The sequence below is a fragment of the Microbacterium sp. NPDC056234 genome, assembly GCF_042267585.1.
Classification (GTDB): Bacteria; Actinomycetota; Actinomycetes; order Actinomycetales; family Microbacteriaceae; genus Microbacterium.
Genome location: NZ_JBHJTE010000001.1, coordinates 1,036,600 through 1,093,328, shown reverse-complemented (window position 1 = coordinate 1,093,328; position 56,729 = coordinate 1,036,600). Strand labels below are relative to the sequence as shown.

General features: G+C 68.5%; 51 protein-coding genes and 1 tRNA gene (2 of these 52 only partly in view). 20 read left to right on the top strand and 32 right to left on the bottom strand.

Annotated elements, in window-relative coordinates; all coding sequences use genetic code 11:
- On the top strand, window positions 1-659 hold the 3' portion of the coding sequence (locus tag ACFCYE_RS05180) for a LysR substrate-binding domain-containing protein (RefSeq protein WP_376176886.1). 232 nt of this gene lie to the left of the window's left edge; the window shows 659 of its 891 coding nt (coding positions 233-891); its start codon lies beyond the left edge, outside the window; its stop codon occupies window positions 657-659.
- A gap of 104 nt (window positions 660-763) precedes the next feature.
- Window positions 764-1,111 (top strand): hypothetical protein, encoded by a 348-nt coding sequence (locus ACFCYE_RS05175; protein WP_376176884.1) that lies wholly within the window; start codon window positions 764-766, stop codon window positions 1,109-1,111.
- 22 nt (window positions 1,112-1,133) lie between these two features.
- Here ACFCYE_RS05175 and ACFCYE_RS05170 read toward each other — a convergent pair whose 3' ends face one another.
- Window positions 1,134-1,535, bottom strand: coding sequence for a hypothetical protein (locus ACFCYE_RS05170; protein WP_376176882.1), 402 nt, complete (start codon window positions 1,533-1,535; stop codon window positions 1,134-1,136).
- Window positions 1,536-1,721: 186 nt separating this feature from the next.
- On the opposite strand from ACFCYE_RS05170, the gene ACFCYE_RS05165 reads away from it, so the two are divergent.
- From ACFCYE_RS05165 to ACFCYE_RS05155, 3 genes are read left to right on the top strand one after another with little or no spacing between them, the layout of a single operon-like run.
- Window positions 1,722-2,591 (top strand): hypothetical protein, encoded by an 870-nt coding sequence (locus ACFCYE_RS05165; RefSeq protein ID WP_376176880.1) that lies wholly within the window; start codon window positions 1,722-1,724, stop codon window positions 2,589-2,591.
- A 31-nt stretch (window positions 2,592-2,622) separates the two neighbouring features.
- Window positions 2,623-2,748 carry a hypothetical protein gene (locus tag ACFCYE_RS05160; protein WP_376176878.1) on the top strand — a complete coding sequence of 42 codons (126 nt, stop codon included), beginning with the start codon at window positions 2,623-2,625 and terminating at the stop codon, window positions 2,746-2,748.
- A 47-nt stretch (window positions 2,749-2,795) separates the two neighbouring features.
- On the top strand, window positions 2,796-4,166 hold the full coding sequence (locus ACFCYE_RS05155) for an MFS transporter (protein ID WP_376176876.1): 1,371 nt from the start codon (window positions 2,796-2,798) through the stop codon (window positions 4,164-4,166).
- Between the two features lie 19 nt (window positions 4,167-4,185).
- On the opposite strand, the gene ACFCYE_RS05150 is transcribed toward ACFCYE_RS05155, so the two are convergent.
- The 5 genes from ACFCYE_RS05150 to ilvD form a co-directional block, all read right to left on the bottom strand.
- Window positions 4,186-4,323, bottom strand: coding sequence for a methionine/alanine import family NSS transporter small subunit (locus tag ACFCYE_RS05150; protein WP_376176874.1), 138 nt, complete (start codon window positions 4,321-4,323; stop codon window positions 4,186-4,188).
- Window positions 4,320-5,945, bottom strand: coding sequence for a sodium-dependent transporter (locus ACFCYE_RS05145; RefSeq protein ID WP_376176872.1), 1,626 nt, complete (start codon window positions 5,943-5,945; stop codon window positions 4,320-4,322). Before ACFCYE_RS05145 ends, ACFCYE_RS05150 begins: the two co-directional genes overlap by 4 nt.
- Before the next feature lie 38 nt (window positions 5,946-5,983).
- Window positions 5,984-6,979 carry a PLP-dependent cysteine synthase family protein gene (locus ACFCYE_RS05140; RefSeq protein WP_376176870.1) on the bottom strand — a complete coding sequence of 332 codons (996 nt, stop codon included), beginning with the start codon at window positions 6,977-6,979 and terminating at the stop codon, window positions 5,984-5,986.
- Window positions 6,980-7,124: 145 nt separating this feature from the next.
- Window positions 7,125-8,102: an aldo/keto reductase gene (locus tag ACFCYE_RS05135; RefSeq protein WP_376176868.1), complete on the bottom strand. Its 978-nt coding sequence runs from the start codon at window positions 8,100-8,102 to the stop codon at window positions 7,125-7,127.
- 34 nt (window positions 8,103-8,136) lie between these two features.
- On the bottom strand, window positions 8,137-10,050 hold the full coding sequence (ilvD, locus tag ACFCYE_RS05130) for a dihydroxy-acid dehydratase (protein ID WP_376176866.1): 1,914 nt from the start codon (window positions 10,048-10,050) through the stop codon (window positions 8,137-8,139).
- 82 nt (window positions 10,051-10,132) lie between these two features.
- Here ilvD and ACFCYE_RS05125 point away from each other — a divergent pair, with 82 nt between their 5' ends.
- Both ACFCYE_RS05125 and ACFCYE_RS05120 read left to right on the top strand, forming a co-directional pair.
- Window positions 10,133-10,924: a helix-turn-helix transcriptional regulator gene (locus ACFCYE_RS05125; RefSeq protein ID WP_376176864.1), complete on the top strand. Its 792-nt coding sequence runs from the start codon at window positions 10,133-10,135 to the stop codon at window positions 10,922-10,924.
- 76 nt (window positions 10,925-11,000) lie between these two features.
- Window positions 11,001-11,570 (top strand): NADPH-dependent FMN reductase, encoded by a 570-nt coding sequence (locus ACFCYE_RS05120; protein ID WP_376176862.1) that lies wholly within the window; start codon window positions 11,001-11,003, stop codon window positions 11,568-11,570.
- Window positions 11,571-11,577: 7 nt separating this feature from the next.
- On the opposite strand, the gene ACFCYE_RS05115 is transcribed toward ACFCYE_RS05120, so the two are convergent.
- The 7 genes from ACFCYE_RS05115 to ACFCYE_RS05085 all read right to left on the bottom strand — a co-directional run bounded on the left by ACFCYE_RS05115 (window position 11,578) and on the right by ACFCYE_RS05085 (window position 17,955).
- On the bottom strand, window positions 11,578-12,072 hold the full coding sequence (locus tag ACFCYE_RS05115; protein ID WP_376176860.1) for a MarR family winged helix-turn-helix transcriptional regulator: 495 nt from the start codon (window positions 12,070-12,072) through the stop codon (window positions 11,578-11,580).
- A 76-nt stretch (window positions 12,073-12,148) separates the two neighbouring features.
- Complete coding sequence (locus ACFCYE_RS05110; protein ID WP_376176859.1) at window positions 12,149-12,601, bottom strand: MarR family winged helix-turn-helix transcriptional regulator; 453 nt, start codon at window positions 12,599-12,601, stop codon at window positions 12,149-12,151.
- A 1-nt stretch (window position 12,602) separates the two neighbouring features.
- Window positions 12,603-14,309, bottom strand: a complete 1,707-nt coding sequence (locus tag ACFCYE_RS05105) for an MDR family MFS transporter (RefSeq protein ID WP_376176857.1) — start codon at window positions 14,307-14,309, stop codon at window positions 12,603-12,605.
- A gap of 78 nt (window positions 14,310-14,387) precedes the next feature.
- A complete protein-coding gene (locus ACFCYE_RS05100; protein ID WP_376176855.1) occupies window positions 14,388-16,727 on the bottom strand; it encodes an arylsulfatase in 2,340 nt (779 codons plus the stop codon).
- A 37-nt stretch (window positions 16,728-16,764) separates the two neighbouring features.
- Entirely contained in the window at window positions 16,765-17,115 is a 351-nt protein-coding gene (locus tag ACFCYE_RS05095) for an SHOCT domain-containing protein (RefSeq protein ID WP_376176853.1), read from the bottom strand.
- A gap of 15 nt (window positions 17,116-17,130) precedes the next feature.
- Window positions 17,131-17,553: a DUF6325 family protein gene (locus ACFCYE_RS05090; protein WP_376176851.1), complete on the bottom strand. Its 423-nt coding sequence runs from the start codon at window positions 17,551-17,553 to the stop codon at window positions 17,131-17,133.
- Window positions 17,554-17,571: 18 nt separating this feature from the next.
- Window positions 17,572-17,955 (bottom strand): PLDc N-terminal domain-containing protein, encoded by a 384-nt coding sequence (locus ACFCYE_RS05085; protein WP_376176849.1) that lies wholly within the window; start codon window positions 17,953-17,955, stop codon window positions 17,572-17,574.
- A 218-nt stretch (window positions 17,956-18,173) separates the two neighbouring features.
- Here ACFCYE_RS05085 and ACFCYE_RS05080 point away from each other — a divergent pair, with 218 nt between their 5' ends.
- Entirely contained in the window at window positions 18,174-18,500 is a 327-nt protein-coding gene (locus tag ACFCYE_RS05080; protein ID WP_376176848.1) for a carboxymuconolactone decarboxylase family protein, read from the top strand.
- A gap of 6 nt (window positions 18,501-18,506) precedes the next feature.
- Here ACFCYE_RS05080 and ACFCYE_RS05075 read toward each other — a convergent pair whose 3' ends face one another.
- Entirely contained in the window at window positions 18,507-20,708 is a 2,202-nt protein-coding gene (locus ACFCYE_RS05075; protein WP_376176846.1) for a LuxR C-terminal-related transcriptional regulator, read from the bottom strand.
- A 136-nt stretch (window positions 20,709-20,844) separates the two neighbouring features.
- On the opposite strand from ACFCYE_RS05075, the gene ACFCYE_RS05070 reads away from it, so the two are divergent.
- Genes ACFCYE_RS05070 through ACFCYE_RS05060 form a run of 3 tightly spaced genes read left to right on the top strand, consistent with a single transcriptional unit; the run spans window position 20,845 to window position 22,555 of the window.
- Window positions 20,845-21,516 carry a hypothetical protein gene (locus tag ACFCYE_RS05070; protein WP_376176844.1) on the top strand — a complete coding sequence of 224 codons (672 nt, stop codon included), beginning with the start codon at window positions 20,845-20,847 and terminating at the stop codon, window positions 21,514-21,516.
- Window positions 21,513-22,070, top strand: a complete 558-nt coding sequence (locus ACFCYE_RS05065) for a hypothetical protein (RefSeq protein WP_376176842.1) — start codon at window positions 21,513-21,515, stop codon at window positions 22,068-22,070. The genes ACFCYE_RS05070 and ACFCYE_RS05065 overlap by 4 nt, the downstream gene beginning before the upstream one ends.
- A complete protein-coding gene (locus ACFCYE_RS05060) occupies window positions 22,055-22,555 on the top strand; it encodes a hypothetical protein (RefSeq protein WP_376176840.1) in 501 nt (166 codons plus the stop codon). Before ACFCYE_RS05065 ends, ACFCYE_RS05060 begins: the two co-directional genes overlap by 16 nt.
- On the opposite strand, the gene ACFCYE_RS05055 is transcribed toward ACFCYE_RS05060, so the two are convergent.
- Both ACFCYE_RS05055 and ACFCYE_RS05050 read right to left on the bottom strand, forming a co-directional pair.
- Window positions 22,439-23,725, bottom strand: coding sequence for a hypothetical protein (locus ACFCYE_RS05055; protein WP_376176838.1), 1,287 nt, complete (start codon window positions 23,723-23,725; stop codon window positions 22,439-22,441). The two genes, ACFCYE_RS05060 and ACFCYE_RS05055, sit on opposite strands and share 117 nt — an antisense overlap.
- Before the next feature lie 29 nt (window positions 23,726-23,754).
- On the bottom strand, window positions 23,755-24,750 hold the full coding sequence (locus tag ACFCYE_RS05050) for a LacI family DNA-binding transcriptional regulator (protein ID WP_376176836.1): 996 nt from the start codon (window positions 24,748-24,750) through the stop codon (window positions 23,755-23,757).
- Between the two features lie 143 nt (window positions 24,751-24,893).
- On the opposite strand from ACFCYE_RS05050, the gene ACFCYE_RS05045 reads away from it, so the two are divergent.
- The 6 genes from ACFCYE_RS05045 (at window position 24,894) to ACFCYE_RS05020 (ending at window position 31,114) form a co-directional block, all read left to right on the top strand.
- Window positions 24,894-25,844, top strand: a complete 951-nt coding sequence (locus ACFCYE_RS05045) for a carbohydrate ABC transporter permease (RefSeq protein WP_376176835.1) — start codon at window positions 24,894-24,896, stop codon at window positions 25,842-25,844.
- On the top strand, window positions 25,834-26,742 hold the full coding sequence (locus ACFCYE_RS05040; RefSeq protein WP_376176834.1) for a carbohydrate ABC transporter permease: 909 nt from the start codon (window positions 25,834-25,836) through the stop codon (window positions 26,740-26,742). The genes ACFCYE_RS05045 and ACFCYE_RS05040 overlap by 11 nt, the downstream gene beginning before the upstream one ends.
- Window positions 26,743-26,777: 35 nt before the next feature.
- Window positions 26,778-28,091, top strand: a complete 1,314-nt coding sequence (locus tag ACFCYE_RS05035) for an ABC transporter substrate-binding protein (RefSeq protein WP_376176832.1) — start codon at window positions 26,778-26,780, stop codon at window positions 28,089-28,091.
- 94 nt (window positions 28,092-28,185) lie between these two features.
- The gene (locus ACFCYE_RS05030; protein WP_376176830.1) at window positions 28,186-29,319 is read left to right on the top strand and encodes a Gfo/Idh/MocA family protein; all 1,134 of its coding nucleotides are present in this window, start codon (window positions 28,186-28,188) and stop codon (window positions 29,317-29,319) included.
- The gene (locus ACFCYE_RS05025; RefSeq protein ID WP_376176829.1) at window positions 29,316-30,056 is read left to right on the top strand and encodes a cupin domain-containing protein; all 741 of its coding nucleotides are present in this window, start codon (window positions 29,316-29,318) and stop codon (window positions 30,054-30,056) included. The genes ACFCYE_RS05030 and ACFCYE_RS05025 overlap by 4 nt, the downstream gene beginning before the upstream one ends.
- On the top strand, window positions 30,053-31,114 hold the full coding sequence (locus tag ACFCYE_RS05020; protein WP_376176827.1) for a Gfo/Idh/MocA family protein: 1,062 nt from the start codon (window positions 30,053-30,055) through the stop codon (window positions 31,112-31,114). Before ACFCYE_RS05025 ends, ACFCYE_RS05020 begins: the two co-directional genes overlap by 4 nt.
- Before the next feature lie 6 nt (window positions 31,115-31,120).
- On the opposite strand, the gene ACFCYE_RS05015 is transcribed toward ACFCYE_RS05020, so the two are convergent.
- Window positions 31,121-32,245, bottom strand: a complete 1,125-nt coding sequence (locus tag ACFCYE_RS05015) for a calcium:proton antiporter (RefSeq protein WP_376176826.1) — start codon at window positions 32,243-32,245, stop codon at window positions 31,121-31,123.
- A gap of 94 nt (window positions 32,246-32,339) precedes the next feature.
- On the opposite strand from ACFCYE_RS05015, the gene ACFCYE_RS05010 reads away from it, so the two are divergent.
- Window positions 32,340-33,128 (top strand): DNA/RNA non-specific endonuclease, encoded by a 789-nt coding sequence (locus tag ACFCYE_RS05010; RefSeq protein ID WP_376176824.1) that lies wholly within the window; start codon window positions 32,340-32,342, stop codon window positions 33,126-33,128.
- A 4-nt stretch (window positions 33,129-33,132) separates the two neighbouring features.
- On the opposite strand, the gene ACFCYE_RS05005 is transcribed toward ACFCYE_RS05010, so the two are convergent.
- Together ACFCYE_RS05005 and ACFCYE_RS05000 are read right to left on the bottom strand one after the other, a co-directional pair.
- Window positions 33,133-33,876 carry an alpha/beta fold hydrolase gene (locus ACFCYE_RS05005; protein WP_376176822.1) on the bottom strand — a complete coding sequence of 248 codons (744 nt, stop codon included), beginning with the start codon at window positions 33,874-33,876 and terminating at the stop codon, window positions 33,133-33,135.
- The gene (locus tag ACFCYE_RS05000; protein WP_376176820.1) at window positions 33,873-34,418 is read right to left on the bottom strand and encodes a PadR family transcriptional regulator; all 546 of its coding nucleotides are present in this window, start codon (window positions 34,416-34,418) and stop codon (window positions 33,873-33,875) included. The genes ACFCYE_RS05005 and ACFCYE_RS05000 overlap by 4 nt, the downstream gene beginning before the upstream one ends.
- Window positions 34,419-34,507: 89 nt before the next feature.
- On the opposite strand from ACFCYE_RS05000, the gene ACFCYE_RS04995 reads away from it, so the two are divergent.
- Window positions 34,508-35,149: a hypothetical protein gene (locus ACFCYE_RS04995; protein WP_376176818.1), complete on the top strand. Its 642-nt coding sequence runs from the start codon at window positions 34,508-34,510 to the stop codon at window positions 35,147-35,149.
- Here ACFCYE_RS04995 and ACFCYE_RS04990 read toward each other — a convergent pair.
- The 6 genes from ACFCYE_RS04990 to ACFCYE_RS04965 all read right to left on the bottom strand — a co-directional run bounded on the left by ACFCYE_RS04990 (window position 35,109) and on the right by ACFCYE_RS04965 (window position 45,162).
- The gene (locus tag ACFCYE_RS04990) at window positions 35,109-36,470 is read right to left on the bottom strand and encodes a M1 family metallopeptidase (RefSeq protein WP_376176817.1); all 1,362 of its coding nucleotides are present in this window, start codon (window positions 36,468-36,470) and stop codon (window positions 35,109-35,111) included. The genes ACFCYE_RS04995 and ACFCYE_RS04990 overlap by 41 nt on opposite strands.
- Window positions 36,470-40,411 carry a Pls/PosA family non-ribosomal peptide synthetase gene (locus tag ACFCYE_RS04985; protein WP_376176815.1) on the bottom strand — a complete coding sequence of 1,314 codons (3,942 nt, stop codon included), beginning with the start codon at window positions 40,409-40,411 and terminating at the stop codon, window positions 36,470-36,472. Before ACFCYE_RS04985 ends, ACFCYE_RS04990 begins: the two co-directional genes overlap by 1 nt.
- Before the next feature lie 10 nt (window positions 40,412-40,421).
- Window positions 40,422-41,345 (bottom strand): hypothetical protein, encoded by a 924-nt coding sequence (locus tag ACFCYE_RS04980; RefSeq protein WP_376176814.1) that lies wholly within the window; start codon window positions 41,343-41,345, stop codon window positions 40,422-40,424.
- A 354-nt stretch (window positions 41,346-41,699) separates the two neighbouring features.
- A tRNA-Ser gene (locus ACFCYE_RS04975) sits at window positions 41,700-41,790 on the bottom strand.
- Window positions 41,791-41,846: 56 nt separating this feature from the next.
- Window positions 41,847-43,961, bottom strand: coding sequence for an alpha-galactosidase (locus ACFCYE_RS04970; protein ID WP_376176812.1), 2,115 nt, complete (start codon window positions 43,959-43,961; stop codon window positions 41,847-41,849).
- An 85-nt stretch (window positions 43,962-44,046) separates the two neighbouring features.
- Window positions 44,047-45,162 carry an ROK family protein gene (locus tag ACFCYE_RS04965; RefSeq protein WP_376176810.1) on the bottom strand — a complete coding sequence of 372 codons (1,116 nt, stop codon included), beginning with the start codon at window positions 45,160-45,162 and terminating at the stop codon, window positions 44,047-44,049.
- A 92-nt stretch (window positions 45,163-45,254) separates the two neighbouring features.
- Here ACFCYE_RS04965 and ACFCYE_RS04960 point away from each other — a divergent pair, with 92 nt between their 5' ends.
- Window positions 45,255-47,381 carry a glycoside hydrolase family 36 protein gene (locus ACFCYE_RS04960; RefSeq protein WP_376176808.1) on the top strand — a complete coding sequence of 709 codons (2,127 nt, stop codon included), beginning with the start codon at window positions 45,255-45,257 and terminating at the stop codon, window positions 47,379-47,381.
- A 57-nt stretch (window positions 47,382-47,438) separates the two neighbouring features.
- Here the strand turns inward: ACFCYE_RS04960 and ACFCYE_RS04955 are convergent, their stop codons facing one another.
- The 7 genes from ACFCYE_RS04955 to ACFCYE_RS04925 form a co-directional block, all read right to left on the bottom strand.
- Window positions 47,439-48,329: an ABC transporter ATP-binding protein gene (locus ACFCYE_RS04955; RefSeq protein WP_376176806.1), complete on the bottom strand. Its 891-nt coding sequence runs from the start codon at window positions 48,327-48,329 to the stop codon at window positions 47,439-47,441.
- A complete protein-coding gene (locus tag ACFCYE_RS04950; protein ID WP_376176804.1) occupies window positions 48,326-49,213 on the bottom strand; it encodes an ABC transporter ATP-binding protein in 888 nt (295 codons plus the stop codon). The genes ACFCYE_RS04955 and ACFCYE_RS04950 overlap by 4 nt, the downstream gene beginning before the upstream one ends.
- The gene (locus ACFCYE_RS04945) at window positions 49,213-50,214 is read right to left on the bottom strand and encodes an ABC transporter permease (protein ID WP_376176802.1); all 1,002 of its coding nucleotides are present in this window, start codon (window positions 50,212-50,214) and stop codon (window positions 49,213-49,215) included. Before ACFCYE_RS04945 ends, ACFCYE_RS04950 begins: the two co-directional genes overlap by 1 nt.
- 5 nt (window positions 50,215-50,219) lie before the next feature.
- Window positions 50,220-51,209, bottom strand: a complete 990-nt coding sequence (locus ACFCYE_RS04940) for an ABC transporter permease (RefSeq protein ID WP_376176800.1) — start codon at window positions 51,207-51,209, stop codon at window positions 50,220-50,222.
- 43 nt (window positions 51,210-51,252) lie between these two features.
- Window positions 51,253-52,956 (bottom strand): ABC transporter substrate-binding protein, encoded by a 1,704-nt coding sequence (locus ACFCYE_RS04935; RefSeq protein ID WP_376176799.1) that lies wholly within the window; start codon window positions 52,954-52,956, stop codon window positions 51,253-51,255.
- Window positions 52,957-53,183: 227 nt separating this feature from the next.
- Window positions 53,184-55,637 carry a glycoside hydrolase family 2 protein gene (locus tag ACFCYE_RS04930; protein WP_376176797.1) on the bottom strand — a complete coding sequence of 818 codons (2,454 nt, stop codon included), beginning with the start codon at window positions 55,635-55,637 and terminating at the stop codon, window positions 53,184-53,186.
- A 119-nt stretch (window positions 55,638-55,756) separates the two neighbouring features.
- Window positions 55,757-56,729, bottom strand: partial view of a hypothetical protein gene (locus tag ACFCYE_RS04925; RefSeq protein ID WP_376176795.1) — the 3' portion only. It continues 74 nt past the right edge of the window; 973 of the gene's 1,047 nt are visible here — the last part of the coding sequence; its start codon lies off the right edge, out of view; the stop codon is at window positions 55,757-55,759.

Genomic DNA, 56,729 nt, shown 5'->3' with positions numbered 1-56,729 from the left:
CCGCCCGCGCCGAGCTGTCGAGTTCGCAGAACGCACCGGCACGCGTGCGCATCGCCGTGATGCCGACCGCCGCAGAGGCCCTCGTCCCACCGGCACTGAGTCTGCTGGCGGCCCGGATGCCGGAGCTGCGCGTCGAGATGCGGGAGCTGGCGCCGGAGGTCGCCCTGTTCGAACTGCAGGCACGGGCGTTCGACCTCGTGGTGGCCGAGCAGTACCCCGGTCACACCCGACCAGTGAGCGAGGGGATCGACCGAACTCTGCTCGGGCGCGACCCGATCCGGTTGGCGGTTCCGCGCGGAGATGTCGCCGTCGAGCTGGCAGACCTGCGCGATCGGGCATGGGTGCTCGAACCGCAGGGCGCGGCCGTCCGGCGGTGGGCCGTACAGCAGTGCCGGGCGGCGGGGTTCGAGCCCGATGTGCGATTCGAGGCGACCGATCTCGTGGCGCACGCGCGGCTCGTCGCCGCAGGCCACGCCGTCGCGATGCTGCCGGATCTCGTCTGGACCGGTGATCACGCCAGCGTCCGACTGCTCGAGCTGCCAGGCTCGCCGGTGCGCGAGATCTTCGCGGCGACCAGAGCGTCGTCGCGCGACAGCGCAGGGGTGATCGCCGTGCGCGACGCGCTGGCCGAGGCACTCGAGGCCCACCGCCCCCACTGAGCGCGGTTGGCGTCGGGAATGTTTCGTCGCGTGTCGGGGCAGGTTTCGCAGCCAGGAACGCCGACCTACTCTTGCTGGAACATCCCGACCGTCAGGAGATCATCGTGTCCAGCCCGCAGCCCGCCGTCTCGCCCCTCCAGGTGCGTGAGCGTGCAGCGTGCATGTGCGACCACGGTGACATCTGCTCCTCCTTCGCACCGGGGCATGCGCTGCACCTCATCCAGGCTCGCGTGGCGTCGGCGACGCCGAGCGACTGGATCGACGCGATCGTCGAATCAGCGGATGCCGTGACGGGCGACCTCGTCGTGCGCGACCTCGGCGGGTCGGCTCACGTGCTGTGGAACGGTTCCGGCGCCGCGCTCGAAGCGGGCGTCGGCACTCCGGTGGCACTGCATCGCCGCTATCACGTGCTGGCCATCGGGCGCACGCAGTTCAACGTCGCGACCGCCTGAGCTGACCGGCCGCCGGCGGCCGTCAGGCCGCGGCCATCATCATGTTCTTCATGGACATGCAGGCGTCCATGCAGGCCTGGCACGACTGAGCGCACATCTTGCAGACCTCGCTGTGATCGGCGTGCTCCATGCAGGCGTCCATGCACGTCTGGCACATCGCGATGCAGGCGTCGAGCATCGCCATCATGCTGGCCATGGTCATGCCCTGCATCCGCATCATGGACCGCATCATCGTGTTGCACATGTCGGCGCAGTTCATGCAGGCCGGCGCACAGTCCATCAGCTGCGTCGAACACACCGTGCAGGCCTGTTCGCAGGCGGCGCAGGCATCCATGCAGGCCTGCATGACGGCCATGTCCATCGTCTGCATGCCAGGCATCGACATCATGTCCTCGGACATGGCGCCCATCATCATCGAATCCATCTCGCACCTCGCTCGTCGTTGCGGCTCTCGCCGGTGAGAAGCGGGCAGGGGACCCGCCTGTCGCCAGAGTAGCCCCGGAGGCGGCTCGAGTCGATGGCGAATCCGAGGGATGCCTCGGCCGCCTGTGATCGGTAGTCCTTCCCCGGTGACATTCTGGTGGCTCAGACCTCGACCGAGGGAGCGACGATGCACTCCGACACCCCGCAGACCCTGTGGCCAGGCGATCCGTCGACCAGGTGGGCGCAGGCCGCGACGACCCGCCGGCCGGCTTTCGTACGGCCGGAGAGAGTGCCGCGCCCCGAGTCGGCGGACGAGGTCGCACGGTGGGAGGATCCGAACGGATTCGACGCGACAGAGCTCTATCACGCGCCGATCTTCTGGGTGTGCCTGCCGGCCGCCGCCCTCGGAGTGATGATCCACGGGGCGATCACGAATCCGACGGGCATCGGGTGGAGCGGCAACGTCTTCGGAGAGAGCGTCCAAGCGGGCCCCTGGAGCTACTGGATCGTCTGGGTGGCCGTCATCCTCTGGCTGATCGGTGCGATCGCCGTGCTCGTCTTCCGTGTCCGGGTCGTCGCACCGGACATTCGCAAGGATGCCGAGTGGATCTACGCGCACGGGGTCGCCCACTCGATTCATCCGTCGCCGTACACGATCGATGACGGCGAGGGCGGCTACTGGCCGACATTCATCGCCATCGATCATCGGCTTCGCGAAGACAAGGCGACTCGGGTCTTCCGCGCGCTGGATGCGTGGCTCTCGCAACCCGATGTCCAGGGCGCGCTGAAGTACGGATCGCTGCGGGGCCGTGCACCCTTCACCTCGGAAGAACTGTTCGGGCCGCCGGGCGCCGGTGGCCTCTACCTCGGGTCGATCCCGGGATTCGGCTCTGCCGGAGCGTTCCTCGAGCACGAATGGGTGCTCATCACCGACCCTCGTGAGCCCGTTGACGACAGATCGGACAGAAAGCATGTCACGACGGTCCCGACGATCGCGGAGCTGCGGAAGATCCGCGCTCGGCTCCACAGGAAGGCCGAGCGCAGGAGCCCGCGGTGAAGTCCGCGGCGGACCGGCGTGCCGGACGCGGGTGCTCCTGACCGAGGCGCATGACGACATCATCCGGGCCGGATACGACCTCGGCTATCACTGCGTGCATGACGAGCCCGTCCCCGGATCCGACCTGCTGCTGCGTCGGTTCGCGAACGACGGATGATCCTTCCGAATCGCCCCGGTGTCCCCCGGCGGGCGTAGTCTCGCCCTGTGACCACGGCATCCCTCTCCGGCACGCAGCGATTGGTGATCTCCATCGCAGTGCTCGCCTCGTTCGTGACATTCCTCGACGGCACGGTGGTGACGGTCGCGTTGCCCGCCATCAGCGACGAGCTCGGCGGCGGCATCACCACGCAGCAGTGGGCTGTCGACGCGTACCTCATCACGCTGAGTGCGCTGATCCTGCTGGCCGGCTCCCTCTCGGATGCCTACGGCCGCGTGTTCGTGATGCGCATCGGGCTCATCGCCTTCGGCATCTCATCGGTCGCCGTCGGTCTCGCGTTCGATCCGGTCATGCTCATCGTCGCCCGCGCAGCGCAGGGTGCCGCCGGCGCTCTCCTGGTTCCCAGCTCACTCGCCCTCATCACCGCGACCATGCGCGGCGAACTGCAAGCGCGCGGAATCGGCGTATGGACGGCGTTCACGACCTCCGCTCAACTGATCGGCCCACTGCTGGGCGGGCTGTTCGTCGACTTCCTGTCATGGCGATTCGTCTTCCTGATCAACGTCGTCCCGATCGCCGTCACCCTCGTCCTGCTCTCACGCCTCCGTCTGCCGGAGCATCCGCGAGACATCCGCGTGGACTGGCTCAGCGGGGCGCTGTGCGCCGGCGGTCTCGCCGGCGTCGTGTTCGCCCTCATCGAGCAGCCGAACCTCGGATGGGCGTCGCCGGCGATCTGGATCCCCGGTGTCCTCGGCATCCTGTTCCTCGCCGGTTTCCTGCTCCGCCAGCGCACGGAGAAGTCGATGATGCCGCTGTCGCTGTTCCGCATCCGCAACTTCGGCTGGGGCAACCTGGCGACACTGTTCGTCTACGCGGCGCTCTCACTGAACGGCTTCGTGATCGGGGTGTATCTGCAGCAGGGCGCCGGCCTCAGCGCAACCGCGGCCGGCCTCGCGAGCCTGCCCATCACCATCCTCATGATCCTGCTGAGCGCCCGCGCCGGCGCGTGGGCCGGACGCTGGGGTCCACGCATCTTCATGACCGTCGGGCCGCTGATCATGGCCTTCGGAGCACTGCTGCTTCTGACGGTGTCCGGCGACTTCGACTACTGGTGGCAGGTCCTGCCGGCGATGATCGTCCTCGGCATCGGCTTGTCGCTCACGGTCGCGCCGCTCACCGCCGCCATCCTCGGCGCCATCGACGAGCGCCGCAGCGGGATAGCCTCCGCGATCAACAACGCGATCTCCCGCGTCGCCGGGCTGCTCGTGGTGGCCATGCTCTCCACCATCGTCGGCGGAGCGCTCGACCTGAACGGATTCCACAACGCCGCGTGGGTCACCGCCGTCCTGTTCGCGATCGGCGGCGTGGTGTCGTGGATCGGGATCCGCCGACCCGTACCCGAGCCCGTGGCCCACTGACCTACCGGCTCAGGCCGCGTCAGAGCTCAACCGGAGGAGCCGCCGGCTCGTCGTCGGCGGCCTCGGGGTGGCGCGCCAGATTCACGATCGCCGCGACCAGGCCGCCCCAGACCGTGAGCATGGCGACGATCATCATGATGATGGCTGTCGTGGTCATGCGCCCGCCCCCTTCTCCTGTGCGCCCAGATGCATGGCCGCGGTCTCCGGATTCGGCTCGTAATGCTCATCGGCGAGGAAGGCATCGTAGTCCGGGTCGTCCTTGGCATGCGAGTGCTTGCTCCACGGCACGACCGAGAGCAGGACGGCGAACACGACGAGTGCGATCACCATCCCCCATCCGAAGATCCCGATGAACCAGACCGGGTATCCCCCGTAAGGTTCGGAGATCTTCTCGATCAGCCCCGTCACGAACAGGTAGCCGAGCACGATCGGCGCGAGCGCCGCGACGAGCAGACGCCAGAGAATGCCGACGCGGAAACTCGAGCGCGCGTTGAGGTGGTCCTGCAGGCGCGGCAGCTGGTGCAGGACCCACGCGACCACCACGACAGCGACCAGCGCCACGGCCATGATCCCGAACGCGTTGACGAAGGCATCCGTCGTGTCGAGAACGACCAGCGCGGTCGTCGTGGAGAACAGTGCGATCGAGACGATCGCCAACGGGATCGAGACGGTCAACGTCGTCCGCACCCGCCGCCAGCCGAGCTTGTCCTGCAGGGCTGCGACGATGACCTCGATGACCGAGATGAGAGAGGTCACACCGGCGAAGGTCAGCGCACCGAAGAAGAGCACGCCGATGATCGTCCCGCCGGCCGCCTGCGACACGATCGTGGGGAACGCGACGAAGGCCAGGCCGATCCCAGAGGTGGCGACGCCGGAGACTTCGACGCCCTGCGCCTGCGCCATGAACCCGAGAGCTGCGAACACCCCGATTCCGGCGAGGATCTCGAAGCCGGAGTTCGCGAACGCGACCACGAGTCCGGATCCGGTGAGGTCCGTCTTGCGCTTGAGATACGACGCGTACGTCACCATGATGCCGAACGCCACCGACAGCGAGAAGAAGATGTGCCCGTAGGCGGATGCCCAGACGGCCGGATCGGCGAGCGCCGCCCAGTTCGGCGTGAAGAACGCGTTCAGTCCGTCCAATGCGCCGGGCAGGAACAGCGACTGGACGACGAGCGCTGCGAACATCACGGTCAGCAGCGGCATGAGCACGGCGTTCGCCCGACCGATGCCCCGCTTGACCCCGAACGCCATGATCACGATGACGACCACCCAGACCACCGCGAGCGGTATGCCGACCTGAGGCACGAACGTCGTCGAGATGCCGACGTCCTTGACATCCTCCGACTGCAGGAATTCACCGCCGAAGAACGCCTCCTCGTTCCCCGCGCCCCAGCTCAGCTGCGCGGAGAACCAGGTGTACATGGCGGCCCACGCGATGATGACGGCGTAGTACAGAGCGATGACGACGCTGATGAGCACCTGCCACCATCCGAGCGGCTCGGCCACGCGGTGCATCCGTCTGAACGCCAGGGGCGCTGAACCGCGGAAGCGGTGTCCGATCGCGTAGTCGAAGAACAGCAGCGGGATGCCGGCGGTCAGAAGCGCGCACAGATACGGGATGAGGAACGCGCCTCCGCCACCCTCGTACGCGACGTACGGGAACCGCCAGATGTTGCCGAGTCCGACGGCAGATCCGATGGCCGAGAGGATGAAGACGTTGCGCGAGCCGAAGGCTTCGCGCTTCGGGCTCTGGGAGAGCGTGGTCGCGGCTGCCATGTCCCCGACGATATCTCACCGGGTTCCGCGCGTGAGGATCAGTTCGCGTCCGTGACCACGGCCGAGCCCTGACGCTCCGGCACCGCGAACGCGTGCTCGGCCAACCAGGCGTCGTCGTACAGCTTGTCGAGATAACCGCGGCCGTGATCGGGGAGCAGGACCACGACGACATCGTCCTCGCCCAGGGATGCCGCGGTCCGCAGCGCCGCGACGACGGCCATGCCGCTCGAACCGCCGACGAACAGGCCCTCTTGCGCGGCCAGTCGGCGGGTCATCGCGAAGGACTCGGCATCCGACACGCGCTCGTACGCATCGACGACCGAACCGTCGAAGGTCTCGGGCAGGAAGTCCTCGCCGACGCCCTCGACCAGGTATCCGTGGATCGGTCCGCCCGAGTAGATCGACCCCTCAGGATCGGCGCCGATGACCTGCACCAGCCCGCCGCTGGCGTGCTTGAGGTAGCGACCGGTGCCGCTGATCGTGCCGCCGGTGCCGATGCCGGCGACGAAGTGGGTGATCTTCCCGTCGGTGTCGGTCCAGATCTCCGGACCGGTCGTCTCGAAGTGCCCCAGGGGGCCGTTCTGGTTCGCGAACTGGTTGGGGTTGAACGCCCCGGGGATCTCGGCCGCAAGACGCGCGGCGACGCTGTAATACGACCGGGGATCCGTCGGTTCGACGCTCGTCGGGGTCACGACCACCTCGGCGCCGTAGGCGCGCAGCGTCGCGACCTTGGGTCCGTCGAACTTGTCCGGCACGACGAACACCATCCGATATCCGCGTTGCAGGGCGACCAGCGCGAGACCGACTCCGGTGTTGCCGCTGGTCGCCTCGACGATCGTCCCTCCCGGCTTCAGTCGGCCGTCGCGTTCGGCTGCGTCGATGATGGATGCCGCGATGCGGTCCTTCGCGGAGCCGCCGGGGTTGAAGTACTCCACCTTGGCGAGGACGGTGGCCCGGATGCCTGCCGCTACGGCGTTCAGACGGACGAGCGGGGTGTGGCCGACGAGTTCGGCGATGTGGTTGGCGTAACGCACGGTGGTTTCCTGACAGGATGCGCGCGCGATGGCGCGGGGTGATCTGGGGTCGTCCGAGGCGAGCGAGAACGCTCAGCGACGACAACGACAGGTCAGGGACACACCGTGAGAGTAACCCCGCGGGCACCCGCGCCACAACTGCGTGTCAGAAGCCTTCCGGCAGACGGGGTGTGTAGGGCTCCTCGAGCCGGGCGATCTCGTCCTCCGCGAGCTCGATCTCGAGCGCGTCGATCGCGTCCGTGAGGTGCTGCGGCTTCGTCGCGCCGACGATCGGCGCCGTCACCACCGGCTGCTGCCGCACCCAGGCGAGTGCTACCTGGGCACGGCTGACACCGCGCTCCTCCGCGACCGCACGGACCGCATCCGCGATGGACCGGTTGGAGGCTTCCTCAGCGTGGTACATGCCCTGGGTCACGAGGTCCGTGCCGGAGCGGTTCGTCTCGGCATCCCAGTCGCGCGTCAACCTGCCCCTGGCCAGCGGCGACCACGGCAGGACGCCGATGCCCTCGTCCGCGCAGAGGGGGTGCATCTCGCGCTCCTCCTCGCGCTGGATGAGGTTGTACTGGTCCTGCATGGACACGAACCGCGTGAGGCCGTTCACCTCGGCTGCGCGCTGCGCCTTGGCGAACTGCCAGGCGTACATCGAAGAGGCCCCGATGTAGCGCGCCTTGCCGGCGCGGACCACGTCGTCAAGGGCCTGCATCGTCTCCTCGATCGGGGTCTCCGGGTCCCAGCGGTGGATCTGGTACAGGTCCACGTAGTCGGTGCCGAGACGGCGCAGGCTGTCGTCGATCGCGGACAGGATGTGCGCGCGGGAGAGGCCCCGGCGGTTCGGGGTTTCGCCCATCTTCCCGTGCACCTTCGTCGCGATCACGACGTCGTCGCGACGGGCGAAATCGTTCAGCGCACGGCCGACGATCTCCTCGCTCGTGCCATCCGAGTACACGTCGGCGGTGTCGAACGTGGTGATCCCCGCCTCGAGCGCCTGCCGGATGAACGGGCGACTGGTCTGCTCATCGAGCGTCCACGCATGCGGCCCTCGGTCCCCGACGCCGTAGCTCATGCATCCGAGGACGATCTCCGAGATCTTCATGCCGGTTCGGCCGAGGTTGACGTACTTCATCGTCGTGTTCCTGTCCTTCGCTGTCGTCCGCGGATCACACCGCCAGGATCGCGGCGGCCTCGCGCGCTTCCTGCTCGCGCAGCGCCCGCTCGACGCGGTCGACGTCGCGGACGGCGCCCTTGTCCGCCGACAGTGCCATCGCAGCATACGCGCGCAGCGCCGGTGACACCACGCGCTCGCGGTCACGGGGGCGGTAGCCTCCGGCATCGATCAGCCGGCGTCGACGCGACTCGAGCTCCTCCTCCGACACCTCGAGCGTCATTCCTCTGGTCGGGATGTCGATCGTGATGATGTCGCCGTCCTCGACGAGGGCGATGACGCCGCCGGATGCCGCCTCGGGCGAGACGTGCCCGATCGACAGTCCCGACGTGCCGCCGGAGAAGCGTCCGTCCGTGATCAGCGCGCACTTCTTGCCGAGCCCGCGGCCCTTCAGGAACGACGTCGGGTACAGCATCTCCTGCATGCCTGGCCCGCCCTTCGGGCCCTCGTAGCGGATCACGACGACGTCGCCCTCGGCGACCTCCTTGGCGAGGATCTTCGCCACGGCTTCGTCCTGCGACTCGCACACCACGGCGGGTCCGGAGAAGGTCCAGATCGACGGGTCGACGCCGGCGGTCTTCACCACGGCGCCGTCCACGGCGATGTTGCCGCGGAGCACCGCCAGTCCACCGTCCTGCGAATACGCGTGCTCGACCGATCGGATGCAGCCACCAGCGGCATCCAGATCCAGCTCCTCCCAGCGGGAGGACTGCGAGAACGCCTTCGACGAGCGGATGCCGGCCGGAGCCGCGTGCCAGAGCTCGAACGCCTCCTCCGCGGTCGACCCGCTGCGGACGTCCCAGGCGTCGAGCCATTCCCCCATGGTCGCCGAGTGCACCGTGTGCACGTTCTCGTCGAGCAGGCCGCCGCGGCGCAGTTCGCCGAGGATCGCGGGGACGCCGCCGGCGCGGTGGACGTCCTCCATGTAGTAGGTCTTGCCGCCGCCGGCGACGTTGGGCGCGACCTTGGCCAGGCACGGCACGCGGCGGGAGACGGCGTCGATCTCATCGAGACCGAACTGGACCCCCGCCTCGTGCGCGGCGGCGAGCAGGTGCAGGATCGTGTTGGTCGAGCCGCCCATCGCGATGTCCAGCGCCATCGCATTGCCGAACGCCTCGGGGGTCGCGATGCTGCGCGGCAGCACCGACGCGTCGTCCTCGTCGTAGTACTTGCGCGTGATGTCGACGACGAGCGAACCGGCGTTCTCGTACAGCGCCTTGCGCGCCGTGTGCGTGGCGAGCACCGAGCCGTTGCCTGGCAGCGACAGCCCGATCGCCTCGGTGAGGCAGTTCATCGAGTTGGCGGTGAACATGCCGGAGCACGATCCGCAGGTCGGGCACGCCTCCTCCTCGATGCGCTGGATGTCGGCATCCGAGATGTTCTCATTGACGGCGTCGGAGATCGCGTCGACGAGGTCGAGGGTGCGGATCGAGCCGTCCACGAGCGTCGCACGGCCGGATTCCATGGGCCCGCCGGAGACGAAGACCGTCGGGATGTTCAGGCGCAGCGCTGCCATGAGCATGCCGGGGGTGATCTTGTCGCAGTTCGAGATGCAGACCAGCGCGTCGGCGCAGTGCGCGTTGACCATGTATTCGACCGAGTCCGCGATCAGGTCGCGCGACGGGAGCGAGTAGAGCATGCCGCCGTGGCCCATCGCGATGCCGTCGTCGACGGCGATCGTGTTGAACTCGCGCGGGATGCCGCCGGCTGCGGAGATCGCGTCCGAGACGATGCGTCCCACCGGCTGCAGATGGGTGTGCCCTGGCACGAACTCGGTGAAGCTGTTGGCGACCGCGATGATCGGCTTGCGTCCGAGGTCGGCGCCGTTCACGCCGGCGGCGCGCAGCAATGCGCGGGCGCCGGCCATGTTGCGGCCGTGGGTGATGGTGCGAGAGCGGAGTGCGGGCATGTCACCATTCGGTCAGAGAATCGCGTCCCTGGCCAGACGGCGTTGATACTAGTAGTGGTACTACCACCCGAAGGAGCACGCCATGGATGCCGAGCCACGACGCCGCGAGGAACTCGCCGCATTCCTGCGTGATCGACGGGCCCGCGCCGACCGTATGGCTCTGGGCCTGCCCGACGCCCCTCGCGGCAGGCTGCAGGGACTGCGCCGCGAGGAGGTCGCGACTCTCGCGGGTCTCAGCGTCACCTGGTACACGTGGCTCGAGCAGGCGCGGGAGATCAACCCGTCGCGTCAGGTGCTCGAAGCGCTCGGACGACTGTTCGGCCTGCGCCCGGTGGAGATGACGTACCTGCTCACGCTCGGCGGGCACGGTGAGATCGCGGCGCCGTCCGAGGCGACCGAGCACGCGCCCGAACGCCTCCGCCGGCTGCTGGAGTCCTTCCCGTTCCCCGCGTTCCTCCTCGCCGCCGATTGGACGATCATCGGCTGGAACATCGCCTACGTGCACCTGTACCCGCGCATCGAGAGTCTGGATGCCGAGGATCGAAACCTCCTCTGGCTGCTGTTCACCGATCAGGAGCTCCGGCGACTGCTGCCGGACTGGGAGCAGCAGAGCCGCCGCTTCGTCGGCGAGTTCCGCGCTGACGCGCGGCGGTGGCTGAGCGCACCGCGCGAGGACGGGATCGTCGCGCGGGTGAGCGCGGCGTCGACGGAGTTCGCCCGGATCTGGCAGGAGCGCGACGTCGAAGGCTTCGTGTCGCGCGAGCGGTCGTTCCGGCATCCGCTCGCCGGACTCACGGTCTACGAGCAGCACGGAGTGGTGCCCAGCGAGTTCCCCGATCTGGAGCTCATCCTGTACGTCCCGACCGGCACCTGACCCCCTTTCGCCTGCGGGCGATGCGGAGCAAGCTGAAGCACAGGTCCGTTTTCACCACACCGCAGGAGGGCGTGTCATGGCTACATACAAGGTCGGCTACTTCGTCGGAAGCCTGTCGAAGGATTCCATCAACCGCACGCTGTCGAAAGCGCTCATCCGGCTGGCGCCGGACGACCTCGAGTTCGCGGAGATCCCGATCGGCGACCTCCCGCTCTACAATCGCGATCTTGACGAGGACTACCCGCCGTCCGCGCTCGCACTGAAGGACGCGATCGCGGCATCGGATGCCGTGCTCTTCGTCACCCCGGAGTACAACCGCTCGATCCCCGGCGCCCTCAAGAACGCGATCGACTGGGCTTCCCGCCCATGGGGGCAGAACTCGTTCGACCACATCCCTGCCGGAGTCATCGGGGCGTCGATCGGCACCATCGGGACCGCCCTGGCTCAGCAGAGCCTGCGCGCCGTGCTGAGCTTCTGCAACGCCCGCCAGATGACGTCGCCCGAGGCGTACATCCACTTCGACCCCGACGTCTTCGGCGAGAACGGCGAGGTCAAAGTGGACAGCACGCGGGATTTCCTGGCGAACTACATGCTCGAGTTCCGCGAGCACGTCGAACGCGTGCTGACGGTCCTTCCGCGCGCCTGAGGGCTCGTCAACCGCCGAGCGCGTTGAGCAGGTCGGCGAAGTGGTCGAGGTCCGCGGCGGTCCAGGCGCGCAGTCGCTCGCCGATGCGCCCCTCGTAGCGGGCGCGCGCCACGGCGATGCGCTCCTGCGCGAGGTCGGTCGCCACGAGCACGCGCGCCCGCCGATCGACGGGAGACGGCACGCTCTCCACGAGCCCGAGCTCCTCGAGCTGGCGCACCTGTCGGCTGACGGCGGACTTGTCGGTCTGCAGGCGCTCGATGATCTCGCCCGCAGACGTCGCCTTGCCGCTCGCGATCGAGGTGAGCACCTGGTAGCCGAGCGGCTGCAGGTCCGGATGCACGGTCACCGCCGCTTCGCGCCAGCTGACGCGGATGCGGGCGAACAGCCGGCCGAGTTCGTGCTCGACACGTGCGACCGCCTCGTCGAGTTCGGGACCCGCGATCGTGGATGCCGCGGGCGACGAACTCGTGTCCGCAGGCGTCTCGGCGGGCTGCTCACTCATGCCCGCCAGTTTACGGCTCGCGGCGCCCTCGCCTCAGGTCGCCGGAGCACGGCGAGAGGGCGAGGATGCCGCTGGTTCACGCCTCCGCGAGGAGGCGGAACACCTTCGATGCCGTCCGGATCTCGTCCTGCGTCAGCCCGGTGATGCTCGTCCGCAGCCGCTGCGCGTGATCGCCGCGGACGTCGGCGAGGGCCGCGCAGGCCGTCGGCGTCGCGGTGAGCACGCGCAGCCGACCGTCGGTCTCGTCGGGGCGGGACTCGATGAGACCGAGTTCCTCCAGCATCCGCACCTGGCGGCTGACGACCGACTTGTCCATCTCGAAGAGCTCGGCGAGCTGGTGCGCGTTCGTGCTGCCTGCGCGGGCGATGGAGGCCAGCAGCTTGTACCCGGCGGGCTGCAGCTCGGGGTGGATCCGCGCAGCGGACTCCTTCCAGAGCGACCGAGCCTTGGAGAAGATCAGGTTCAGGTGCCCCTGGAACTCCGCGAGCGCGTCGTCGACGTCGCTCTGCGCTGCGGTGCCGGCGGCCATGTCAGCGCCCCCGCTCCGGATCTTCGCGTTCGATCACGGCCAGCGAACCGGTGGAGGGCTGCGTCCCGTCGATCCGGATGGCTCCGGTCGTGTTGAGGGAAGCGGCCACCTCGGCCTCGGCGATCTCGATCACCGACTCCTCCGCCTGCTCGCGCAGCTGCTCGGCCGCGGTCTTGGTCGACAGCGGCTTGTTCTTGATGAACGCGATCGCGATGACGCCGAGGACGGCGAGCGGGATGGCGATCATGAAGGCGTCCGCGATGCCCAGCCCGTACGCGGACTCCACGATCGTGCGGATCGTGTCCGGCAGCTCGTTCATCTTGGGGACGTCGCCGGAGGCGAGGTGCGTGAGCGCGTCGATCTCCTCCTGCGTGGTGGGAGTGAAGCCCTTCAGGTCATCCGCGATGTAGGTCCCGACGCTGGTCGACAGGATCGAGCCCATGATCGTGACGCCGATGGTGCCGGCGATCGTGCGGAAGAAGTTCACGTTCGAGGACGCGGCGCCCAGCTGGGTCGGTGGGGTGTCGTTCTGCACGATCAGGGTGAGGTTCTGCATCACCATGCCGAGACCGGCGCCGAGGACGAACATGTAGATCGCGACGAGCGTGAACGGGGTGTCGTAGCGCAGCGTCGCCATCAGGCTGACGCCGATGACCGACAGGATCGCGCCGAGGACCATCCAGGCCTTCCACTTGCCGAACCGGCTCACGAGCTGACCGATGATGATCGAGGCGCCCATCTGGCCGACGATCATCGGAATGGTCATCAGGCCCGACTCCGTCGGCGTCGCGCCACGCGCGAGCTGGAAGTACTGCGCAAGGAACACCGAGGTGGCGAACATCGAGACGCCGATGGCGATCGAGGCGATCACGGACAGCGTGAACGTGCGGTTGCGGAACAGCGACATCGGAACGATCGGTTCCTTGACGAAGAATTCGACCGCGATGAAGGCGGCGAGCGCGACGCCTGCACCGACGATGAGCGCGATGCTCGTGGCGGAGTCCCACTCGAACTGGCTGCCGCCCATCGAGACCCAGATCAGCAGGGTCGAGACGCCGACGGCGAGCAGCACGATGCCGAAGTAGTCGATCGAGACCTTGGCCTTCGCCGGCTTCGGCAGGTGCAGCGTGAACTGCAGCAGGATGAGCGCGATGATCGCGAACGGGACGCCGACGAAGAAGTTGGAACGCCATCCCCACGCGTCGGTGAGGAATCCGCCGAGCAGCGGTCCGCCGATCGTGCCGAGCGCCATGATGCCGCCGACGACGCCCATGTACTTGCCGCGCTCGCGCGGCGAGATGATGAGCGCGACGGCGATCATCACGAGCGACATCAGACCGCCCACGCCGATGCCCTGGATCACGCGCACGGCGATGAGCATGTTGGTGTCGGTCGAGAACCCGGCGATGACGGTGCCGACCGTGAAGAGGATCAGCGAGATCTGGACGAGGATCTTGCGGTCCATGAGGTCGGCCAGCTTGCCCCAGATCGGGGTGGAGACCGCGGTGGCCAGCAGGCTCGCGGTGATGACCCAGGTGTACTGGGCCTGCGTTCCGCCGAGGTCGGCGATGATGACGGGCATCGAGGTCGACACGACCGTGCCCGAGAGCACGGCGACGAACATTCCGACGACGAGGCCGGAGATCGCGGTGAAGACCTCGCGGGCCGAGCGCACTGGCTCGGGCGCGGAGGAAGGTGTGGAGGTCACGGTGTCTGCTCCTGCATAGAAAGTTGATCTGGATCAACCATACACCTTTAGTTGCCAAACAGCAACCATTGCCCTCGGTCAACTGCTGTACGCGATATGCACCTTCCCGATCGTGCCTTCGAACGCGAACGGCATGCGATCGACGTATGCCCGCGAGACCGCTCCGCCGTATGCGCGCCCGATGTCCAGGCAGTCGTTCGCGGTGAACAGCAGCGGTGCGCTGACGGGGACGACCCCTGAGCCGACCTCCACCCCGTCGACACGGAGCGTCACGGACAGCGGACCACCGGGACGCGGTTCGACATAGGTCGTGTCGACCTCGATCGTGACGTCGCCGGCCGGCAGCGGATCGGACGACGCGATCGTCGTGCGCTGAACCAGGAACAGGTTGTACTCATATGTCAGCACACCATCGACGAGGAAGCAGGTGAGCCCGCCTCCGGCGCCGCCGAGCTTGTACAGCACGCCATTGGCACGCGCGGGCAGCTTCGCCTGAATCGACACCACGTTCGGCTTGTTTCCGAGAGCCGGTGCGCAGAACTCCGGTACGCGCACCGTATCCCCGGTCATGTCCCACTCGGTGTACGGCACGGAGATCCGGTACTCGGGGTGGTACACCGGCACCCACAGGCCGGCACCGACCGGGAGGACCTCGTTCTTGGCCGCCTCGATCGCGAAGAGCTCCTTCAGCTCGGCGAGCTTCGCCGGGTTCTCCTCAGCGAGGTCGTGAGCCTGGCTCCAGTCCGCATCCAGGTGATAGAGCTCCCACGTGTCGTGGTCCGGCGTCCAGGTGGCGATGCCGGGAGGCGCACCGGGAAGCCACGGCAGCCGCGGCCCGGTGGACGATGCCATCCACCCATCCGAATAGATGGACCGACTGGCCATGATCTCGAAGTACTGCGTGCGGTGCCGCCCAGCCGCGGCGCCGTCGTCGACCGCGTAGACGAAGCTGGTCCCGTCGATCGGGTCCTGGTGGATGCCGTTGACGGACTCCGGCGCGGAGATGCCGAGGATCTCGTAGATCGTCGGGGCCAGGTCGATCACGTGGTGGAACTGCGTGCGCGGTTGCGGGTCGGGCGCGATCCGCTCCGGCCACCGCAGGAACATCGGATTGCGGGTGCCGCCGAGGTGCGACGCCATGAGCTTCATGCCCTGGTAGGGCGTCGATCCCGCCCACGCCCACCCCGCGTGGTACTGGTTGTCGGTCGCCGGCGTGCCCAGCGCGTCGAGACCGCCGAGCTCCTCCAACGCTGCGATGTGCTGATCGATCGTGGTCGGGATCATGTTCTGCGCGAGCAGCTCGCTGATCGTGCCGTTCTGGCCTTCACCCGAGGAGCCGTTGTCGCCCCAGATGTAGACGACGAGCGTGTTCTCGGCGTAGCCCAGCTCCTCGAGCGTGTCCACCAACCGTCCGGCCTGCACATCGGCATGCTCTCCGAATCCCGCGCACACCTCCATCAGACGCGCTTGGAAAGGCTTCTGATCCTCCGGGATCTCATCCCAGCCCTGCAGATTGTCCGGGCGCGGTGTGAGCACGGCGTCCTCGGGCACCCACCCTGCCGCTTTGGCGCCTTCGAGCGCCCTCTCGCGGTAGACGTCCCAGCCGTCGTCGAACTCTCCCTTGTATTTGTCCGCCCACTCCTTCATGATGTGGTGCGGCCCGTGGATGGCTCCGGTCGCCCAGTACATGAAGAACGGCTTGTCCGGCGAGAGCGCTTTGTGATTGCGCAGCCATCCGATCGCGTCGTCGGCGATGTCCTCGCTGAGGTGATACCCCTCCTCCGGCGTCTTCGGCGGCAGCACGGAAGTGGTGTTGCGCACGAGGTTCGGCTCGTACTGCGACGCCTCTCCTGCGAGGAAGCCGTAGAAGTACTCGAACCCGTACCCCGTCGGCCACCGGTCGTAGGGACCTGCGACCGTGGTCTCCTCCGCAGGGGTGTTGTGCCATTTGCCCCACGCGCCTGTCGAGTAGCCGTAGTTTCGCAGCACCTCGGCGATCGTCGCACTCGACTTCGGGATGTGGCCGGAATAGCCGTCCCAGTCGTTGGCGAGCTCGGCGATCTGCCCCGAGCCGACGCGGTGGTGGTTGCGGCCGGTCAGCAGGGACGCCCGAGTCGGCGAGCACATCGCCGTGGTGTGGAACCGATTGAACCCGAGACCTTCGTTTCGGATGCGCTCGAGCGTCGGCGTGGCGACGGCACCGCCGAGCGGGGCGGGCAACGCCGGCCCCGCGTCATCGATCAGAATGACGAGGATGTTGGGAGCGTCGTCGCCGAGGTGACGCTGCGCCGGAAGGGGCGCATAATCCGACTCGGCGAGCGTGCGTCCGGCGAAGCTGCCCGATGGTTTCGGGGCGAATGGAAGGGTCCTGCTCGGCGGCAGCGGAGCCCCGGCGATCGTGCGACTGTCCGTGGTCATATCGTCTCCTTGCCTTGCTTCTTGCGCCGCCGGCGGATCAGCCGAGCAGTTTCGCCTTGGCGGCCTCGAACTCGGCCTCGCTGAGCACGCCCTGCATCTTCAGCGTCGCGAGCTGCTGCAGTTGGGCGACGAGATCGCTGCCGTCCGCCGCCGGTGCGGGTGCGGGTGCGGGTGCGGGTGCGGGTGCCGCGTACTGCGGGCCGGGTGGGGCCATCGCAGCAGCCTCCTGCTGCAGTTCGTACTGGTGCTGCTCGTACTTGTCCTCCGCGCGGCGCTGCTGGCGCCTGGCCACGTTTCCGCTGACGGCGGTGGCAGTACCTGCGACGACGGCCGTCCGTGCGGCCATCCCGATCAGGCCCGGTCGACCCATTCGTCCCATGAGAGGCATGTTCTCGTCCCTTTCTCAGACGCCGACGGCATCAGCGACGACGGCGTTCACGATCGGTGCGGGGATCCGGACGGTGTCGATGACACGTCCTCCCGCGGCCGCGACGGCGGAAGCCAGATGCTTCGCCCACAGCAGTTCGACGGCCAGCAGCAGCGCAGAGCCGCCGGCGGGGAGCCCATCGGCCAGGCGCTCCACGTCCTCGTGCGAGACGAGGCCCGATGCCGCCAGTTCGATGCCGCCCAACTCGATGCCGGCGTCGTCGACTTCGAGCCACCGCACCGCGCCGTCGGCATCGCGCGAGACGTGCAGCAGGTCGATGAGGCGCACCGTCCCGGCATCGACGAGTTGCGCGATCGCCTCGATCACGAGCGGATCGGGCGTCTCCCCGACGAAGTCGGCGAGCACGAACTCGACGGGCCCGAATTCCAGTTCATCCATGATGTGTCCCGATGCCGATCAGGCGGCGAGCGCCTTGGCCTTCAGCGCGTCGAACTCGGACTGCGAGATCGCCCCCGAGGACAGCAGACCCTGCGCGCGCTCGATCTCAGCGGACGGGGACGTCGCGACACCGGCCACGCTGCGGACGTAGTCCGCGTTCGCCTGAGCGGCGGCATGTGCCTGGGCGGCCTGGCGCTGCGCCATCGACCCGCCGCGAGCGATCAGATAGATGAGCGCGCCGAGGAACGGCAGCACGATGAGCAGGATCACCCACCCGGCCTTGCCCCAACCGCTCAACGAGCTGTCACGGAAGACATCGATGAAGATCCAGATGAAGGTCCACACGCACAGGATCACGAGATAGAACCACAGCATCCACACCAGGAAGTCGAAGAAACCCATGACGATGCCCTTTCCGAGCGTTCAAGAGGGCACCGACCGGCGTCCCATGCGTCACGGTATCCAGGCGACCGAAACCGTCGCATCATGCGATTCGTGTGAACCGGCCGGTCCGCGCGCTGCGGATCATGCGATTCGCATGGTGCGTCCGGCGGCCGGCCGCGGTGCACTGGACGCAGACGGTTCGCTCCACGATCGGGCGGACGCAGGAGGAGACACCCGTGGATGCTGTCGAGAGACTGAGACGCCTCTGCATCGATGATCAGGTCGCAGGCGCCGACGAGGGCCCCGAATGGTCCGAGGCGCTCGACGAACGGACGGTGGCGCTCGTTCGGATCGCGGCGCTCATCGCGAACAACGCACCCGCGGCCTCGATGCGCTCGGCCGTGGACGATGCCGTGGCGGCCGGTGTGGCGTTGGAGGAGATCGTCGCGGTGCTGGAAGGACTGATCGGTGACGTCGGGCTGCCGCGGGTCGTCGCCGCGGCACCGCGGATCGCCGTGGCCCTCGGGCACGGCGAAGACCTGGTGCCCGATTCCGAGGCCTGACGCGCATCAGCCTCCGAGCAGGCCGACCTCGCTCGCCCGTTCCACAGCCGCCGAACGCGTCGTGACCCCGAGCTTGCGATAGATCGACCCCACCTCCGAACTCACCGTGTTGCGCGAGATGAACAGTCGCCGCCCGATCTCCGCGATCGTGAGATGCGTCTGCAGATACGGCAGCAGGCGCAACTCCGCCGGGGTCAGCGGCACGCTTCCTCCTGCGGCCGGCTCGGCGGCGAGGACGCCTCGCAGATGCTCGACCTGCGCCGACAGCGCGCCGACGTCCGGACGACGGCGCAGCAGATCATCGATCTCACGCATGAGATGTCGGGCCGCCGCCCGGTCGTCGACGGCGAGATGCGCCCTGATGAGCTGCTTCCTCGCGCGCACCGAAAGATACGGCAGCAGGTGCGTGCAGCCGATGCGGGCGCGCATCGCCCTGGCGAGCAGTCGCACGCCGCGCTCGCGATCGCCGTCGTGGAGGGCGACTCGGGCTGCGACGGCGAGCGCGAGAGCCGTCGTGGGATATCCGTCCATATGGCTGGAGTCGACCGTCTCGACGGCCAGCGACGCGTACGCGCGTGCGGCCGCCCAATCGCCCCGTTCGATGGCGAACAGCGCGAGCTCGGGCGCACTGAGGATGACCGTGTCCGCGTTGCCCGCGGCGGTAGCGACATCGATCGCCGTTTCGAACGCGGCTTTCGCCGCCTCCTGATCGTCTGTGAACACGCATGCCACACCCCACAGGTGCAGTGCCTGATCGCGCCATGCACTCGATTCGGGCTCGTGCTGCATGGCGAACGCGGCTTCCTCCACGAAGCGGAGGTGACCGTGCTCGCACAGCGCGGCGCGGATCATGGCGCGTGCCGACTCGAACAGCACCCGGTCCGGCGCGGGCAGACCCTCCGCGTCGAACGACTCCAGCCGTCGCGACCAGCGTTCGCCCGCCGCGACATCGCCGAGGAGGATGGCCGTCCAGGTCATCGAGACGATCAGCGGCGGGAAGCCGCTGACGATGTCGTCGCCGAGGTCCGCCAGCCAGCGCTTGAGGGTGGAGACCTGTCCGAGCTGATACATGGGCAGGCTGAGCTCGGCGATCCGCTCCGCCGCCCGCTGCACCTCGTGCGCCCGCAGGAGGTGTTCGATCGCCTGCACGGGATCGCCGTCCGCCTCATGCCAGGCCGCGGCGCGGCGATGGAGCTCGACGACGGCTGCCGATCCTTCCGTCCGCTCGAGTTCGGTCTCGAGGAACTCGCGGAACAGCGGGTGGAAACGGAACCAGCCGCGATTCCGGTCGAGCCCGATCAGGAACAGATTGCTCGCTTCGAGCTCGCGCAGTTTCGCTCGGGAGTCCGTGATTCCCACGACGGCATCGCACGAGGCCGCCGAAAGCTGCTCCAGGATGGAGCTGCGTCGCAGGAACTCCTGAACATCGATCGGCAGGCGCGCGATGCACTCGCGGTAGAGGTAGTCGGCGACGAATCGGTCGGTTCCGGTGACGGCTGCTGCGTCCCCGCCGGACCGGGCGACGAGCGCGCACAGGAACAGTCCGGTCGGCCAACCCTCGCAATGCTCGACGATGCGCGTCAGATGCTCATCGGGGACATGCGCGGCTCCGGCACGATCGAAGATGGTCCGCGCCCCGGCATCGTCGAGCGACAGGTCGTCGACGCCGATCTCCCACGCATCGCCCACGGCACGAAGCCGAGCGAGGAGCGCCGACTCGCGCCGACCGGCGATCACCACCTGCGAGCCGTCCGGCACACGGGCGAAGAGGATCTCGAGCGCGTCCTGGCAGTCCTCGGATTCCGCCCAGTGCACATCGTCGATGAACAGGACGAAGTCATCGGGGGCCGCGGCGAGCGCGCCGGCGAGCAACGGCGCCGAACGTCCCAGCGCGGCGGTCCCGATGCCTCTCAGATCGTCGATGACGTCGCCGACGACGGGCGACAGCTCGACGGACGCCGCGGCGATCACCGACAGCACGGCGGCCGGGTCGACATCGGTGCGGTCGAGCGAGACCCAAGCGATCCTGCGGTCCTCTCCGGCGGCCCATTGCGCCAGGAGGGTGGACTTCCCGTATCCGGCCGGAGCGGCGACCGAGACCACGCGCGCGCCGCTCCCTCTGGCACGGTCGACCAATCGCGCACGACTGACACCGCCCGGCCGGACGGCGGGCACCTGAATCTTGCTGCCGAGCAGCACTGTTGACACGTCAGCGTCTCCCCGCACTGGATCGCAATCTTCCCCCTCACGCGAATACTAGGGCGAGCGGATCACCGCGCGCCAGAGATCTCGACTGGGGCGCAGGGACGCCTGTCCGCGCGCCCTGTCGCACTAGGCTGACGGCGTGACGAGCACCGACGACTCCCCCGGGATCGTGCGCCGTGGCGGCGCCGCGTTCCGGCGCACCGTCACCGATGTCGGCGCACCGGCCTGGATCGCCGTTCTCGGCGTCACGGTCGCGGCCGCATGCTTCGTCGGTTTCGGCGGGCTGCTCCCGGCCTCGGCATCGCCGGACGAGCTGGTCATCGACGAAGAGGCTCGGACCTCCCTGTACTCGGTCACGGTCCTGGATGCCGTCACCACGGATGCCGTCGAGGAGCAGTACGTGGAGGCAGAACCGGGCGAGACGCTGGTCGTCGTCACTCTGCGACTCGAGAACCTCTCCGACCGCCCCATCGGTCTGGGCACATCGGCGGACCGGGTGGAATCGCGCCTGGTGCACGCCGCCGAGCCGCTCATCGCCTTGGCGGACGTCGAGCCGACGAGCTCGGCCGAGGCATGGCGCCCGGACGGATCCGCCGGCGGCGTCGTGCTCCAGCCCGGCGTGCCGGATGTCGTGCAGATCGCCTGGCCGGTACCGCAGGACGCCTTCGCCGACGGCATCCTGCGGATCGATGTCCATGAGGCAGAGGTGACCAGAGGTCAGGTGATCGTCTCAGCCGATCAGCTGACCTGGCGACGCGGCGATCTTGCGGCTCGCATCAGCGCACCGGTGACCGTGGAGCAGGCGCCGTGAGGCGCGCTCTGCCCTGGCTGCTCGGCACGGCCCTCGTGCTCGGCGCCGGCGTCGCTGTCGCCATCACGCCGTCGAACACGGCCACGACGCAGGCATTCCTCGTCCACGGCGATGCCGACGAGGCCGCGACCGGCCGCACGCTCACGGCGCAGGTCCGTGACGCGTCCTTCGCCGAGCGCATCACCGTCGATGACGGCGAATGGGACGCATCGGGCAACTGGCTCGTCGTGACGGTGGTGGCCTCCGCGCCACGGACCGAGGTGGGCGCGTCGATCCATCTCGCCACGCTCGTGATCGGCGACCGCACCTTCCAGGCGAGTGAGCGGCCCAGAACGTCTCTGCTCGGGGCGGACCTCCGCGTCGGCACGGACACCGTCGGGATGCTCGCCTTCGAGCTGCCGCCGGACGTGGATGCCGGAGTCGGCGAACTGAGGCTGGTCACCGGGTACACGACACCGCATCTGGATGACGTGGTCGTGCTGCCCGTGTCGCTGGACGATCTGCCGTCGGCTGCGGAGATCGACGTCACGGAACCCGCATGGGAGTGGTCCTGATGCGCCGGTTGCGGCGAGGTCGCTCCCTCGGTGCACTGCTCCTGGCGGTGGTCGCGGTCGTCGCCGTCCACGTGTGGTTCGATGTCCTGCCGTCGAACACGTCCGCTTCCGTGACGGCGGTCTCCGCGGACGATGCTGTCGACGTCGCAGGTCAGCAGCTCCTCCTGCGCTCCGTGCGGGAGGACGAGTTCGACGCTCCGGAGGGGGCGCACGCCCTCAGCGTTCGCCTGCGTTCGAGCGGCGGGCTCGACGCCACGACCTGCCCCGCGTTCCTGCTGACCGAGGCGGCCGGCGGCCGCGTGTGGGAGAGTTCGCGGGCCGAACTCGACGTCCCCCACGACGCCGGAGAGTCCGGGTGTCGTGCGGAGTCAGCGCCGTACGACATCCTCGCGGTCTTCGTCGTCCCCGACGACGCGACCGGTCCGTTCTGGTTCGACGTGACCGACGAGGATGGCACCGTCCTCCGCCTCCCCGTGGAGCCGTGAGACGGCGTGGCCGCCCGGCGCGCGTGATTCCAGTCCCGCCTCCGGACGCCCGATGACGCTGTCGTAGGCCGTCGCGACGATCGCGACGCGCAGCGGTTCGGCCACGGCCGCGACGGCGACCAGGATGAGCGGGAGGAACGCCTTCCAGAACTCCGACTCGTGTCCGCCGATCACCTGCAGCAGACCTCGCGTTCCCGTCCGCTCGGCCAGCGCCCACAGGCAGTACGCCAGCGCGTAGGCTCCGAACAGCACGGGCCCGCCTCGCCACACCACGGCCACGCCGGCCCAGAGATCCTCGAATCGGCGGGTGAGCGTACGCGCGAGGATCGCCGTCGTCCCGCGGGAATCCGCTGCGGTGCGCAGCATCCGTGGAACGGCCCCGTCGAACGCCGTGCCGTAGATCACGCCGGCCACCAGCAGCCAGGCGGCGGGCACGATGACCGCCGCGATGAGGATGCCGAAGGCCCAGGTCCCGGCCTCCCACACGCCCGCGACGAGCACGAGGTTCGCCGCGAACCAGTCGCCGATCCCCTCGAGCCACTGCGCCCCGGTCCTCGACGCCGTCCAGTCGACCACGCCGGCCCACCACTGCCCGACCAGTGTGAACAGCATGAAGGTCCACAGCACTTCGGCGTAGGCGGCCAGGATCAGCGTCCACGACGGGAGACTTTCGCGGAACCGGGAGAAGACGAACCGCGCGACGAGCGCGATCACGAGCACGGCGACGGGAAGCACTCCGACGGAGACCAGCCCGCCACGATCGCGCATCTGCGTCAGATCGAACCCCGAGTCGTTCAGGGCGATGACGCTGGCGATGTTGAAGAACTCGATCTGGTCCGCGGTCAGCATCCCCCACGCCGCATAGAAGGCGAAGAACGGCAGGATCGCGGGAAGGATCGCGGCGCCGAACTCACGCGGGCCCTGGCGCTGCGGGGTGAGGATGTGCGGCAGCGACGGCCGCACAGTGAGGTACATGGCCACGTAAGAGACCAGCCGAGCCGCGACAGCGAGCGGCAGCAGCAGGAGTCCTCCGAGTGTCGTGTGGCCGCCGACGAACCCCGCGATCTGCACGAGCAGCTCGTGCAGGGCCTCGCCGGCCAGATACCAGGTCACCAACAGGACCCCGTGCCTGGCGAGGATGCGCCCGAAGGTGCGGAGCAGTGGCGGCATGGCTCTCACGGTAGCGCGTGCGGGTCGGATCAGGACGTCGCGGGCACGCCGATCGAGTCGCGCCAGACCACCCGCTGCAGGCCCGTCGCCGCGGGCGGAACCGGCTCGCGCCGCACCGTCGCGATGAGCCGCCGCATCGAGTTCGCCCCCAGCGCCTCACGGTCTTGGATGACCGACGTCAGTGACGGGACCAGGTACTCGCTCTGTTCGAGGTCATCCCAGCCCGTGACGCTCATGCGCCCTGGCACCGACCACCCGCGCAGCACCGCGGCGCGGATGGCGCCGGTCGCGACGAGATCGTTGGCGGCGATCAGCGCGAACGGAGCCGTCTCGTCCGGCAGCGCCGCGATGGGATCATGACCGGCCGGCGGGTGCCAGCTTCCCGTGATCACGCCCATGGACTCGAGCCCGAGACGCTCGATCGTGGCGAGGTAGGCATCGCGGCGCGCGATCGCAGAGGGGAATGTGAGGTCCCCGGTGATGTGCAGGAAGCGTCGATGCCCCAGTTCGACGAGACGCTCCATCATCTCCACCACCGGCCGCGCGTCGGTGAGTTCGCCTGTGACGTGCATCCGCTCATCGAATTCGCTCAGCGACAGCACCGCGGTCCGCGTCCGATCGATCGGCGGAACCGGCGCATGCAGAGGCGTGAACGAGAGGATGCCCTCGAACTCCTCAGAGGCGACGATCTCAGCGAGCCGCTCGGCACGCGCTTCCGGCTCACCGGGCACGTACACGACCTCGACCGCGTACCCGGCCTCCTGCGCAGCGGTCGTCACGCCGTGGAGCAGAGTGAGCGGGTTCAGCGCCGAGACGGTCATGGCGACCGCCAGTCTTCCCGTCCGGTGCGTCCGCATGGATCGCGCCGCGAGATTCGGACGATAGTGCAGTTCGGCCGCCGCCTCCATCACGCGTTTCCTGGTCGGCTCGGAGATCCCGTCCCGCCCGGTGAACACGAAAGACACCGTCGATTGCGACACCCCCGCAAGCTTCGCCACATCACGACTCGTAGCCCGCTTCTCCATCCCCAGCTCCCCTCTGAACCGGCCACTCCGGAAAAAACGGTTGACGCGGCATCCGTGTTTTGCCATAGTAGCCAATACGTCTTAGTACTACGTATTAGTAGTACGTAGTAACGCTGCCGACATCAAGGAGGATGGGGACAAGCATGAGCATCGCTGAACTGCGGAGCATGTCACATGCCCGCAAGGGCAGAAGACGGACGAAGGAGGAGAGACGCGCGGCCGCGCCGGACAACAGAGCAGCCGTCGTCTTCCTCGCACCGTTCATCCTCGGCGCGGCCGTCCTGACGCTCGGGCCGATCCTGATGTCGCTGTATCTGTCGTTCACGGACTTCAACCTGCTGCAGGATCCGAATTGGGTCGGCGTCGACAACTACGCGCGGATGCTCAGTGACACCCGCCTGCACCAGTCGCTGCTGGTGACCTTCCTCTATGTGCTGATCGGAGTGCCCCTCCAGCTCGGCGTCGCGCTCGGGCTGGCGATCCTCCTCGACAAGGGCATGCGCGGTCTGGCGTTCTACCGTTCCGCGTTCTACCTGCCGAGTCTGCTCGGAGCATCCGTCGCCATCGCGATGCTGTGGCGCCTGATCTTCGGCGCCGACGGCCTCCTCAACGCCATTCTCGGCGCGCTCGGCATCGAATCGAACCAGAGCTGGATCGGCAACCCTGAGACGTCGCTGTCGACGATCATCCTGCTGCACGTCTGGATGTTCGGCTCGCCCATGGTGATCTTCCTCGCCGGGCTCCGCCAGATCCCCGCCGAGCTCTACGAGGCCGCCGCCACCGACGGGGCGCCCGCGTGGTGGCGCTTCCGCGCGATCACCCTGCCGCTGCTCACGCCGATCATCTTCTTCAACCTCGTCCTCGCGGTGATCAACTCGTTCTCCGCCTTCACGCAGGCATTCATCGTCTCCGGCGGCTCCGGAGGGCCGGCTGATTCCCTCCTCTTCTACACGCTGTACCTCTACCAGGAGGGTTTCAGCTCCTTCCGGATGGGCTACGCCTCGGCGCTCGCGTGGCTGCTGCTCATCATCATCGGCGTCCTCACCGCCGTGAACTTCTGGCTTTCCAAGTACTGGGTGCACTATGACGACTGAGAATCTTTCCACCAGGACCCTCGTTACACCGACGCGTCGGCGTGGCCCTCGCCCCTACCGTCAGCAGAGCCGTTCGATCTGGGGCCGCGCACTGCGGCAGGCGGTCATGATCATCATGGTCATCATCTCGCTGTATCCCGTGTTGTGGATGGTCGTGAGCTCACTGCGACCAGAGGGCGAGATCTTCGCGAATCCGTCGCTGATCCTCACCGACTTCGAGTGGGAGAACTACGTCTACGGGTGGACCGCACTCGGCACGCCGTTCGGGCAGTACCTGCTGAACTCGGGCGTCATCGTGCTCGGCTCGATCGTGGGCAACCTGTTCAGCTGCTCGCTCGCGGCCTACGCGTTCGCGCGCCTGCGATTCCGATTCCAGCGGCCGGCGTTCGCGTACATGCTCGTCACGCTGATGCTGCCGATCCATGTGGTGATCGTCCCGCAGTACATCCTGTGGGCGCAGTTGGGGCTGAACGATTCGTTCTGGCCGCTCATCGTGCCGAAGTTCCTCGCAACGGACGCCTTCTTCATCTTCCTGATGGTGCAGTTCATCCGAGGCCTGCCGAAGGAACTCGATGAGGCGGCGCGCATCGACGGCGCGGGACATGGTCGCATCTTCTTCCAGATCCTGCTGCCGCTCATGACCCCTGCGCTCGCGACGACGACGATCTTCACCTTCATCTGGGTGTGGAACGACTTCTTCTCGCAGCTCATCTTCCTCACGAGCCCTGGCAACTACACGGTTCCGATCGCGCTGCGATCGTTCATCGACGCGCAGTCGACGTCATCCTTCGGGGCGATGTTCGCGATGAGCGTCGTATCCATCGTCCCCCTCGTCCTCATCTTCGCGTTCGGGCAGAAGTTCCTCATCAAGGGGATCGCCACGACCGGACTCAAGTAAGCCCCGACCTCCCAGGTCTCGAACAAAGGAGAACCATGAAGCGCACGACCCTTCGCGCCGGAGCCGGCATCGTCGCCGGAGCTCTCGCGCTCGGCCTCGCCGGCTGCGGCCTCGGCACCGGCGGCGGCAACGGCGAACCGGCCGAACTCAGTGACGAACCGGTCACGATCCGCATGTACTGGTGGGGCGGCGACGCCCGACACCAGCGCACGCAGGAGGTCATCGACCTCTTCGAGGACAAGTACCCGAACATCACCGTCGAGCCCGAGTTCTCGGATTGGACCGGCTACTGGGAGAAGCTCGCGACCTCCACCGCCGGCAAGAACTCCCCCGACGTGATCCAGATGGATCAGCTCTACCTCGCCTCTTACGCCGACCGCGGCACGCTCGTCGATCTGGCCGATTACGACATCGCCACAGAGGGGATGGAGCAGAGCGTTCTCGGCATGGGCGAGTCGGACGGCGGGCTCTATGCGATTCCGATCTCGACCTCTGCGATGTCGACGATCGTGAACACGGATCTGCTGGAGCAGATCGGCGTCCCGCTCCCCGAGAACGCCGACAGCTGGACCTGGGACGAGTACATGGCCTGGGCGAAGAGCGTGACCGACGCAGCACCCGCAGGCACGTACGGCGGGTCGCTCGCCCAGAACGAGTTCATGCTGCAGCTGTTCGCGCGGCAGAACGGCGACAGCCTGTTCGAGGACGGCGACATCGCGATCGATCCCGAGACCATGGCGGCGTTCTTCCAGAACGCACTCGATTCGTCCCAGACCGGCGCGTCGGCACCGGCCTCCGCCTGGGCGGAGTCGTCGAGCCTCGCCCTGGACCAGACGCCGTTCGCCGTCGGGACCGTCGCATCGAGCTTCATCACCGCGACGCAGGTGTCCGCGTTCACGCAGGCCTCGGGCGCGAACCTCGAGCTCCTCCCCATCCCCACCACCGAGGACGGCGTGGACGACTACGACTACTTCAAGGCGGGCATGTACTGGTCGGTGTCGTCGCAGTCCAAGCATCCTGCCGAGGCGGCACTGCTGATCGACTTCTTCCTCAACGATCCGGAGGCGGTGAAGATCATCGGCAGCGAGCGCGGTCTCCCTGCGATCTCGACGACTCTGGATGTGATCGGCGACGATCTGACACCCGAGGAGATCAAGGCCGTCGACTACTCCGATTCCCGTCTCCCGTTCCTCGGCGAGGCTCCGGCGATCGTCCCCAACGGCGCCTCGGACGTGGACGCCGTGCTGCTGCGGTACATGCAGGACGTCCTGTTCGAGAACAAGACCCCTGCGGATGCGGCGACGGGCTTCATCGCCGACATGCAGAAGTCGATCGACGCCACCGGCTGATCATCAGGGCGGCCTCGATCAGAGGCCGCCCTCCGAATGAACCGGGTCTGCGCGCCCGTCATAGGACCTGACGGTCCACCCCAAGGAAGAGAGCATGCTCAGAATCGGAATCATCGGCACCGGCGGGATCGCGGATGCCCACATCAACGGATACCTCGCATTCGGCGAGGAGTGCGAGATCGTGGCTCTCGCGGATGTCGTCCCCGGCAAGGCCGCTCAGAAGGCCGAGGCCTTCGGGCTGACCGCCGCTGCGGCCTACGACGACCCGCTCGCCATGATCGCCGACGCCGGCCTCGACCTCGTCAGCGTGGCGACGCCGCCGTCGACGCACGCTGCACTGTCCATCGCGGCCCTGGATGCCGGAGTCCACGTTCTCGTCGAGAAGCCGATGGCACCCTCCCTTGAGGAATGCGACGCGATGATCGCTGCGCAGGAGCGCTCGGGAAAGATGCTCTCGGTGGTGGCGCAGAACCGATTCCGCGACGATCTCGCCGCGCTCAAGGCGGTGGTGGACTCCGGGCTGCTCGGGTCGATCTCGCACGTCCGAGTCGATTCGGCCTGGTGGCGGGGGCTGCCCTACTACGACCTGTGGTGGCGCGGCACGTGGGAGAAGGAGGGCGGCGGCTCGACTCTCAATCACGCCATCCATCACATCGATCTGCTGCTCTGGCTGCTCGGACGGCCGAGCGAGATCACGGCCATGCTGGCGAATGCCCAGCACCACAACGCCGAGGTGGAGGATCTCTCGGTCGCGGTGTTCCGCTACGACCGAGGACTGGCGCAGCTGACGAGCTCGGTCGTCCACCACGGCGAAGAGCAGGAGATCGTCATCCAGGGCGAGTACGCCAGGGTGTCGCAACCGTGGCAGGTCGTCGCCGAGCGTTCGCGACCGGACGGATTCCCTGCGCGTGAGCGCGACGACGACCTCGCCGCACGGATCGAGCAGGTCGTCGCCGACCTCGCCCCGTTGCGTCATCACGGTCACGCCGGACAGATCGGCGATCTGCTGGACGCGATCCGCACCGGACGGACAGCGATCGCCGACGGCCATGACGGTCGCAACGCGGTCGAGATCGTGACCGCGATCTATGAGGCAGGCTTCGAGCGGAAGGTCGTGACGCTCCCGCTGCCCGAAGAGGACCCCTACCGTCGCGCCGGCCACCTCGTCGCCTCCGCGCCGCACTTCTTCGAGAAGCAGCGGTCCGTCGCCGAGGCGGTCCGCGCGTGACCTCGTCGTTTCCCGGTGGCACTTCGTTGTCGGACCTGGAGGTCTACACCGACGCCGCTCCGGACGGGGTCTGCGGCGGCAGCCCGCACATGCACCTCGCATCGACCGAGGCGTACATCGTCACCGCTGGTCGAGGCGAACTGCACACGATCGATGCGGACGGCTACCGCGAGACGCCGCTCAGTCCGGGCTCGGTGGTCTGGTTCACGCCGGGGACCGTGCATCGTGCCGTGAATCTGGACGGTCTGCGCGTCATCGTGCTCATGAGCAACGCCGGGCTGCCGGAAGCCGGCGATGCCGTGCTCACCTTTCCCGCCGACGTGGTCGGTGATGCCGACTCGTACGCGGACGCGGTCTCGCTCGGCGAGCCGCAGGGACGCGACGTCAGGGCGGCCCGACGGCGCGATCTGGCTGTCGCGGGCTTCGAGGCGCTGCGCGACAGCGTGCTCGCCGGCGACCGTGGGCCCGTCGACGCCTTTCATGCGGCGGCGGCTGCGCTCGTCCGTTCGCGAGCGCAGTCCTGGCCCGCACTCGTCAGCGAGGGACCACTCGCGCAGGCGCGACGGGCGATGACGATGGCGCAGGACCTCGCCGACGGATCGTGGTCGCACCTCGGAGACGCCCGCGTGCGCACCGGGGAACCCGCGCCCGGCGCACCGGCCTTCGGGATGTGCGGTCGGCTGCGCACCTACGACTTCAGCACAGACAACGACGATCAGCAGGAGAATCAGAAGTGAGTCATTCGTACGTCTTCGCGCCGCCGCCCGAGCCCGTGGTCGCGGCCGACGAGTTCGGCTTCTCCGCCGTCGGTCTCGCGCACGGCCATGTGATCGGTATGACCCGCGGCCTCGTGGATGCGGGCGCGACCCTGCGGTCCGTCTACGATGCGGACCCGGCGAAGGTCGCCGAGTTCGCCGCGCTCTTTCCCGGAGTCCGCGTCGCGTCCAGCGAGAGCGAGGTGCTGAGCGACCCCGAGGTCCGTCTCGTCGCGAGCGCGGACATCGCGTCGGAACGCGCACCTCTCGGGTTGCGGGTCCTGGATGCAGGCAAGGACTTCTTCGTCGACAAGGCGCCCCTGACGACCTTCGAGCAGCTCGATGCCGTCCGCGAAGCGACGGCACGCACCGGACGGAAGTACGCCGTCTACTACGGCGAGCGCGTGCATTCCGAGGCGGCGATCCTCGCCGGCCAGCTCGTCGCGCAGGGCGCGATCGGCACGGTGCTCCAGGTCTCGGCGTTCGGTCCGCATCGCGTCGGGACCGGCCGTCCCGACTGGTTCTTCGACCCTGCGCAGTACGGCGGGATCCTGTGCGACATCGGCAGCCACAACTTCGAGCAGATGCTGTACTACACCGGGGCCACCGACGGCGAGATCGTCAGCGCGACGGTGGCGAACTACGCGCACCGTGACACTCCGGGTCTGCAGGACTTCGGCGACGCGCATGTGGTGCTCGACAACGGCATGACGGGGTACGTGCGTGTCGACTGGTTCACTCCCGCGGGCCTCGAGGTGTTCGGGGACGGCCGGACCATCCTTCTCGGCACGGACGGATACATCGAGATGCGCAAGTACGTCGACATCACGACCGACAACGGTCCGGGTCAGGTGCTGCTCGTCAACCAGAACGGCCAGTACCGGTTCGATGCCATCGGCAGGACGGGTTTTCCGTTCTTCGGTCAACTGATCCGCGATTGCCTCGATCGCACGGAGGTCGCGATGACTCAGGCCCATGCGCTGAAGGCAGCGGAACTGAGCCTGCAGGCGCAGTCGTCGGCACGTGTGCTCGCCGGATGACGATCCTCAGCTGAACAGCACGATCGCATACGCCGCGAACATCACCAGGTGCGCAGCACCGTGCATCGCGGTCGCCTTCTTGGACGCGAAGGTCGCGACCGAGAGCACGAGCGTCGCGCCGAGCAGCAGCATGTCAGCGGGCGTCTCCGCCAGGACGACCGTCTGCCCCGTGAACAGGCCGATGACGAGAACTGCCGGAATCGTCAGGCCGACCGTGGAGACGAGGGCACCGTGGCACAGGTTGCTGACGCGTTGCGCCTCGCCGGCCAGCGCCGCGCGCACGGAGGTGATGGATTCGGGCAGGAAGACGATGGCGGCGATCAGCACGCCCGCCAGTGCCGGCGGAGCGCCCAGCCGACCGAGACCGTCGTCGAGCAGTGCGGCCATGTCGTGGGAGAGCAGCACGATCGGCACCACGGTGACGACCAGCAGCACGAGTCGCGTGATGATCTCGCGGCGGTGCTCCCTGAAGACGTCGCCGATGGGCGTGTGCGCGCCCGCATCCGCACGGGATGCCGCAGCATCCGGCTCTGTGAAGTCGACGGCCCTCGGGCCCATCTGCTGAAAGAGGAAGAACCCGTATACGGCGAGGGTCAGCACGATGACGGGGATCTCCTGACCCGCGGTGTACGCCCCGTCGGTGCCGATCGCGGCCGGCAGACCGAAGGCGAGCACGCTCAGGACGATCAGCATCGTCAGGTAGGCGGAGGCGCCGACGCGGTTGTGCCGCAGTCCGCCGTGGCGAAGCCCGCCGATCAGCAGGCAGAGGCCGATGACGAGGTTGAGGATGATCATCGACACCGCCATCACGGAGTCTCGGGCGATGGTCGTGTGATCGCCGGGACCGAGCATGACCGCTGCGATGAGGATCACCTCGATGAGCACGATCGACAGCGTCAGCACCAGCGAGCCGTACGGATCGCCCAGGCGGTGGGCGAGCGCTTCGGCCTGCTTGACCACGCCGAACGCGCAGACGAGGATGACCGCGACGATCCCGGTCAGCGCCAGGATCAGGGTGACGGGCGGCGCCGGCGCGTCCAGAATCGGATGGATCAGAAGCAGGACGACGAAGGCGCCCCATCCGAGTCCGATGCGGGTGAGGTCCGCCGGTCCGACCAGTCGGGTACGCATTGCTGTCTCCTTCGGGCGGGGCCGTCCCCGAAAGAATGTCACGATCCGGGTCGTCCCGGTCGCAATGTCGTACCTGGATTCTACGCTGGGTGGCATGACCGACGGCTATGACCCCACGTTCCTGGATGCTGAGGTGCCACTGCCTCAGCCGGCCGGTCAGGCGATCGCTCTCCCCTATCCGCGGTTCACGGTTCTCCTCGACCCGGAGCGGAAGCTCGCGGCCGTCACAGGCGTCAACATCGACGGGTCGCAGTTGCGCGAGGTGTCGAGGTCGGGCGACTGGCGGCTCGATCCGAGAGCGGATGCCGATCAGCAGGCCGGACCGGACGTGTACGCGCGCAACGATCTCGACCGCGGCCATCTCGTTCGACGGCGCGACCCCGGCTGGGGAGCTGCCGACGAGGCGCGCGACGCCACCGAGGCCACCTTCTTCTACCCGAACGCCGCCCCGCAGGCCTCCGGATTCAACCAGTCCAAAGAGCTCTGGCTCGGGCTCGAAGACCACGTGCTGTCGTACGCCGAGACGACGGATCAGCGCGTTTCGGTGTTCACCGCTCCCGTGCTGGCAGCCGCGGACCCGCCGTACCGCGGCATCCGGATCCCGTTGCGATTCTGGAAGGTCGCCGCCTGGAACGGCCCGACCGGTCTCGCGGCCGCCGGGTTCCTGCTGGACCAGTCCGAGCTCGTCGACGTCCGCGAGGGAGTTCTCGCTGCGCCGCCGCTGGGCGCGTTCCGGACCTTCCAGGTGCCGATCGCGGAGATCGCGGAGGCGGCGCGGATCGATCTCGGGCCGCTGTCCGATGCGGATGGGCTGGCGGCGCAGGCGGCCCGGCCCGGCACGCGGCGCGAGCTCGGTTCTCTGGAGGATGTGCGCCTGCGGTGACCCGTCAGGATCTTGTCGGCCGCAACGGGAGCAGCTCGGGGTGCGCCGTGCGTTCGTCGAGCCAGGAGCGCAGAATGCGGTTGAAGAGTGCGGGATCCTCCGCGTTCCACGCATGGTGCATTCCCGGCGCGAGCCCGATCGTCGCGTCCGGACGCGCAGTGCGAATCACCTCGAGGCTGTCGTGGAAATACCGCATCTCACGCTCTCCCGCGATTGCCATGAGCGGGGCGGCGATGTCCTCCAGCCGTGTCACGCCTCCGGGGTAGACCTCCCGCAGCTGCTCGGTCAGCTTCGCACGGGAGATCGGCGGGCAGCTCGCCACGAACCGCTCCGCCTCCGCGCTCTCCATACCGAACTGGCGCGCCATGCCCGCCCAATCGAAGCGCCGGTTCCAGAGCGCGAGCGCCACTCGGTTCATCAGGCGCATCGACGGACGATAGGGAAGCACCGAGGCTCCGGTGACGAACACACTCGCCACGTGCTGGGGATGGTGAGCGGCGAGGTGCAGCGCGACGATGCCGCCGAGAGACAGTCCGACGACATCCACGGGCGCTCCCGCTTCCGCATCGATGAACGCCGCCAGCCGTGCCGCGACGGCACCGAAGTCGCCCCACGGCTCATCCCGTCGCGACAGGTACCCTGGCAGGTCGGGAGCGAGAGCGACACGGTCGTCGAAGGCCGGCAGCTGCCCAGCCCAGCTCCAGCCGCCGACCGTTCCTCCGTGGAGGAAGAGCACCGGGCGCGTCACGAGCTCTCCTCCGATCCGAGACCGGATCGGAGAGCATCGAGCCATTCGAGATGCTCATCGTGCTCGCGGATGCCCTGATCCAGAGTCATGGAGCGCAACCATCCTGCACGGTCGGAGCGCGGGTCCGGGTGCGGAGTCTCGGCGCGGACCGCAGCGAGTGCCTCCCGCGCGACCGTCGCGTCCGCTGCGCGGCCATCGATCAGCGCCGAGATCTCGCCGTCGTCGAGATCACCGGCGAAGAACATCCGAGCGACGAAGGAGTCGCGAGGCGCCTGCGACTCCGGCGGGGCGACGAGCCACGCGTGCAGCATCTTGCGCCCCTGGTCGGTGATGTGGTGGACGATGCGGTCAGGAGCGTTCGTTCCCGGCACGACCTCGATACGGGCGAGGCCCTCGTCGACCAGCTTCGCGAGCGTGCGGTAGATCTGCGCCTTGTCGGCGCGCCAGAAGTACGCTGCTGACGTCGCGAAGGCGCGCATGAGGTCATAGCCGGTCATCGGATGCACGGCGAGGAAACCGAGGATGATGCGGGACAGCGTCATGTCGCCAGTGAAGCACACCCTAGGAGACTAATCAACTAGGAGCGTTGACCTCTGCAAACTGTTGAGCCGCCGCCACGTATCCTGACCTCATGACCCGTGGCTTCGCGACGTGCGGTCCGGTGCGCATCGCCTGGTCGAACGCTGCGGATGCCACCGCGGCCGGCCTCTCCCCCGACGACCGCACGCGGTATGAGCAGCTGTCCCCGTCTCGTGCCATGCGATTCCTCGCCGGACGCGCGCTGCTCACGCAACTGGTGCACGACCTCGGCGAACCGGACGCGCGACTGAGCACACGCTGCGACAACTGCGGATCCACGGAACACGGCCGGGTGCACACGGTCACCGGCAGCGTCTTCGTCAGCATCAGCTACGCCGGTGGTCTCGCGTTCGCGGCCGCGGCATCCGCGGAGGACACCGGAGCCATCGGCGTCGATGCCGAACCAGATTCCGGAGCGGGCGCCCTGCACGAACTCGCTCCGCTGTTCGCGCCCGCACCGCCGCCGGACATCCACGGGTGGACGCTCATCGAGGCGGCTGTGAAAGCCGACGGGCGGGGTCTGCGCATCCCCGTCGCGGACGTGCGACTTCGCACGCTACCCGGCCATCACCTGCCCGGCGGACGAATCGTCCAGCTCCCGCCCGATCGACGCATCGAGGCCGCCCCCGTATCCGGCCCGGACGGCTTCGTCCTCAGCGTCGCGATCGATCCAGCCCGAGGATCGGGCCGGTGATGGGCGCCGCCGCGTCGTCGGGCCCGCCGTCCGGCAACGGCGGCAGCTGAGGCCTCCGCAACCAGGCGTCGAAGAACTCCTCGAGCGGTCGCCCGAGCTGCTCTTCGGCCAGCGCGGTGAAGTCATCGGTGTCGGCGGTGGCGAGCGCGTGGCGAGCCGTCCAGGCACGCAGCAGGCCGAAGAACGCGTCGTCGTCGCTCGCGATGAGCCGCAGCGCGTGCAAGGCGATCGCACCGCGCTTGTAGACGCGGTCGTCGAACATGGTGTCGGGACCGGGGTCGATGAGCACGATGTCCTGCGGCAGCTCCGCCAGCCGCGCATGATGCGCGAGCGCCTTGGCGTGCGCGCTCGGTCCTCCGGAGCGTTCGGACCAGACCCACTCGGCGTAGCAGGCGAAACCTTCGTTGAGCCAGATGTCGCTCCAGCGCGACAGCCCCACGCTGTTCCCGAACCACTGGTGGGCGAGCTCGTGCGCGACGAGCCGCTCCAGAGCGCCGGACCCGTCGATGTGATTCGCGCCGAAGATGCCCATCGCCTGTGCTTCGAGCGGGATCTCCAACTCGTCCGCGGTCACCACGATCGTGTATCCGCCGAACGGGTACGGGCCGAAGACATCCTCGAAGACGGTCATCATCCGGCCGAGATCCGCGAAATCCGCGTGCACTCTGGCTTGCAGCGTCCGCGGGTAGAACAGACGGCCCGAGACCGAGCCGAGTGCGACGGCCTCCTCCGTGTAGCGCCCGATCTGCAACGTCATGAGGTAGGTCGGCGTCGGCGCGTCGACGCGGAACGTCCAGCTCGGGCGTCCGCGATCCGTGCCGCGTTCGGGCGCCACCGGCCCCACGGCGACGTACTCGGGGTCGGTCGTCACCTGCACGGCGTAGGTCGCCTTGTCGGACGGCACGTCGTTGCAGGGGAACCATGTGGGAGCCCCCGTGGGCTGCGAGGCGACCAGCGCGCCGTCCTCGAGCTCCTCGAAGCCGATCGAGCCCCACCGGGTCCGTCGAGGTTTCGGCGCGCCGGCGTAGATGATCTCGACGGCGCATCGATCGCCCGCCACCGCCGCACGATCGAGCGAGATCTTCACCTTGCGGTCGTTCTGCGAGAACCGCACGGCTGCGCCGTCCACCCGCACCTTCGTCGCACGGAGACCGACGAGATCCAGCGAGATCGCCTTGGTCTCCGCGACCACACGCACGTCGAGCACCGCGCGGCCCTTGAGCCGATTGGTCGACAGCTTGTAGTCCAGACTCAGGTCGTAGTGCTCGACTCTGATGCGGTCGTCACCGGCCTGCGGAGTGTACGCATCGCTGGAATGCATCAGTCGGCCACCTGGTACGCGCGCACCTTCACGGCCCGCCACGGCCCGATCGGGTTGCCGCTCCAACGGCTTCCGGCAGGCACGGTCTCGCCGCGCATCACGAGGGATGCGGGGCCCACCGTCGCATCCGCAGCGATGGTCGCCGCGGGCAGCACGACCGAGTGCGGGCCGAGAGTCGCTCCGGATTCCAGCGTCACCGTGTCGATGCTCATCACTCGATCATGGAACAGATGCGTCTGAACCACACATCCGCGGTTGACCGTGGCGCCGTCGCCGAGTTCGACCAGGTCGGGTTCGGGCAGCCAGTAGCTGTCGGTCCAGACGCCGCGCCCGATCCGCGCGCCGAGCGTGCGCAACCAGACCACCAGCGCCGGCGTGCCCGCGGCCGCGTTCGTGAACCAGGGCGCTGCGACCATCTCGGTGAACGCGTCGGCGACCTCGGTGCGCCACACGAAGGTCGACCACAGCGGATGCTCGCCGCGACGGATCGGCCCGACGAACGCCCACTTCGCTCCCGTGGTGATCGCCGCGGCGACCGCCCCCGCGATGAGCATCACCGCGCCGGAGAGCACGAGCGCCAGGAACAGGCCGCCCATGTCGATGAGCGCCGAGAGCACGACGAGCACCGCGAGTCCGATCGCGCACGTGACGACGACGGGGATGACGCGGCACAGTTCCCACAGCGTCCGCGCGACGCGCAGACCGGGGCGCGGACGGTAGGTGCGCTCGAGGTCGGCCTCGTTCACCACGCGGCGCAACCGCACTGCAGGCGAACCCAGCCAGCTGGACCCTGCCTTCGCCTTCTCGGGCGCGACCGACAGCACGGCGACGAGACCGTCCTTCGGCACGCGGTGCCCGGCGGCGGCAAGACCGGAATTGCCGAGGAAGGCCCGCTTCCCGATGCGGGCCGGTGCGATCCTCATCCATCCGCCGCTGAGCTCGTAGGTCGCGACCATGGTGTCGTCCGCGAGGAACGCGCCGTCGTCGATCGTCGTCATGGACGGCAGCAGCAGCACCGTGGACGCTTCGACATCACGACCGACCTTCGCTCCCAGCATCCGCAACCAGGTCGGGGTGAACAGACTGGAGTAGATCGGGAAGAGGAGGGTGCGGGCCGAATCCAGCAGCCGCTCGGTCGTCCACGCCTGCCAGGCGATGCGGCTGTGCACCGGGTGCACGCCCTCGTCGAGTCCGATCGCCAGCAGCCGCACGCACAGCACGACCGCGGATGCGAACACGAGCCCGGTCACGAGCACAGCGGGCACGAGCCAGACGAGCATCGGGCCGATGGCCCCGCCGAGCGACCCTGCCCCGCGGATGCCGGAGGCCAGGACGAGGCCGCCGAGGGCGAAGGCGAGGAACGGCAGCAATCCGAGCAGCGCGGATGAGGCGCCGTACGCCCACATCCAGCGGCGTCGCTGCGGGGGCGCGGTCGGCGCGAGCGGCGTGCTCGTTCCGCCGACGCGCACGGCCGGCGAACCGGCCCAGCGCTGACCGGCGCGTACCCGGCCGAACACCGCGGATCCGGGAGCGATCTCGGCACCGCGCCCGATCTTCGTCCCTGGCGCCAGTGTGCTGCGGGCGCCGATCGTCGCGTCGGCGCCGATCCGGATCGCACCGATGCGCACGGTGTCGCCGTCGATCCAGTGACCGGCGAGGTCGACCTCCGGCTCGATGGCCGCGCCGTCGCCGACATGCAGCATCCCTGTCACCGGAGGCAGCGAGTGCAGGTCCACGCCCTTTCCGATGCGCGCGCCGAGCGCGCGGGCGTACAACGACACCCACGGAGCACCCGCCAAGCCGATCGGATCCACCTGGTGCGCGACCTGCTCGGCCAGCCAGAGGCGCAGATGCACCGCGCCGCCGCGCGGATAGTCGCCGCCCCGGACACCGGCGAGGAGCGACCGCGCGGCGAGCGCGGCGATCCCCATCCGGCCGAACGGTGTCGTGAACAGCACGAGCCCGACGATGATCGCCCAGCCGGGGGCATCCGGCAGGAACTCGAAGCCCGGCATCAACTGCAGCAGCCAGCTCGCCGTGAGCAGCCAGGTCGTCCAGCGCGCTCCGCTGAGGATGAACAGCGGGATGCCCAGGATCGTCTGCACCCACTGCATCCGCCGTGGGGTGGGCCGCGCCGCCGTGACGTCGCGCTCGGTCTCGTCGACCGATTCGTCGTCGACGGCATCCGCCATCTGCCTCAGCCGCGGCAGGTCGTACACGTCGGCCATCGTGAATTCGGGGGCTCGCGTGCGAATGCGCGAGACGAGTTGAGCCGCGGCCAGGGATCCGCCGCCGAGCTGGAAGAAATCCGCGCCTTCGTCGTCGGGGCGCACCCCGATCACGGCGAACCACTGCTCGGCCAGCCACGCGGCCGTGCCGGAGAGCGACGAGTCGGCGGCATCCGTGTCGGTCAGGGGCCACGGGAGTGCGGCCTTGTCGACCTTGCCGGACGTGCGCACCGGCAGGTCGTCGACCGTCGCCAGCAGCGGGATGAGCGGGGCGGGCAGCGACTCGGCGAGTTGGGCGCGCGCGCTGACCCGATCGAAGCCGTCGCCGGGGACGACGTAGCCGACGAGCAGGGCGATGCCCGCCTCGGTCCTGCGCACGGCGACCGCGGCTGCGGCGACGCCGTCCACGGCCTGGAGAGCGGACTCGACCTCGCCGAGCTCGATGCGGCGTCCGCCGATCTTGACCTGGTCGTCGACGCGGCCCTGGAAGATCAGCCCGTCGGGGTCGGCTCGGACCATGTCTCCAGAGCGGTAGGCGCGGTCCCAGCCGAGAGTCGGCATGGGCGCATACTTCTCGGCATCCTTCGCGGGGTCGAGGTACCGAGCGAGGCCGACGCCGCCGATGATCAGCTCGCCCGGTTCGCCGTCGGCGACCGGCATGCCCTCGGCGTCGACGACGGCGAGGGCCCAGCCGTCCAGCGGAAGGCCGATGCGCACCGGGCCGTCGCCGTCGAGCAGCGCGGCGCAGGCGACGACGGTCGCCTCGGTCGGGCCGTAGGTGTTCCAGAGCTCGCGGCCCTCGCCGACGAGGCGGGCGACGAGCTCGGGCGGGCACGCCTCACCGCCGAAGATCAGAAGGCGGACGTTCTCGACGGTGTCCTGCGGCCAGAGGGCCGCGAGCGTGGGGACCGTCGAGACGACCGTGATGCCGTGACCGACCAGCCACGGGCCGAGGTCCTCACCGGAGCGCACCAGCGCGCGCGGTGCCGGCACCAGACAGGCGCCATGACGCCACGCGAGCCACATCTCCTCGCATGACGCGTCGAACGCGACCGAGAGACCCGCGAGCACGCGGTCACCGGGGCCGAGAGGAGAGTCCTGCAGGAAGAGGTTGGCCTCGGCATCCACGAATGCCGCGGCCGAGCGATGCGAGACCGCGACGCCCTTCGGCGTCCCCGTCGACCCGGAGGTGAAGATGATCCACGCGTCGTCCTCCGGGGTCGGCGGAGGAACGATCGGGGTCGACATCGTGCTCGGGTGCGGCTCGGGCGCGCTGAAGAGGCCGCCCGCGTGCGCCGGATCGGATGCCGCGTCGTCCGAGGCGGATGCCGCGGCGGGGCGGAAGACGCCACCCGTGCCGATGACGCCGCGTACGCCTGCTTCTCCGAAGACGAGGTCGGCACGCTCCTGAGGGTCGTCCGCGTCGACCGGTACGTACGCCGCACCGACGGCGAGCACCGAGAGGATGGCCGTGTAGAGGCCGCGGTCGCCGGATGGCATGCGGACACCCACCCGGTCGTCGCGCCGGACGCCCTGATCGTGCAGGCGCGCCGCCGTGACGTGCACCCGTGCCAGCAGTTCGGCGTAGCTGAGGGCGCCGTCCGAGTCCTCGATGGCCGACGCCTCCGGATGCCGCGCCGCAGTCTCACGGAGGATGTCGATCAGCGTCCGCGGCGCCGTCGCGAGCGCGCTGCGGTCGTATCCGTCCTGCACGGGGCGCCGATCAGGCCGAGAGGAGGGCGATGAGCTGCGCCTTGGTCAACCGCGAGTATCCCGCTCGCCCCTCGGCGCGGGCGCGGTCCCGCAGAGCCGCCACGGAGAGCGAGGCCAGGGCTCCGGATGCCGCGGGCTCGGCGGTTCGGGGCTTGCGGGCGGCTGGCTTCGTGGCGCGTGCGGCTGCCGGCTTCGCGGCAGGCTTCGCTGCCGCTGCGGGTGCGGCGGTGGCGGGCTTAGCTGCGGGCTTGGTCGCCGGCTTGATTGCGGGCTTGGCTGCCGGCGCGGGTGCAGCTGCCGGCCCGACTGCGGGCTTCGCCGGCGACTTCGCCGCAGGCCCTGATGCCGCCTTCGCAGCTGGCTTGGTCGCCGTCTTCGTCGCGGGCTTGGCTTTCGGCGCCGTCGTGGACTTCGCCGCCTCGACGGCCGCGGGTTCCGGCGCCTTCTGAGCCGCAGCGGGAGCGGCTTCCGTCGAAGCGAACTGTGTGACGGGCGCATCGTCGGCAGCACGCTTCGGCGTCGTCTCGGACTTCGTCCGTCCGGACTTCTTGGATTCGGCCTTCTTCGACTCGGCCTTCTTGGTCGAGTCCTTCTTGCCGGCGTCCTTCTCGGTCGCGCCCTTCTTGGCGGACTTCTTCGCGGCAGATGCCTTCTTCTCAGCATCCTTCGCGTCGGCTTTGGCGATGATCCTGACGACCGCCTTCTCGACGCGACCGGTGGCCTCGGCGGCGGCCTTCTCGACCTTGCGCGGCTTGGCGGCGAGCTTCTTCTTGGAGACCTTGGCTGCGTCCTTCGCTTCCTCGGCGAGCGACTTGAGCTTCTTCGCGTCTTTCTTGGGGAGCTTCTTGCTGAGCTTCGCGGCATCCTTCGCCACGGATGCTGCGGCGTCGATCGCTGCTTCAGCCGACCTCTGAGCCTTGGTCTTCTTCGCCATGAGCGTCCTCACCATCCGATCCGGCCGCCCCGGTGGGCCGCTGTGAACCCGCTGATGATATCTGGCGCGTGTGAACGGGATGAGTCCTTAGGACGTCCGACCACGAAGCCACCAGCGCCAGCCTCGAGAATCCCGCCGCCGACTCATCATCAGGGCCGCTCAATCCGGCGCCGCGCTGTGGTAGCACTGGCGATCACGGTGAAGGCGGGGCTGCGGCTCGGCGCCGCGACGTCGTGGACGGTTGCACCTGCAGCGGTGACGGCTACGCCGGGTCGGCGGACAGAGCCTGACCCGGGGGCACGGGAGAAACGATCCCCGGACACGAAGAAACCCCCGATTTCTCGGGGGTTTCCGTGGCGGTGACGGTGGGATTTGAACCCACGGTAGGGGGTTACCCTACACAACTTTTCGAGAGTTGCACCTTCGGCCGCTCGGACACGTCACCGCGGACTAGTTTACGTGAGACGCGGCATCCGCGCGAATCGAGCGTTCGGCACGGCGTCAGACGGCTTCGACCTCGAGCACGAGCGCGGATGCCGGCGCGAGCAACGGCACTCGGACCCCGACCGCGCCGAGCAGCGATCCGGGCAGCTCGCAGCTCCCCTGAGCGATCCACGGCACCGGCTTCGCGTCCAGGAACGTCTTCGCCGACAGCGCCGGGACCACCCGCACGCGGTAGTCCGCCGCGGGGTCGAGCCCTGGGAGCCGCAACGCCGGCGGCACCGCCCACTCCCCCGTCGCTTCGCGCGTCAGCCGGAAAAGCCCGTGTCGGCGGTCCGACGACACCACGCCCGTCAGCACCTGTCCGTCGTCGTCCCCGTGGCCGTGCACGAGCTCGCCGGAGTGCATGAGCCCGCGCAGTCGCTTGTACTCGCCGATCCACGCCTTCACGTCCGCGCGCTCGTCTGCGGTCAGGTGGGTGATGTCGGTCTCGATGCCGCCATGCGCGAACAGCGTCGTCGCGACCCGGAACCGGAGCTCGGTCGCTCGCTGGGTCGTGTGGGCCGTGGCCGGACCGATGTGACTACCGATCAACTCGGGCGGCAGGAGCAGCTCGGTCCAGCGCTGGATGCGCGAGCGCTCGAGAGGATCGTTGGTGTCGGATGCCCAGATCCGGTCGGTGTGCTCCAGGATGCCGAGGTCGACCCGAGCCCCACCGGACGAGCAGGACTCGATCTCGACGTCGGGGTGCCGGCGACGCAGCTCGTCCAGCAGCGCGTAGACCGCACGGGTCTGCGCATCGATCCCCGCACGTCCGGCATGCACCGCTTCCAGCACGTCCCGGTTCTGGTCCCACTTCAGGAACTCGATCGGATACTCGGTCAGCAGCGACCCCAGCCGCTCCAGCAGGTAGTCCGCGACCTCGGGCAGGGCGACGTCCAGCACGAACTGGTTGCGCCACGACCGGGTGCTCCGCCCCGGCATCCGGAGAAACCATTCCGGATGCTCAGCCGCGAGCGCCGACTCCGGACTGACCATCTCCGGCTCGACCCACAGTCCGAATCCCATCCCGAGCGCTCGCACGTGCTCGACGATCGGGTGGAGCCCGTCCGGCCAGACGGTTCCGTCGACATGCCAATCCCCGAGTCCCGCGGTGTCGCTGCGACGGCCGAGGAACCAGCCGTCGTCGAGCACGAACCTTTCGACTCCGACCTCGGCCGCCACGTCGGCCAGCGCGGTCAACGGTTTCAGCGTGTGGTCGAAATAGACCGCTTCCCAGGTGTTCAGCACCACCGGACGCGGTGCCGACGGATGCGCAGGGCGCGCGCGCAGCGACCGATGCAACCGCGAGGAAAGTCCGTCCAGTCCGGCATCGCTCCACACGAAGACGGCAGTCGGCGCCGCGAACGCCTCACCGGCCGCGAGAACGATCTCGTCCGGTCGCAGCAGTTCCCCCGCGCCCAGCACGTTGCGTCCCTCCGGCAGCCGATCCGTGCGGTAGACGGCATCCGCGCTCCACGCCAGATGCACGGCCCAGACCTCACCCGAGCGGTCACCGAAGCCCGGCGTCCCTGCCACGGCGAGCGTCGGGGCGTCATGCCCCGTCCGGCCGCGCCGCGACTCACGCAGATGCGTGCCCATCGAGATCGGGCGGCGCTGCGGCGAGCGCTCGCGGGTCCACCGTCCGGTGAAGTCGAGCAGCTCGCGCGCGCGGGCGGCGACCGGCAGTGTCGCGTCGAGCCCGGCGATCGTCAACGGTGCGTCGCCGTCGTTGACCACGCGATGATCGACGCGCAGCACGCCGGCGTCATCGAACCGCAGCGCGCTGTGCAGCGTCATCCCGTCGGCCGACGCGACGATGGAGAAGCCGTGTGCGTCGGCATCCCTGTCCGTGACCGACCAGTCCGGGTACAGCGGTGCACCGGCGACCGCGCCGGACAGAGCGGGACGCCCCTCCCATCCGTCCCGCTCCGTCGGCAGGATCGTGAGCGGCCATGCCACGTCGAGCGCGCTGGCCGAGATCTGACGTGCGCTCGCGTCGTCGAGGGAGCTGAGCGCCGCGTCCGAGACGTCGCCGACATCCTCGCCCCAGTGCAGCACTTCGGGCAGTCCGTGGTCGCGGAACGCGACGATCAGGGCAGCGCCCGCGGCATGGAAGCGGCGAATGGTGGGCATGAAGAAACCTCCGTCGTGACGGCCGAGCCGTCCACATAAGATTCCCGCGAACCAGCCCACTTTGTCAATATATGAAACAAAGAGGCTAGGTGAGGAGCCCTCGAATCGCGATTCCGGCTCCCGCCCGCGCCCACTTCGAGAAGTCCCACGCACGCACGTCCAGATCGACCTCCGCGGCGTCCTTGTCGAGTCGCTCGGTGAGCGCCGCGCGCATCGCATCTCCGCCCAGCTCGTGCACGGCGATCCCGTCGCCGGTGAGCACGACCTTCTTCGGGTCCACGAGGTTGACGACCGTCGCGATGAGCGCGCCGAGCGCGCGGCCGGCGTCGGCGAAGGCCGCCTGTGCGATCGGATCGCCGTCGCGGGCCGCCTCGACGGCCTGCTCGTACTCGTCCTCGGCCCGGCGCACCGCCTTGCTGATGGCCGCACTCACGAGCATGCTCGACACGCACCCGCGGTGCCCGAGCCCGCAGTACGGTCCAGCCTCGTCGACGATCATGTGGCTCATCTGACCGGCCCGAGCGTGCGCGCCGTCGACGACCTCCCCGTTGACGACCAGCCCGCACCCGATGCCGACGCCCACGGTGATCAGCGCCATGTCGTCGATCCCCGCGCCCGCGCCGAACCAGTGCTCGGTCGCGGTCAGCGCCTGGACGTCGTTCTCGACCGAGCACGGCAGTCCCGTGGCCTCCGCCACCAGGGACCCGAGCGCCACGTCGGTCCAGTCCAGGAACGCGGAGCGCTCGACGATGGCGCCGTCGCGCCGCTGCCGAGCGCGACCGGCCAACGCGATCCCGACGGCGGACAGCTCGTGCCCCGCCTCGGCGAACTCGCGTGCGACGACGGCGATCTGAGCCACCACATCCGCCGGTTCCCGCGATTCGATCGGCTGTTCCGCAGCCGCGACGATGCGCGCGGACAGGTCGGTGACGACGGCGTAGAGCCGGTCGCCGGTGAGCTTGATCCCGAGGAAATGCAGCGCCTCAGCGCGCACCGAGAGCATCTCGGACGGGCGGCCGGTCTGCCCGACCAGCCGCGTCTCCCCCTCGGTCAGGAACCCGCCGTCGACGAGCTGTCGCGTGATGCGCGTCAGGCTCGCCCTGGACAGCAGAAGCCGTCGTGCGATCTCGGCGCGCGGCAGCTCGCCGTGGATGAGAACCTCCAGCAGGGCCGCGCGCATCTGTGCCGACATCTCGGCCATGTTTGTCACCTCAATAAACATAGTATGTTGCGCGGATCCCGCCGCTCTTGAAAGGATCTCATCACATCCGCCGCGAAGGAGCGCCGATTTCCATGACAACGGACCACCGCAGCATCCTCTGGGAGACCCCCGGCCTCTCCGTGCGCTTCGCCACCCCCGAGCACGGCCCCGTGTCGGTGCTCGCCGTGCGACCGGCCGGGTCGCCAGCGCCGGAACCCGTCCTTCCCGACGCACACGGCGAGCAGCCGCTCGTGGAGCTCTCCGCCTTCGGGCACGGCCGGTTTCCCGGGAGCTACCGCCACGTGGACACCGTCATCGGCCGCGAGCTCCGCTTCGCATCCGAGACGCGCACCGAGGACGACGGCCGGCACGAGCTGCGCATCGCCCAGGTGGACGTCGATCGCGGCATCCACGTGACCAGCGTCTTCGAGACATACGGATCGACCGCAGCCCTGCGCACGTGGACCGAGGTCACGGTCGCCACCGACCTCGTGATCGATGCCGTATCCAGCTTCGCGACCGGATCCTTCCTCGCCGACGCGCGCGCGGACTCGGTCGACGCCCTCGTCCTCGCGCACGCCGACAACGATTGGATCGCCGAGAGCCGGTGGCGGGTGGAACGGCTCCGCGCCGCCGGCCTCGTGGATGTCCTGCGGCAGGCGCACCACCACCAGCCGCCGCGCACACGCATCGCGCTCGGGAACCGGGGCTCCTGGTCCAGCGGTGAGAAGGTTCCCGTCGCCGCCGTCGCCGCCGCGGATGCCGGATACGCACTGGCCTGGCAGATCGAGCACAACGGCCCGTGGCTGGCGGAGCTCGGGGAGAACGGCCACGGCGCCTATCTGCTGCTGTCCGGCCCGACCGACCAGGAGCATCAGTGGAGCGTGCGGCTCCGAGACGGCGAGATGTTCGTCTCGACACCCGTGTCGGTCGCCGTCGCGCTGGGCGATGCGACGGACGCCCTGCGCGCACTCACGGACCACCGCCGCGCGATCCGGCATCCCCGCGCCGCGGACGATGCGCTTCCGGTCGTGTTCAACGACTACATGAACACGCTCATGGGCAACCCGACCACCGAGCGGCTGCTCCCGCTCGTCGACGCCGCGGCCGAGGCGGGCGCTGATTACTTCTGCATCGACGCGGGCTGGTACGCCGACGGGCATTGGTGGGACGGCGTCGGCGCCTGGGAGCCGTCGACGGTCCGCTTCCCCGGCGGCATCGCCGAGGTGACGGAGCACATCCGATCGCGCGGCATGGTGCCGGGGCTCTGGCTCGAACCCGAGGTGATCGGCGTGCGGTCTCCGCTGGCCGAGTCGCTGCCGGACGACGCGTTCTTCCAGCGACACGGCGTGCGCATCGCCGAGCACGGTCGGCACCTCCTCGATCTGCGCCATCCCGCCGCCCGTGCGCACCTGGATGCCGTGGTCGACCGCCTCGTGGACGACTACGGCATCGGCTTCATCAAGATGGATGAGAACACCATGACCGGCCCGGGGAGCGACCTCGGCGGAGTCGCGCCCGGTCACGGGCATCTCGAGCACGCCAGGGCCCTGCTCGACTGGATCGACGCCGTCCAGGCGCGCCACCCGGATCTCCTCATCGAGAACTGCTCCTCCGGCGCGATGCGGATGGACTACGCGCTGCTGTCGCGCCTGCACCTGCAGTCGACCTCGGACCAGCAGGATCCTGTCGCGTACGCATCGATCGCCGCGGCCGCACCGGCGGCCATCCTGCCGGAGCAGGCCGGCAACTGGGCGTATCCGCAGACCGGGATGAGCACGGAGGCGCGCACCTTCGCCCTCGTGAACGGAGTGCTCGGCCGCATGTACCTGTCCGGGTACCTCAACCGGATGACCCCCGTCGAGGTCGACGACGTGCGCGCCGCCGTGACCGCGCAGAAGACGGTGCTCGCCGGCATCCGCGACCGCCACCCCGTCTGGCCCCTCGGCCTGCCCGCGTGGGGTGCGGACTGGGTGTCCCTCGGCCTGCATGACGTCACGGCCGCGCAGGCCTACGTCTCGGTATGGCGTCGCGCCGGAGACGGCACGGCGGCGCTGCACCTGCCCTGGGCCCGTGGGCGAGAGCTCGAAGTGATCCCGTTCTTCCCGACGGATGCCGCCGGCTGGACCTGGACGTGGGATGCCGAGGCCGGCGTCCTCGAGACGACCGCGCCGGCGGCGGAGCCGAGCGCCCGCACGTTCGACATACGCGCGGTGTGACGCACGGCCCACGAGGAGGCAGCTCCCGGCGATGCCGGAAGCCGCTTCCTCGTCGCGTCAGCGGACGCCGACCGGCGTCCGCGCGCCCTCCCATTCACCGGTGAAGTGGTTGTAACACGTCGAGTTGTCCAGCTTCGAGCGATCCGGTGCCTTCTCGCCGCTCACGATCTTGCCGATGCGCTCCGGATCGGGAGCGGCCATCGCAAGCAGCCTCGTGTAGTCGTGGTGCGGGTCGAGGATCACGGCATCGGCCGGCCCTCGTTCGACGACGCGGCCCTTGTAGAGCACGAGGATCTCGTCCGAGAAGTGCCGCGCGGTCGCGAGGTCGTGCGTGATGTAGAGCACCGCGAGGTCGTCCTCGCGCTGCAGCCGGCCGAGCAGGTTCAGCACGCCGAGTCGGATCGAGACATCCAGCATGGACACCGGCTCGTCGGCCAGCACCACCTGCGCACCGGGTGCGAGCGCCCGCGCGATCGCGACGCGCTGACGCTGGCCTCCGGAGAGCTCATGCGGTCGCCGTTGCGCGAACGACTCGTCCAGGTTCACCCGCTCCAGCATCTCGATGACGCGCTCGTAGGTCTCGTGCGCCCCGCGCGTGCGCTTGTGGATCCGCAGGGGGCGCGCGATGTGGTGCTCGATCGAGTGGAACGGGTTGAGGGAGGCGAACGGATCCTGGAACACCATCTGCACGTGGCTGCGATATTCGCGCCCCGATACCGTCCGGCCATCCGCCTGTCTGACCTCGATGCTCCCGGAGGTGGGCCGCTCGAGCTTGGACAGGATGCGGGCGATGGTCGACTTGCCCGATCCGGACTCCCCGACCAGAGCGACCGTCCTGCCGGGGACGAGGTCGAACGAGACGCCGTCGACGGCACGGAACCGCTGATGGCGCAGCCCCTTGCGGATGCTGAACTCCTTGACGAGGTCGGTGACCTTCACACCGGTCATGCGGGCGTCTCCTCGGTGTCGGTGCCGCCATCGACGTCGATGCCGGTGCGGATGAACGATCCCCTCGAGCCGCTCAGACTCGGGAACGAACCCAGGAGCTTTCGGGTGTACTCGTGACGCGGATCCCGGTACATCTCGTCGGCTGAACGCAGCTCGACGATCTCCCCCTGGAGCATCACCGCGATGCGGTCGCTGATCTCCAGCAGCAGCGGCAGGTCATGGGTGATGAAGATCACGGCGAAGCCGAGCTCGTCGCGAAGACGCACGATCTCCCGGAGGATGTCGCGCTGCACGACCACGTCGAGCGCCGTCGTCGGCTCGTCCATGATCATGATCTGCGGTTCGAGGATCATCGCCATCGCGATCATGACGCGCTGCCGCATGCCGCCGGACAGTTCGTGCGGATACGAGGTCAGGCGAGCCGGATCCACTCCGACGCGGGAGAGCACATCCGCCGCGCGTGCACGTCGCTCGGAGCGCGACATCTGCGGACGATGAGCCTGCAGGACATCCTCCAGCTGCACGCGGATGCTGGTGACGGGGTTGAGCGCGTTCATCGCGCCCTGGAACACCATGGACAGTTCCGACCAGCGGAACGCTCGCAGCTTCTCGTCGCCGAGCTCGAGCAGATCGACGTCGCCCGCGCGGCCGTGGAAGACGATGCTGCCCGTCGTGATCCGGGCCGGCGGCTTGTGCAGCCGGCTGATCGCATACGCGAGCGTCGTCTTGCCGCACCCGGATTCACCGGCGAGGCCGAGGATCTCTCCCGCGGCGAGGTCGAACGACGCGTCGCGCACCGCGGTGACGGGCGGGTCGACCTCGTAGACGACCGTGAGATCGGAGACGGACAGCACCGGACGGCGTTCTTCGATGACAGCACTCATCAGGCACGCTCCTTCATGCGCGATGCGCGGCGTTCACGACGCTCACTGCGCGCGTGCAGGCGCACGTTCTTGAGCTTGGGGTTGATGATCTCGTCGATGGAGAAGTTCACCAGCGACAGGCCCATACCGAACAGCGCGATGATGAGCCCCGGCGGGATGAACCACCACCACGCTCCGAGCGGCAGGGCGAAGCCGTTCTGCGCGTAGAACAGCATCGTGCCCAGGGTCGAGGCGTTGGACGCCCCGAGCCCGAGGAACGACAGGCCTGCCTCGCCGAGGATCGCGGCGATGACGGCGAACACGAACTGGGAGGCCAGCACGGGCAGCAGGTTCGGCAGGATCTCGACGACGATGACGCGCCATGCACGTTCACCGGCGACGCGGTTGGCTGCGACGTAGTCACGACTGCGGATGGACAGCGTCTGCGCCCGTAGCACTCTGGCCGATCCGGCCCAGCTGGTGATCGCGAGAACCACGGCGATGGTCCAGAGCCCGCGCGCCTCGGCGGGCACGAAGCCCGAGATGACGATGACGAGCGGAAGGCCGGGGATCACGAGGAAGACGTTCGACAGCAGCGAGAACGCCTCGTCGGCGAAACCGCCGATGTAGGCGCCCAGGATGCCGAAGAAGGCCGACAGCACGGTCGCGAGGACGCCGACGATGAGGCCGATCTCGAGCGAGCCGCGGGTGGCGTATGCGAGTTGCGCGAAGACGTCCTGACCGGTCTGCGTGGTTCCCATCAGGTGCTCGGCGGATGGAGGGGTCAACCCGATGTTGCTGATGGCGGCAGGGTCGCCGACGAACATCGGTCCGATCAGCCCGAACAGGGCGATCGCGCCGATGAGGATGAGTCCGGTGGCGAGCCACGGGGTCATCGTCGGAAGCATCTGCCGCAGTGCCGAGCGCGATCGCCGGCGTGCGCCGTCGCGTTGCTGACGGGTGACGATGAGCTCGGTGCCGTCGACGACCGTCGGGTCCGTGCTGGGTGCGATGTTGGTCATGGCGATCAGCTCCGTGCCCGCGTGCGGGGATCGATGAGGCCGTAGAAGAGGTCGACGATGAAGTTCGCTCCGAGCACCGCCAGCGTGATGAACAGGAACAGGCCCTGCATGAGCGCGTAGTCGTTGTTGGTCACCGCGGAGAGCAGCTTCGAGCCGATACCCGGGTAGGAGAACACCTGCTCGGTCACGACGGACCCGGACACGACGAAGCCGAGCGAGATGGCGAAGCCGGCGATCGAGGGGAGCACGGCGTTGCGTGCCGCGTAGCCGCGCAGGATGGTTCCGTTCGCCAACCCCTTCGCGTGCGCGGTGAGGACGTAGTCCTCGGACAGCGTCGAGACCATCATGTTGCGCATCCCGAGCAGCCACCCGCCCAGGGACGCGATGACGATCGTCAGGGCGGGGAGGAACCCGTAGTAGAGGGCGGACTGGATGAACTCCCAGTTCCAGCCGGGGTCGAGGATCACGTCGTAGCCGCCCTGCGACGGGAACCAGCCGAGTTGCGTGGAGAGGAAGTAGACGAGGATCAGCGCCAGCCAGAAGTAGGGCACCGCGGCCAGCAGGGTCGTCGCCGGAACCAGCGAATCCAGCCAGGTGCCCGGCTTCCATCCGACGAGCGCGCCGAGGGTGATGCCGATGATGAACGACAGCACCGTCGCGACGCCGATGAGCATGATGGTCCACGGCAGCGAGGTCGCGATCACCTCCGACACGGGTGCCGGAAAGTAGGTCACGGACACGCCGAGATCGCCCTTGAAGACGTTCACGAGGTAGTTCCAGTACTGCGCGATCAGGGGTTGCGAGGAGTCGCCCCCGAGGAGGAGTTCGTATGCCTGCCTGGTCTCGGCGGACACCTGGCCGCCGCGCTGCTGGAGCTTGGCGAGCAGGATGTCGACCGGGTTGCCCGGCAGCAGCCGCGGAATCAGGAAGTTGAGCGTCAGCGCCGCCCAGAGGGCGACGATGTAGAAGCCCACCTTTCTCAGGTAATAGTTCACCGATCCGCGCCTTCCGTCTGTGCGAACTCCTCCTCGGTCACGGTCACTCGCCCGTGGGCTTCAGCGCCTTGAAGATCTGGGCGTTGTCCGGAGACGCCCAGATCGCCGGGAAGGCGTACAGGTTGTCCAGCGTCGGCCATCCCGTGAACTTCGCCGTGTTGAACTCGCTCGTCGTTCCGCCCGTGAGGATCGGGATGTACGGCATCTCCTCGACGATCGCCGCCTGGATGATGTCGAACTGGGCCTGACGCGCAGCGGTGTCCTCCGGGCTCGTGCGCTTGAGCACCGCGAGCGCCTCATCGACCGCCGGGTCGCTGAATCGCGACACGTTGACGGGTGCGGTCTCGCCGACCTCCGCGGTGTTGGCGGTGGAGAAGTTGTTGTTGTAGAGGTAGTACGGATCGCTGGCGGCGCCCTGACCGAGCGAGTCGATCGCGAGCTGGTATGTGCCCTTGGTCTTCTTGTCGGTCCACTCGTTCCACGACGACTGCGCCGCGGTGACGTCGATGCCGGCGGCCTTCAGCTGCTGGGCCATGGTGTCGATGGCGGTGATGTAGTCGGTCCAACCGGTGACGACCTCGATCGTGAGTTTGAGGGGCTCGCCGTCCTTGGCGTAGATGCCGTCGGCGCCCTTCGCGTAGCCCGCACTCGTGAGCAGCTCATCGACCTTGTCGAGGTCCGGCTCGCTCGGCACCGTGCGCTCTTCGATCGCCGCGGAGATGTACTCCTCCTGCGCGGGGAGGAGGGCGAAGGTCGGCGACATGTCGCTCGCGGTGTCCTGGAAGGCGAGCGAGTTCACCTGGGGTCGGTCGATCGCGTAGTAGATCGCCTTGCGCACGGCCGGGTCGGTCTGCGGACCGGTGCAGCCGAGGTCGGCGTTCGAGCACGTCAGCAGCGCCATCTGGTTCATGCCGATGGTGATCGCCTCGTACCCGGGGTAGTTCTTCGAGACGTTCTCGATGTCGGGCACGGGCCCGGTCTGCCAGTCGATCGTTCCGGCCGCGAGTGCGTCCACGCCGGCGGTGTTGCCTGAGAGGGACAGGTAGCGGATGTTCTCGACCGCCGGCGCGCCATCCCAGTAGTCCTCGTTCGCGGTGAGGGTGAAGGCCTGCGCTTTGAAGTTGTCCAGCACGTAAGGACCGGTCCCGACGGGCTCGGCCAGCACATCAGCCACAGGGTCGACGTCCTTCCAGATGTGCTCCGGCACCATGAACGTCTTGCCGAGGACCTCGGGGCCGGTCACGAACGCCGGCTCCGGGAACGCGATGCTCACGTGCGTGTCGTCGATCTTGCTGACCTCGCCCTTGAACCCGCCGGTGTTGATCGCCGGAGTGTCCTTGATGAGCTGGAAGGTGAAGACGACATCATCCGCGGTGAACGGCTCGCCATCGGACCAGGTCACCCCCTCGCGCAGCGTGATGTCCAGCTGGGTGCCGTCCGCGTTCCACGTGTACTCGGTGCCCAGCAGCGGCGTGAACTCCTCGGTGTTGACGTTCGTGACGAAGAACAGCGATTCGTAGATGGTGCCGAGGCCGCCGATCTTGGTCGGCGAGTACGGGTTGAAGTTGATCTGGTAATCGCCGGCCTGACCGGTGAAGCCGACCAACGTGTTGGCGTCGCCGGAGGCGCCGTTGGCACCCGCGGCACCGCCGGCCGGGCTGCAACCGGTCAGTGCCAGCCCGAGCGCAACCGCCCCGGCGCCGAGGGCGAGCGTCGCGCGGCGTGCGCGCTGTGAGCCAAGAAGCATCGGTGATCCTTTCCTCACGCCACGGCATCGTGACCGTCGGCGTCGACGAGCCCTGCGCAGTTGCAGGGGCGGAAGGTCGGCCTCCCGCCCGGCCATTGTTACGCAGTGAAACGAACCCTGTCAAGGATCTTTGTCGACAAATGAAACTAAGTGGCGTCTCGTAACGCCGTATTGCACGAGTGCGCCCCGTGACCGAGATCACGGGGCGCACTCAGGTTCGGCAGCCGTCAGGCCTGCAGGTCCCCCGCGTGACGCAGCACCAGCGGCCCGAGGAAGACATCCGCATCGGCATCCGCCGGCGCACCGGTGACGACGAACTCGTGACTCTCGCCTGCCAGCAATGTCACGAGTCCGCTGTCGACGGCGGCATCCTCGTGACCACGGTCGGCCAGGATGAAGACGTCACGGACATATGATCGCGCCGTGATCCGCACGCGGACGTCGTCGCCGACGCGGTTCGCCTCGGAGGCGAGGGCATCCTTCTCCAGGCGCTGCTCCACGACCTCGGCGAAGTCGTGGATGCCGCGCGCGAAGCCCGTTGCATCCACCACCAGAACCTCGCCGCTCGCGTCCTGAGGAGTGCTGAGTTCCTCGGGGATCGCGAGCGTCTGCACGCCGCGAGCCGAGAGCTCCGCGGCGATCGACGTCTCCGCCAGGACCGTGCCGTCGAAGGCCTGGCGGTGCACCACGACCTGTCCCGTCCAGGCGTCCGCGTGGTCGTTCAGCAGTACGGCCGCCAGCCCGCCGTCGCGCGGCTGGACGGTGATGAAGCGCGGCTCGTAGACCGCCTTGAGCGCGTACCACAGGGGTTTGCGGCGCTCCTCGAAGTCCACGGCTGCCCAGGAGATGACCGGCCAGTCGTCATTGAGCTGCCACACGATCGAACCGGTGTTGTACGGCGCGAGCGAGCGGAAGTGCGAGATGCCGAACCGCACCGCCGCCGCCTGATTCAACTGCGTCGCCCAGTGCCAGTCATCGATCGTGGCCGGCTTCGGCAGGTGCGGCAGGTATCCGCGCTCGAGCTTGAGATTGCCCTCGTGCGCCTTCTGGTGCACGAGCATCTGCTCGCCGTACGGCTGGAGCGGGCTGTCGTGCACGGCATCCACGAGCGTGGTCCATGCCGGCGGGCCCTGGAAGCCGAACTCCGCGACGAAACGCGGCTTCCACTCGGAATACGCGGTGTAGTCCTTCTGGTTCCACACGTCCCAGATGTGCACGGTTCCGTGGGTGTCCAGGTTGGGGCTCACGTACGACGAGAAGGAGTAGGGGCTGCCTGCGGAGTAGAAGCGGGTCGGGTCGAGTTCGGCGATCAGGCGGGGGAACAGCCGGCGGTAGTAGCCTTCGCCCCATGTCCTGCCCTCCAGACGCGGGCGCCATCCCCAGTCCGTGTATCCGACGATGTTCTCGTTGTTGCCGTTCCAGATCGCCAGGGATGCGTGCCCCGAGAGGCGGGTGATGGCCTCACGCGCTTCGGCCTCGACCTCGACCGCCAGCCACTCCTCCTCCGCATAGGCGGCGCAGGCGAACAGGAAGTCCTGCTGCACCAGCACGCCCTGCTCATCGCAGATCTCGTAGAAGTCGTCGGCTTCGTAGATCCCGCCGCCCCAGACGCGGAGCAGGTTCATGTTCGCCTCTGTGGCATCCGCGATCCGACGCGCATAGCGATCGCGGTCGACCTCGGTGGTGAACGCGTGGTCGGGGATCCAGTTGGCTCCCCTGATCTGCACGAGCTGGTCGTTCACCTGCACCGCGTATGGGCTGCCGTGCTCATCCGGGGCGATGTCGACCCGGATCGTACGGAAGCCGACGCGCCCCGTCCAGACCTGAGTCGTCGACGCGTCGTCCGCCCTCACGCGGACCACGACGTCATACAGGGGCTGGGCGCCGTGGCTGCGCGGCCACCAGAGCTGCACCTCCGGCACGTCGACGCGCACGGATACCGCGGACTCGCGGTCGGCGAGTTCAGCCGCGGCCACCCGTCCGTCCACCTCGACCTCGACCGTGAGCGGACCCGTCTTGAGGGCATCCGAGCGCTCGATGTCGACGTGCGCGTTCAGGATGCCCGTGGTGCCGTCGACGTCGACCAGCGGGCGCACGGAGGCGATCCGCAGCGTCGACCAGCTCTCGATGCGGATCGGCTTCCAGATTCCGGATGCCGCGACGTCGATCCCCCAGTCCCACCCGAAGCTGCTCGCCATCTTGCGAAGGGCGTTGTACGCGTGGTGGTTGGTATGCGGGCGCGGACCGTGCTGCTCCGACCGTGCGAGGGCCGCGGGGACAGGAGCGGTGAAGTCGATGCGCAGCTCGTTACGTCCCGCGACCAGCGCGGCCCCGATGTCGAAGCGGTACGAGCGGTGCTGATTCTGGGTGCGACCGATCTCCACGCCGTTCAGCGTCAAGGTCGCGATCGTGTCGAGCCCTTCGGCGACCAGGTCACGGCGCTCGGTGCCGTCCTCGACCCAGTCGAAGCTCGTCTCGAACGACCAATCGACATCACCGATCCACTGCTGGTCTGTTTCGTTGGCACCGTCGAAGGGCTGCGCGATGAGACCCGCACGATGCAGGTCGAGGTGCACGGAGCCGGGAATACGAGCCGGCACGGCGACACCGGTGATCCCCTCGGGGGCCGGTCCCGCGACGGCGGTGACGGTCCAGTTCTCGGACAGTTCGATGACGGCCATACGGCTCCTTCGCCTTGAGGCACCCATCAGTCAGGTGCGTTACTTAGTTACACAATCTAACAAAGCAGTGCGCGTGAGCGAAACCCCGACGCGGGAGGACGTCGGGGTTTCGGCGGGGCTCACCAGGCGGCAGCGACCTCCGCGTGCGTCCGGAGGATGCCCTCCGTCGACCCCGCCGGAGCCCGCCCGATGCCGCATTCCGTCGCGACGCCGAACGCCGGCGCGAAGACGGATGCCGCGGCGATTCGCCGCCGCGCCCCTTCGACACCGTCCTCACGGTGCACGAGTCCGAGATAGAGCTCCTCGACCGGCTCGAGCGCCGCGAGAGCGGCGAAGTACGCCTCGTCATCGCGCTCGATCGGCACCGGCAGATGCAACCACGTCAACGGCCGGGATGCCGCGGCCATCACGGCATTCGCATAGCGCACGAGGTTTCCGGCATCCGTCGGCTCGACGAAGTGCCGCTCCCCCGCGTCGCCGTAGCAGAGGTGCACGCCGACCTCGGCATCCACCGGGACGGCGTCGACCAGCGACGCGAGCCGCGCGACCAGGCCGTCGAAGGGATCACCCGGCCACCAGGCCTCCATGACCTTCCCGTAGCCGGACGCACGTTCGATGATGCCCATCTCGCTGGCGACATCCCATTGGACGGCGAGGTCCTCGTGCGGGATCGCCTCGGCGATGCGCTCCAGGTCGCGCAGCATCGCGGCCGTGTAGACCGGTTCGATCGCCGCGCGGTCGTCGCCAGCGAAGAACGATGAGACGACCGCGACGGGCGTCGGCAGCGACACCTGGAAACGCACCCCCGCAGGCACAGCGCCTTCGGCCCGCAACCGCACGAAGATCGCATAGGACTCGATCGCGGCATCCGCGTAGCCGAGCGGAGGCAGCTCGATCGCCGCGGCGTCCACGCCATCGGCGATGCGCAGCGGTCGCGCGTCCAGCCCGGCGGGGAACGGAATCGGGTGGTCGCCGACCCGCTCGATGCCGTCGGCCTGTCCGAGCACGTCCGGCTGGAACATGATCCAGTGGAATCGCCTGCCGACCTCGCCATCGGGAATCCGCTTCAGCAGATCGCCGAGCATCTCTGCG

Bases quoted from the DNA above. Each gene is read 5' to 3' on its own strand.
- ACFCYE_RS05010 (WP_376176824.1), top strand. From the start codon at position 32,340: ATGACCGACGGCTATGACCCCACGTTCCTGGATGCTGAGGTGCCACTG.
- ACFCYE_RS05040 (WP_376176834.1), top strand. From the start codon at position 25,834: ATGACGACTGAGAATCTTTCCACCAGGACCCTCGTTACACCGACGCGT.
- ACFCYE_RS04980 (WP_376176814.1), bottom strand. From the start codon at position 41,345: ATGGCGAAGAAGACCAAGGCTCAGAGGTCGGCTGAAGCAGCGATCGAC.
- ACFCYE_RS04965 (WP_376176810.1), bottom strand. From the start codon at position 45,162: ATGGCCGAGATGTCGGCACAGATGCGCGCGGCCCTGCTGGAGGTTCTC.
- ACFCYE_RS04970 (WP_376176812.1), bottom strand. From the start codon at position 43,961: ATGCCCACCATTCGCCGCTTCCATGCCGCGGGCGCTGCCCTGATCGTC.
- ACFCYE_RS05150 (WP_376176874.1), bottom strand. From the start codon at position 4,323: ATGACCACGACAGCCATCATCATGATGATCGTCGCCATGCTCACGGTC.
- ACFCYE_RS04960 (WP_376176808.1), top strand. From the start codon at position 45,255: ATGACAACGGACCACCGCAGCATCCTCTGGGAGACCCCCGGCCTCTCC.
- ACFCYE_RS05055 (WP_376176838.1), bottom strand. From the start codon at position 23,725: ATGCCGCCACTGCTCCGCACCTTCGGGCGCATCCTCGCCAGGCACGGG.
- ACFCYE_RS04945 (WP_376176802.1), bottom strand. From the start codon at position 50,214: ATGACCAACATCGCACCCAGCACGGACCCGACGGTCGTCGACGGCACC.
- ACFCYE_RS05000 (WP_376176820.1), bottom strand. From the start codon at position 34,418: ATGACGCTGTCCCGCATCATCCTCGGTTTCCTCGCCGTGCATCCGATG.
- ACFCYE_RS05050 (WP_376176836.1), bottom strand. From the start codon at position 24,750: ATGGAGAAGCGGGCTACGAGTCGTGATGTGGCGAAGCTTGCGGGGGTG.
- ACFCYE_RS04955 (WP_376176806.1), bottom strand. From the start codon at position 48,329: ATGACCGGTGTGAAGGTCACCGACCTCGTCAAGGAGTTCAGCATCCGC.
- ACFCYE_RS05035 (WP_376176832.1), top strand. From the start codon at position 26,778: ATGAAGCGCACGACCCTTCGCGCCGGAGCCGGCATCGTCGCCGGAGCT.
- ACFCYE_RS05085 (WP_376176849.1), bottom strand. From the start codon at position 17,955: ATGGGTTTCTTCGACTTCCTGGTGTGGATGCTGTGGTTCTATCTCGTG.
- ACFCYE_RS05165 (WP_376176880.1), top strand. From the start codon at position 1,722: ATGCACTCCGACACCCCGCAGACCCTGTGGCCAGGCGATCCGTCGACC.
- ACFCYE_RS04990 (WP_376176817.1), bottom strand. From the start codon at position 36,470: ATGCATTCCAGCGATGCGTACACTCCGCAGGCCGGTGACGACCGCATC.
- ilvD (WP_376176866.1), bottom strand. From the start codon at position 10,050: ATGCCCGCACTCCGCTCTCGCACCATCACCCACGGCCGCAACATGGCC.
- ACFCYE_RS04935 (WP_376176799.1), bottom strand. From the start codon at position 52,956: ATGCTTCTTGGCTCACAGCGCGCACGCCGCGCGACGCTCGCCCTCGGC.
- ACFCYE_RS05170 (WP_376176882.1), bottom strand. From the start codon at position 1,535: ATGGATTCGATGATGATGGGCGCCATGTCCGAGGACATGATGTCGATG.
- ACFCYE_RS05125 (WP_376176864.1), top strand. From the start codon at position 10,133: ATGGATGCCGAGCCACGACGCCGCGAGGAACTCGCCGCATTCCTGCGT.
- ACFCYE_RS04995 (WP_376176818.1), top strand. From the start codon at position 34,508: ATGACCCGTGGCTTCGCGACGTGCGGTCCGGTGCGCATCGCCTGGTCG.
- ACFCYE_RS04930 (WP_376176797.1), bottom strand. From the start codon at position 55,637: ATGGCCGTCATCGAACTGTCCGAGAACTGGACCGTCACCGCCGTCGCG.
- ACFCYE_RS05090 (WP_376176851.1), bottom strand. From the start codon at position 17,553: ATGGATGAACTGGAATTCGGGCCCGTCGAGTTCGTGCTCGCCGACTTC.
- ACFCYE_RS05045 (WP_376176835.1), top strand. From the start codon at position 24,894: ATGAGCATCGCTGAACTGCGGAGCATGTCACATGCCCGCAAGGGCAGA.
- ACFCYE_RS05030 (WP_376176830.1), top strand. From the start codon at position 28,186: ATGCTCAGAATCGGAATCATCGGCACCGGCGGGATCGCGGATGCCCAC.
- ACFCYE_RS05135 (WP_376176868.1), bottom strand. From the start codon at position 8,102: ATGAAGTACGTCAACCTCGGCCGAACCGGCATGAAGATCTCGGAGATC.
- ACFCYE_RS04950 (WP_376176804.1), bottom strand. From the start codon at position 49,213: ATGAGTGCTGTCATCGAAGAACGCCGTCCGGTGCTGTCCGTCTCCGAT.
- ACFCYE_RS05145 (WP_376176872.1), bottom strand. From the start codon at position 5,945: ATGGCAGCCGCGACCACGCTCTCCCAGAGCCCGAAGCGCGAAGCCTTC.
- ACFCYE_RS05095 (WP_376176853.1), bottom strand. From the start codon at position 17,115: ATGCCTCTCATGGGACGAATGGGTCGACCGGGCCTGATCGGGATGGCC.
- ACFCYE_RS05120 (WP_376176862.1), top strand. From the start codon at position 11,001: ATGGCTACATACAAGGTCGGCTACTTCGTCGGAAGCCTGTCGAAGGAT.
- ACFCYE_RS05115 (WP_376176860.1), bottom strand. From the start codon at position 12,072: ATGAGTGAGCAGCCCGCCGAGACGCCTGCGGACACGAGTTCGTCGCCC.
- ACFCYE_RS05015 (WP_376176826.1), bottom strand. From the start codon at position 32,245: ATGCGTACCCGACTGGTCGGACCGGCGGACCTCACCCGCATCGGACTC.
- ACFCYE_RS05060 (WP_376176840.1), top strand. From the start codon at position 22,055: ATGGGAGTGGTCCTGATGCGCCGGTTGCGGCGAGGTCGCTCCCTCGGT.
- ACFCYE_RS05110 (WP_376176859.1), bottom strand. From the start codon at position 12,601: ATGGCCGCCGGCACCGCAGCGCAGAGCGACGTCGACGACGCGCTCGCG.
- ACFCYE_RS05100 (WP_376176855.1), bottom strand. From the start codon at position 16,727: ATGACCACGGACAGTCGCACGATCGCCGGGGCTCCGCTGCCGCCGAGC.